General features: G+C 71.1%; 48 protein-coding genes (1 of these 48 running past the window's edge). 18 read left to right on the forward strand and 30 right to left on the reverse strand.

Annotated features, from left to right (window positions below):
- The first annotated feature begins 243 nt into the window (after positions 1–243).
- Positions 244–708 carry a GNAT family N-acetyltransferase gene (locus KBX08_RS03875; protein WP_210781134.1) on the forward strand — a complete coding sequence of 155 codons (465 nt, stop codon included), beginning with the start codon at positions 244–246 and terminating at the stop codon, positions 706–708.
- 94 nt (positions 709–802) lie between these two features.
- Here KBX08_RS03875 and KBX08_RS03880 read toward each other — a convergent pair whose 3' ends face one another.
- From KBX08_RS03880 to KBX08_RS03890, 3 genes are all read right to left on the reverse strand, one after another.
- A complete protein-coding gene (locus tag KBX08_RS03880; protein ID WP_210781135.1) occupies positions 803–1,744 on the reverse strand; it encodes a hypothetical protein in 942 nt (313 codons plus the stop codon).
- 535 nt (positions 1,745–2,279) lie between these two features.
- Entirely contained in the window at positions 2,280–2,885 is a 606-nt protein-coding gene (locus KBX08_RS03885) for a dihydrofolate reductase family protein (RefSeq protein WP_210781136.1), read from the reverse strand.
- A gap of 85 nt (positions 2,886–2,970) precedes the next feature.
- Positions 2,971–3,747 (reverse strand): class I SAM-dependent methyltransferase, encoded by a 777-nt coding sequence (locus tag KBX08_RS03890; protein ID WP_210781137.1) that lies wholly within the window; start codon positions 3,745–3,747, stop codon positions 2,971–2,973.
- A 206-nt stretch (positions 3,748–3,953) separates the two neighbouring features.
- On the opposite strand from KBX08_RS03890, the gene KBX08_RS34575 reads away from it, so the two are divergent.
- The 3 genes from KBX08_RS34575 to KBX08_RS03905 all read left to right on the forward strand — a co-directional run bounded on the left by KBX08_RS34575 (position 3,954) and on the right by KBX08_RS03905 (position 6,757).
- Complete coding sequence (locus tag KBX08_RS34575; protein WP_210781138.1) at positions 3,954–4,835, forward strand: helix-turn-helix domain-containing protein; 882 nt, start codon at positions 3,954–3,956, stop codon at positions 4,833–4,835.
- 117 nt (positions 4,836–4,952) lie between these two features.
- Positions 4,953–5,933 (forward strand): ATP-binding cassette domain-containing protein, encoded by a 981-nt coding sequence (locus KBX08_RS03900; protein WP_210781139.1) that lies wholly within the window; start codon positions 4,953–4,955, stop codon positions 5,931–5,933.
- Positions 5,930–6,757: an ABC transporter permease gene (locus KBX08_RS03905; RefSeq protein WP_210781140.1), complete on the forward strand. Its 828-nt coding sequence runs from the start codon at positions 5,930–5,932 to the stop codon at positions 6,755–6,757. Before KBX08_RS03900 ends, KBX08_RS03905 begins: the two co-directional genes overlap by 4 nt.
- A gap of 1 nt (position 6,758) precedes the next feature.
- Here KBX08_RS03905 and KBX08_RS03910 read toward each other — a convergent pair whose 3' ends face one another.
- A complete protein-coding gene (locus KBX08_RS03910; RefSeq protein ID WP_210781141.1) occupies positions 6,759–9,938 on the reverse strand; it encodes a BTAD domain-containing putative transcriptional regulator in 3,180 nt (1,059 codons plus the stop codon).
- A gap of 113 nt (positions 9,939–10,051) precedes the next feature.
- Between KBX08_RS03910 and KBX08_RS03915 the strand changes: the two genes are divergently transcribed.
- The 6 genes from KBX08_RS03915 to KBX08_RS03940 all read left to right on the forward strand — a co-directional run bounded on the left by KBX08_RS03915 (position 10,052) and on the right by KBX08_RS03940 (position 17,039).
- Positions 10,052–10,885 carry an ABC transporter ATP-binding protein gene (locus KBX08_RS03915; protein ID WP_210781142.1) on the forward strand — a complete coding sequence of 278 codons (834 nt, stop codon included), beginning with the start codon at positions 10,052–10,054 and terminating at the stop codon, positions 10,883–10,885.
- Between the two features lie 31 nt (positions 10,886–10,916).
- On the forward strand, positions 10,917–11,900 hold the full coding sequence (locus tag KBX08_RS03920) for an ABC transporter substrate-binding protein (RefSeq protein ID WP_210781143.1): 984 nt from the start codon (positions 10,917–10,919) through the stop codon (positions 11,898–11,900).
- Positions 11,901–11,905: 5 nt separating this feature from the next.
- Positions 11,906–14,005: an iron ABC transporter permease gene (locus tag KBX08_RS03925; RefSeq protein WP_210781282.1), complete on the forward strand. Its 2,100-nt coding sequence runs from the start codon at positions 11,906–11,908 to the stop codon at positions 14,003–14,005.
- 25 nt (positions 14,006–14,030) lie between these two features.
- Positions 14,031–14,936 carry a siderophore-interacting protein gene (locus tag KBX08_RS03930; protein WP_210781144.1) on the forward strand — a complete coding sequence of 302 codons (906 nt, stop codon included), beginning with the start codon at positions 14,031–14,033 and terminating at the stop codon, positions 14,934–14,936.
- A 131-nt stretch (positions 14,937–15,067) separates the two neighbouring features.
- Positions 15,068–16,528, forward strand: a complete 1,461-nt coding sequence (locus tag KBX08_RS03935) for an SDR family oxidoreductase (RefSeq protein WP_091406888.1) — start codon at positions 15,068–15,070, stop codon at positions 16,526–16,528.
- 34 nt (positions 16,529–16,562) lie between these two features.
- A complete protein-coding gene (locus KBX08_RS03940) occupies positions 16,563–17,039 on the forward strand; it encodes a heme-degrading domain-containing protein (protein ID WP_210781145.1) in 477 nt (158 codons plus the stop codon).
- Positions 17,040–17,085: 46 nt separating this feature from the next.
- Here the strand turns inward: KBX08_RS03940 and KBX08_RS03945 are convergent, their stop codons facing one another.
- The gene (locus tag KBX08_RS03945) at positions 17,086–18,462 is read right to left on the reverse strand and encodes an NAD(P)/FAD-dependent oxidoreductase (RefSeq protein ID WP_210781146.1); all 1,377 of its coding nucleotides are present in this window, start codon (positions 18,460–18,462) and stop codon (positions 17,086–17,088) included.
- A 253-nt stretch (positions 18,463–18,715) separates the two neighbouring features.
- Here KBX08_RS03945 and KBX08_RS03950 point away from each other — a divergent pair, with 253 nt between their 5' ends.
- The gene (locus KBX08_RS03950) at positions 18,716–20,044 is read left to right on the forward strand and encodes an alpha/beta hydrolase (protein WP_210781147.1); all 1,329 of its coding nucleotides are present in this window, start codon (positions 18,716–18,718) and stop codon (positions 20,042–20,044) included.
- 63 nt (positions 20,045–20,107) lie between these two features.
- On the opposite strand, the gene KBX08_RS03955 is transcribed toward KBX08_RS03950, so the two are convergent.
- A complete protein-coding gene (locus tag KBX08_RS03955; RefSeq protein WP_247668845.1) occupies positions 20,108–21,319 on the reverse strand; it encodes an MFS transporter in 1,212 nt (403 codons plus the stop codon).
- Positions 21,320–21,369: 50 nt separating this feature from the next.
- Here KBX08_RS03955 and KBX08_RS03960 point away from each other — a divergent pair, with 50 nt between their 5' ends.
- The gene (locus KBX08_RS03960) at positions 21,370–22,464 is read left to right on the forward strand and encodes an ROK family protein (RefSeq protein ID WP_210781149.1); all 1,095 of its coding nucleotides are present in this window, start codon (positions 21,370–21,372) and stop codon (positions 22,462–22,464) included.
- Between the two features lie 88 nt (positions 22,465–22,552).
- Here KBX08_RS03960 and KBX08_RS03965 read toward each other — a convergent pair whose 3' ends face one another.
- Together KBX08_RS03965 and KBX08_RS03970 are read right to left on the reverse strand one after the other, a co-directional pair.
- A complete protein-coding gene (locus KBX08_RS03965; RefSeq protein ID WP_210781150.1) occupies positions 22,553–22,936 on the reverse strand; it encodes a MerR family transcriptional regulator in 384 nt (127 codons plus the stop codon).
- 116 nt (positions 22,937–23,052) lie between these two features.
- On the reverse strand, positions 23,053–24,303 hold the full coding sequence (locus KBX08_RS03970; protein WP_210781151.1) for an Ig-like domain-containing protein: 1,251 nt from the start codon (positions 24,301–24,303) through the stop codon (positions 23,053–23,055).
- Between the two features lie 214 nt (positions 24,304–24,517).
- Between KBX08_RS03970 and KBX08_RS03975 the strand changes: the two genes are divergently transcribed.
- Both KBX08_RS03975 and KBX08_RS03980 read left to right on the forward strand, forming a co-directional pair.
- A complete protein-coding gene (locus KBX08_RS03975; protein WP_210781152.1) occupies positions 24,518–25,054 on the forward strand; it encodes a hypothetical protein in 537 nt (178 codons plus the stop codon).
- Positions 25,055–25,285: 231 nt separating this feature from the next.
- Positions 25,286–26,413 carry a DUF1996 domain-containing protein gene (locus tag KBX08_RS03980; RefSeq protein WP_210781153.1) on the forward strand — a complete coding sequence of 376 codons (1,128 nt, stop codon included), beginning with the start codon at positions 25,286–25,288 and terminating at the stop codon, positions 26,411–26,413.
- 71 nt (positions 26,414–26,484) lie between these two features.
- Here the strand turns inward: KBX08_RS03980 and KBX08_RS03985 are convergent, their stop codons facing one another.
- The 11 genes from KBX08_RS03985 to KBX08_RS04035 all read right to left on the reverse strand — a co-directional run bounded on the left by KBX08_RS03985 (position 26,485) and on the right by KBX08_RS04035 (position 41,067).
- The gene (locus KBX08_RS03985; protein ID WP_210781154.1) at positions 26,485–27,462 is read right to left on the reverse strand and encodes a hypothetical protein; all 978 of its coding nucleotides are present in this window, start codon (positions 27,460–27,462) and stop codon (positions 26,485–26,487) included.
- Between the two features lie 32 nt (positions 27,463–27,494).
- Entirely contained in the window at positions 27,495–29,024 is a 1,530-nt protein-coding gene (locus tag KBX08_RS03990) for an OmpL47-type beta-barrel domain-containing protein (RefSeq protein WP_210781155.1), read from the reverse strand.
- An 8-nt stretch (positions 29,025–29,032) separates the two neighbouring features.
- Positions 29,033–32,971, reverse strand: a complete 3,939-nt coding sequence (locus KBX08_RS03995; protein ID WP_210781156.1) for a ThuA domain-containing protein — start codon at positions 32,969–32,971, stop codon at positions 29,033–29,035.
- A 23-nt stretch (positions 32,972–32,994) separates the two neighbouring features.
- Positions 32,995–33,999, reverse strand: coding sequence for a multicopper oxidase domain-containing protein (locus tag KBX08_RS04000; protein WP_091406920.1), 1,005 nt, complete (start codon positions 33,997–33,999; stop codon positions 32,995–32,997).
- Positions 34,000–34,353: 354 nt separating this feature from the next.
- Positions 34,354–35,193 carry an amino acid ABC transporter ATP-binding protein gene (locus tag KBX08_RS04005; RefSeq protein WP_210781157.1) on the reverse strand — a complete coding sequence of 280 codons (840 nt, stop codon included), beginning with the start codon at positions 35,191–35,193 and terminating at the stop codon, positions 34,354–34,356.
- Positions 35,194–35,198: 5 nt separating this feature from the next.
- Positions 35,199–35,993, reverse strand: coding sequence for an amino acid ABC transporter permease (locus KBX08_RS04010; protein WP_030490316.1), 795 nt, complete (start codon positions 35,991–35,993; stop codon positions 35,199–35,201).
- Between the two features lie 101 nt (positions 35,994–36,094).
- Positions 36,095–36,913 (reverse strand): basic amino acid ABC transporter substrate-binding protein, encoded by an 819-nt coding sequence (locus tag KBX08_RS04015; protein WP_210781158.1) that lies wholly within the window; start codon positions 36,911–36,913, stop codon positions 36,095–36,097.
- A 176-nt stretch (positions 36,914–37,089) separates the two neighbouring features.
- Entirely contained in the window at positions 37,090–37,767 is a 678-nt protein-coding gene (locus KBX08_RS04020; RefSeq protein WP_210781159.1) for a hypothetical protein, read from the reverse strand.
- Between the two features lie 85 nt (positions 37,768–37,852).
- The gene (locus tag KBX08_RS04025) at positions 37,853–38,764 is read right to left on the reverse strand and encodes a sulfotransferase (protein WP_210781160.1); all 912 of its coding nucleotides are present in this window, start codon (positions 38,762–38,764) and stop codon (positions 37,853–37,855) included.
- A gap of 3 nt (positions 38,765–38,767) precedes the next feature.
- The gene (locus KBX08_RS04030) at positions 38,768–39,787 is read right to left on the reverse strand and encodes a sulfotransferase (RefSeq protein WP_210781161.1); all 1,020 of its coding nucleotides are present in this window, start codon (positions 39,785–39,787) and stop codon (positions 38,768–38,770) included.
- Positions 39,784–41,067 (reverse strand): glycosyltransferase, encoded by a 1,284-nt coding sequence (locus tag KBX08_RS04035; RefSeq protein WP_210781163.1) that lies wholly within the window; start codon positions 41,065–41,067, stop codon positions 39,784–39,786. The genes KBX08_RS04030 and KBX08_RS04035 overlap by 4 nt, the downstream gene beginning before the upstream one ends.
- Before the next feature lie 258 nt (positions 41,068–41,325).
- Between KBX08_RS04035 and KBX08_RS04040 the strand changes: the two genes are divergently transcribed.
- Genes KBX08_RS04040 through KBX08_RS04050 form a run of 3 tightly spaced genes read left to right on the forward strand, consistent with a single transcriptional unit; the run spans position 41,326 to position 44,529 of the window.
- Positions 41,326–42,288, forward strand: coding sequence for a hypothetical protein (locus KBX08_RS04040; protein ID WP_210781164.1), 963 nt, complete (start codon positions 41,326–41,328; stop codon positions 42,286–42,288).
- Entirely contained in the window at positions 42,281–43,060 is a 780-nt protein-coding gene (locus tag KBX08_RS04045; protein WP_210781165.1) for a sulfotransferase, read from the forward strand. Before KBX08_RS04040 ends, KBX08_RS04045 begins: the two co-directional genes overlap by 8 nt.
- Positions 43,057–44,529 carry a hypothetical protein gene (locus tag KBX08_RS04050; RefSeq protein ID WP_210781166.1) on the forward strand — a complete coding sequence of 491 codons (1,473 nt, stop codon included), beginning with the start codon at positions 43,057–43,059 and terminating at the stop codon, positions 44,527–44,529. The genes KBX08_RS04045 and KBX08_RS04050 overlap by 4 nt, the downstream gene beginning before the upstream one ends.
- 59 nt (positions 44,530–44,588) lie before the next feature.
- Here the strand turns inward: KBX08_RS04050 and KBX08_RS04055 are convergent, their stop codons facing one another.
- Positions 44,589–45,413, reverse strand: a complete 825-nt coding sequence (locus KBX08_RS04055; protein WP_210781167.1) for a hypothetical protein — start codon at positions 45,411–45,413, stop codon at positions 44,589–44,591.
- Between the two features lie 288 nt (positions 45,414–45,701).
- Here KBX08_RS04055 and KBX08_RS04060 point away from each other — a divergent pair, with 288 nt between their 5' ends.
- Positions 45,702–46,433 carry a hypothetical protein gene (locus tag KBX08_RS04060; RefSeq protein WP_238689367.1) on the forward strand — a complete coding sequence of 244 codons (732 nt, stop codon included), beginning with the start codon at positions 45,702–45,704 and terminating at the stop codon, positions 46,431–46,433.
- 128 nt (positions 46,434–46,561) lie between these two features.
- Here KBX08_RS04060 and KBX08_RS04065 read toward each other — a convergent pair whose 3' ends face one another.
- From KBX08_RS04065 to katG, 10 genes are all read right to left on the reverse strand, one after another.
- A complete protein-coding gene (locus tag KBX08_RS04065) occupies positions 46,562–47,404 on the reverse strand; it encodes a sulfotransferase (protein ID WP_210781168.1) in 843 nt (280 codons plus the stop codon).
- Positions 47,401–48,990 carry an oligosaccharide flippase family protein gene (locus tag KBX08_RS04070; RefSeq protein WP_210781169.1) on the reverse strand — a complete coding sequence of 530 codons (1,590 nt, stop codon included), beginning with the start codon at positions 48,988–48,990 and terminating at the stop codon, positions 47,401–47,403. Before KBX08_RS04070 ends, KBX08_RS04065 begins: the two co-directional genes overlap by 4 nt.
- Before the next feature lie 31 nt (positions 48,991–49,021).
- Positions 49,022–50,035, reverse strand: coding sequence for a Wzz/FepE/Etk N-terminal domain-containing protein (locus KBX08_RS04075; protein WP_210781170.1), 1,014 nt, complete (start codon positions 50,033–50,035; stop codon positions 49,022–49,024).
- A 24-nt stretch (positions 50,036–50,059) separates the two neighbouring features.
- A complete protein-coding gene (locus KBX08_RS34580) occupies positions 50,060–51,517 on the reverse strand; it encodes an O-antigen ligase (protein ID WP_210781172.1) in 1,458 nt (485 codons plus the stop codon).
- Between the two features lie 178 nt (positions 51,518–51,695).
- Positions 51,696–52,988: a glycosyltransferase family 4 protein gene (locus KBX08_RS04085; protein ID WP_210781173.1), complete on the reverse strand. Its 1,293-nt coding sequence runs from the start codon at positions 52,986–52,988 to the stop codon at positions 51,696–51,698.
- Positions 52,989–53,164: 176 nt separating this feature from the next.
- A complete protein-coding gene (locus KBX08_RS04090; protein WP_210781174.1) occupies positions 53,165–54,043 on the reverse strand; it encodes a sulfite exporter TauE/SafE family protein in 879 nt (292 codons plus the stop codon).
- Positions 54,040–54,639 (reverse strand): rhodanese-like domain-containing protein, encoded by a 600-nt coding sequence (locus tag KBX08_RS04095; protein WP_210781175.1) that lies wholly within the window; start codon positions 54,637–54,639, stop codon positions 54,040–54,042. Before KBX08_RS04095 ends, KBX08_RS04090 begins: the two co-directional genes overlap by 4 nt.
- Before the next feature lie 93 nt (positions 54,640–54,732).
- Positions 54,733–56,133, reverse strand: a complete 1,401-nt coding sequence (locus tag KBX08_RS04100) for a rhodanese-like domain-containing protein (RefSeq protein WP_210781177.1) — start codon at positions 56,131–56,133, stop codon at positions 54,733–54,735.
- A 136-nt stretch (positions 56,134–56,269) separates the two neighbouring features.
- Complete coding sequence (locus KBX08_RS04105) at positions 56,270–56,539, reverse strand: metal-sensitive transcriptional regulator (protein ID WP_091406954.1); 270 nt, start codon at positions 56,537–56,539, stop codon at positions 56,270–56,272.
- Between the two features lie 150 nt (positions 56,540–56,689).
- Positions 56,690–57,671 carry the end of a catalase/peroxidase HPI gene (gene katG / locus KBX08_RS04110; protein WP_210781178.1) on the reverse strand. 1,295 nt of this gene lie beyond the right edge of the window, so the window shows 982 of its 2,277 coding nt (coding positions 1,296–2,277); its start codon lies beyond the right edge, outside the window — the gene reads right to left on this strand; the stop codon is at positions 56,690–56,692.

The following is a 57,671-nucleotide window of genomic DNA, read 5'->3' on the forward strand; positions in this document are numbered from 1 at the left end:
GGCCGGCCCGCGCCCCGCGCCCCGCGCCCCGCGCCCCGCGCCCCGCGCCCCGCGCCCCGCCGATCTTGCAGTTTCGGTTGCCTATACGAGTGGAATGGTCCCTATGTCGGGGCAGAAAGTGCAAGATCGCGGCACGCGGGCGGGCTTTTATCGCCCACCACAACTCCATGATCGACGAGGTGACGCGGGGTTGATGGACAACTACTCCACCTGACGCGATGGTGTTGCTGTCAGAATGCCCGGGTGATCGTCAGACTTGCCGAAGAGCGGGACTTCAACGGCTTCCTTGGTCTGGCGGCCGAGGTCGAGTGCTGGTTCGGCCCGATGGTCGAGGATCGTGGCTTCCATGACGCGGTGCGCAAGCACATTCGTCGGACCACAGCGATCGTTGCTTTCTCCTCCGGGTCCGATCTCCTGGGTGGGTTGTTGTTCACGGCGAAGGTTCCGACCCACCACGTCCACTGGCTTGTCGTTGCTGAGCAGTCACGGGGAAAGGGTGTTGGTCGTGCACTGATGACAGCAGCGATGCGCAGGTTTGTACCGGGCTCAGGTTCCGTCGAAGTGGTCACCTTTGGTGCCGATCACCCGGGCGCCTGCGTCAGCGGTGCACGTGCCTTCTACGAACGCCTTGGTTTCACCCCTGCCGAGGCCGTCGATCCCGGTCCGGAGGGCGGTTCCCGGCAGGTCTTTCGCCTGGCCGTCGCCTGATCCATCCGACGGCGGTCTAGACAACGAAGCTGTTCAGGAGGATCTGACCGGGGCCCGGAGGAGACGATGCGGGCACACCGAGGCGGGCCCTGGCTCAGCGCGGAGTGGTCTCCTGGCCGGCCAGGACAATCAGGTCGTCGGGGCGGGCCGACAGCGGCGCCGTCGCCCCGTCGAGCCACACGAGATAGCCCACCGGCGGACCTGACCGACCCCACCGGGCACCGATGATCGTGGCCGACCCCGCGTGGTGCGGCTGCCTGAGCAGGCGTACCCGGGTGCCCGGCGCGTGTCCGTCGTCGGCGACGATGAGCAGCGCGTCAAGGATCTGCCGGGCACCGCCAACGGGCAGCCCCGGAACGTACGGCTCGCCCGCGGACCCGAGACGCGGCGTCATCATCGTGCTCAACAGCGCGGTCTGCCGGATCGCCTCCTGGCGGACCTGCCCGTCCACGCTACGTTCGACAGTGGTCAGCGCCTGCTGGATGCGCGACCAGAGGGCCATCGGCTCCTGGTCGAGCAGCCGGCGGGCCTCGCGGTCGATGTCGGCGCAGGCCGTGTCGAGCGCGGTGTCCTCGCCGAGTTCCGCGATCCAGGCGAGGTCCCCGACCTCGGGCAGCAACCCTGGCGACTTGGCCACGATCACGATGTACAGCATCGCGAGCAGTTCCTCGCGGCCCTCGCCGTGATAGAGCGAGTCCACCCCGCTGCCGGTACGCCCACGGCTGGGCGGGAACCGCCCGACGAGGTGCTGCGCGCGACCATGCGGCAGGACCGCGGCCCGCCTGGTGTCCGCCACCCGCTCCTCGAACGACCGCCGCTCACGGCGTTCGACGAGCAGTTGGCGGTGCGGGTCGAACCCGATCGGATAGATCGTTCGCCCGTACCTGGAGAGGGTTTCGCCGGGCCGAAGGCCGACCGACTCGAGCTGCCGGGCGGCCTCCGAGTAGGCGACGCCAGCCCGGGCTGCATGTTCACGGATGGCGCGCTTGCGGGCGCGTCCCGGAGCTGGGGTCCGTCGGGGGGTGGAATCAGACATGACGCCTCCGGTGCAGCCCCACGCACTCCACCGAACAGGCGGCGTGACCGGCACGCCGGGAGTCGACGGATCGGCGCGGAGTCGGAGACTCTTGGCCCCAGGCATGTGGTCGGGCGTGGGCCACCACATCGGGCGCTGGCAGGCGCTCTGCCGTGGCCAGCATATCGTGACGCCGACCGTTGGAACCCGTGCCCTATACAGCTCGTCAGTCAAGGTACTCTTCGGACCAATTGGTGATCACTCACGCTTTCCATCCGTTGAAAGGTCAGCGCTTGACCGTGCTGTTTTCGCAGCGCAAGCGCACTGGGCTGTTCTTCATGTGCGAGGTCGAGGGGGGTGGCGGGTCACCGTGGCTCAGGAGTGGACCGACCGCGGCGTGCCCGCCTCAGCTGGTCGCCTAGCGGTGGATGGCTTGACGGCGGCGCGGTCACTCGTCGACGCCATCGACCCCAGCGGAGCGCGGCCCAGCGGTCGATGCAGCAGCCGGGCCCACGAATAGTCAGCTCTGACGGACTGCGGCACCCCTTGTCGTGTTTCAGGTGGTGGCGTACTGCGGGCGCCCGGCGGGTCGGTAGACCTGGAGCGTTATGCCCTTCGGGAAGACTTGCGAGTCGACCAGGTCCAGTGCGATGTCTGGGCCGGTGTCGGGGAACATGCGCATGCCTTGGCCGACGACCACCGGGACGATGAGCAGGTTCATCTCATCGACGAGGTCGTTTTCGAGCAGCCACCGGGTCAGGATGGCGCTGCCGTGCACCTGCAGCTCACCCGCCGGCTTGGCTTTCAGCTCGCGGATGGCCGCCGCGGGGTCACCGGAGAGGGTGATCGTGTTCGCCCATTGCGGGTCGGTGAGCGTGGTCGATGCGACGTATTTGGGCTTGGTGTTCAAGGCACCGACGATGGGGTTTTCCAGGTCTTCTCTCACGCCCCAGTAGCCGGCGAACAGTTCGTAGGTCCGCCGACCGAACAGGAACGCGTCAGCGCGCTGGTAGGTCTGGTCGACGAACGTCATGGCCTCGTTGTCGAAAAGCGGCCGGGCCCATCCGCCGCGCTCCATTCCAGGGTCGAGGATCGGATGCCGCCCGCCGTTTGCCTGCATCACGCCGTCGACAGACACCTGCGTGGTGGTCGTCAGTTTCATGATCGTGGTTCCCTTCTCGTTGGTTGGTCGTCCTTCGTGGGGTCGTCATTCGGCAGGGCCGGACCGCCCACGCCGAAGCCGCGGGTCATCGCGCCCGCTGCGCGAGATAGCAGCGGAAGACGAGGCCCAGGCGGATGGTCCCGTCGGCTCGTGATCGCGGCGCGAAGAAGGACCCCAGCGCCGCTTCCACGGCCGCGCGGCCGGAGTGGCGGACCGCCGCGCTGACTGGGCCGGCCGGCATCTGGGCGGCGATCGCCTCGTTCTGGTCGTTGAATTCGATGTCGAACGCGATGTCGGTCGACGTGACGGATGCGAACCCGGCGTCGAGCAGGGCGCTGCGAGCCGCGTCCGCGTCGGCGAGGTCGAGGGTGCTGCGGTCGGGCACTTCGTCGTGCGGAGCCAGTGGATTGATCAGTGCTGCGCTTTCGGCCTGTTCGGGACCGACGCCTACGGTTACGACGGCACAGCCTGCGGGGGCGGTCACGCGCGTGATCTCGGCGAGCGCGTGGCGGGGGTCGGCGGCGTAGAGCACCGAGTTGAACGCGGTGACGATATCGAAGCCGCTGTCGCTGAACGGTATGTGCTCCATGTCGTCGACGACGTAGCGGGCCGCCGGGCGTCGGCGGCGTGCGTACTCGACGAGTCCCGGGGCCGCGTCCAGCCCGACGACGTCAGCGCCGCGCTGGGCGGCAAGCTCCGCGAACAGGCCCGAGCCGCAGCCAACGTCGAGGAGCCGCGTGCCGGGGCGAAGGTGAAGGCGTTCGAGCACACGCATGTACAGCGGCCGGATGCGGCCCTCCGCGGTCTGCGCCCAGCCCTGCGGATCGCTGCTCCAGAGCCGGCCTTGGATGGTCGCGTTCACCGTGCGCTCGCACGGGCCGGACCCTGGCGTCGATCTTGGGGTGGTTGAGCGGGGCCCGGTCGGCGGTCGGGTGTCGGCGGCCCCGTCAAACAGAAGGTCATGAAGTCGAACATGGCCAAACCGTACGGCCGGATTCGCTCCGCGCTCTTGAACAAACCGGGCGTCCTTCTCGCGGCCGACCAACCCGCGCGCGACATACTGGTCACGTGACCAGCGACCCGTTCTCCGCCCCCGCCGCGGGCGGGCAGAGCTACGTCGAGCGCTCGCCCGCTCCGGCGTTGCGCGAGCTCGTCTCGTCGGTCTGGGTGCAGCAGGTCGGGCGCGACGCCGCGCCGTACGTCCACCGGCGCATCCCCAGCGGCGCTGTCGAACTCGTATGCAGGGTTGGCGCGGCCCCGCAGGTGATCGGCCCGCTTACCGAGCCGCTGGTCGAGGTACTTCAGCCGGGCACCACGATTCTCGGCGTGCGCTTCGTGCCAGGCGCCTTCCCGATGGTCGCGGGACAGCCCACGTCCGAGGTCGTCGGACTCACACTGGACGCCGAACAGCTGTGGGGCCGCTCTGCCGCCGCACTCGGCGACGTGGTCGGCACGGCGGCCTCGCTCCAGGAAGCGCTCGCCGCCGTGCAGCTCTACGTGCAGGAGCGCGCCAGCGCCGGCCAGCCCGCAGACTCGCTCGTGTCCGAGGCGGTGCGCGGTCTCATGCCGTGGCGCACGGTCGACGTGACGTCGCTGAGGGCGTCTCTGCACATCTCCGAGACGCAGCTGCGGCGCCGCTGCCGGACGGCGATCGGGCTCGCGCCGAAGTCGCTGCACCGGATACTGCGCTTTCAGGGCTTCCTCGCGCTCGTCCAGCAGGCGATCGCCCAGGGCCTCGCGGCGACGGACGACGGGCTCGGGCTGCTCGCCCTCCGCGCCGGCTACGCCGACCAGCCTCACCTCACACGCGAGTGCGTCCAGCTCACCGGCGTCTCGCCGCACGTGTTCATCGCCGAGACACAACAGACCTGCGCCTCCGGGCACGATCACTCGGCGTCGTTCGCGCCCGTGCTGCGCGCCGAGACCGAAACACGACCCACCCGGGCATAGCGCAGCGCCCGTCGGTGTGGATGTGCATGCCTCCTCGGCGGCTCCGATGTCAGCCCGTGTCGGCCCGTGTCGGTGGCGTGTCGGGGCGGTGTCAGCGGGCCCGCACAGACTGGGCGCATGACAGCTGACCTGGTGATCGAGGCTGAGGGCCTCGTGAAGACGTTTGGGAAGACGAGGGCGCTTCAAGGCGTGGACCTCGCCGTGCCCCGCGGGACGGTGCTCGGGGTGCTCGGCCCCAACGGCGCCGGCAAGACCACCGCCGTGCGCATCCTCTCCACACTGCTCACCCCGGACGGCGGGACCGCCCGGATCAGCGGTTTCGACGTGGTACGGGACGCCGAACGCGTTCGGCAGAGTATCGGCCTCACCGGCCAGTACGCCTCGGTCGACGAGGACCTGACCGGGCGGCAGAACCTGGAGCTGTTCGGCACCCTGCTGGAACTGGGGCGCGCCGGCGCCCGGCGACGGGCCGCCGAGCTGCTCGACTGGTTCGACCTGACCGATGCGGCGAACCGTCAGGCCAAGACCTACTCCGGGGGCATGCGGCGACGGCTGGACCTGGCCGCCAGCCTGGTCGGCTCCCCCGACGTGATCTTCCTGGACGAGCCGACGACCGGGCTCGACCCGGCCAAGCGCGAGGACATGTGGGACGTGGTCCGAACGCTTGTCAACAACGGTTCGACGGTGCTGCTGACCACCCAGTACCTGGAGGAGGCCGACGCGCTCGCCGACGCGATCACGGTGATCGACCACGGCCGGGTCATCGCACACGACACCCCCGAAGGGCTCAAGCGGGTGGTCGGCGGGCAGACCCTGGAGGTCCGGCCGTCCGATCCGGCTCAGCTGCCCCGCACCGCGGAGATCCTGACCCAGGTCGGCTCCGGCGCGCAGGCCGACGAGATCCGCAAGGGCGTGCTCGCGGTGCCGGTCACCGACGACGCGGCCCTGACCGAGAGCGTCGCGCGGTTCGCCACGGCCGGCATCGCGGTCACCGAACTCTCCCTGCACCTGCCGAGCCTCGACGAGGTGTTCTTCACCCTCACCGGGCGTACGGCATCAGAAGACGACACCACCCGCCCCACGGAGGTCGCGGCATGAGCACTCTGACCGACACCGCGCCCACGAGAAGCCGGGCGCTCTCGACAACCGCGCCGAATCCTCGGCCGTTCCGGCTGGTGCGGCACTCGTTGGCGCTCGCCAAGCGCAGCCTCATCAAGACCTGGCGTACGCCCGAGGCGCTCATCGACGTCACCCTGCAACCGGTGCTGTTCCTCATCATCTTCGTGTACGTCTTCGGCGGCGCCGTCGCCGGATCGACCCACGACTACCTTCAGTTCCTGCTCCCCGGCATTCTGGCGCAGACGATCGCGACCGGTGCCATCGCGATCGGCGTCAACCTCAACACCGACATCGCCAAGGGCATCTTCGACAGGTTCCGGTCATTGCCGATCCCCCGCTCCGCACCTCTGGTCGGCGCGGTCCTCGGCGATGTCGTCCGGTACGTCATCGTCACCGTGTCGACCCTCGCGATCGGCTACGTGATGGGTTTCCGGATCGACACCGACCTGTTCCGGGCGATCGCCGGGTGTCTGCTCGCTGTGCTGTTCGCGCTCTGCCTGAGCTGGCTGCCGGTGCTGGTGTCGATGAAGGTGCGGACCGCGGGCGCCGTGCAGGGGGTGATGTTCGCGTTGATCATGCCGCTGAGCTTCGCGTCCAACGTGTTCGTCGGCGCCGACACCCTGCCGGGCTGGATGCAGGCGTTCGTGGACGTCAACCCGATGACCCACCTGGTGGCGTCGGTACGCGGGCTGTTCCTCGGCACCCCGCTGGGCAACCACGTGTGGTGGACGCTCGCCTGGTGCGCCGGCTTCGTTGCGGTGTTCATGCCACTGGCGCTGCGGGCGTACCGCAAGAAGATCTGACCTACGCGAGCAGGTCGTCCATCAGCTCGCGGATCCGGCTGACGGCCGCGGCGGGTGGCCGCTCGCGCCACGCGGCCAGCAACGGCTCACGCTGCTCCTCGTTCCCGAGGATGGCGTTGAGCCGTTCGCCGTTTTCAAAGGGGAAGAACATCTCGATCTGGGTGCCGATCCGCTTCGCGAGTACGGCCAGTTCGCGGGCGGCCTCGACGTCACCCCGGTACGCCGCGAACTCCGCGCCGCCCGACGCCCACGCCCCGATCACCGGCAGGTCCCGTGAGGTCAGCGCGTCCTCGCGGGCGAGCGACAGCATCGCGGCGGCCTGGATGGTGGCGTCGGTGCCCGACACCCGCCCAACCTGGGCCACCCGCAGGTAGATGATCGCCGCCGTGGCTCGGAGCATCACGCGCGGCTGTGGCTGCGGCCCGACCCAGCCGGCGAGGACGCGCGTCACCTCGTCGGCGTGGGCGAGCGCCTCGTCGTACCGCTCACGCTGCCAGGCGAGGTGCGCCAGGCCGAGCAGCGCCTGCGCGGCGTCGATCTGCTCGGCCTGGCCCAGGGCGGCCGTCTCGCCCAGTCGCCGCTCCGCCTCCGCGTCGCCGGTCAGGGCCAGTTGCACGTCCAGCCGTACCCGGATCGACCGGGCGTCCTGCGTGGCGCCGACCAACTCCATGTGCCGGACACTGCGGGTCAGCCACTCGGCCGACCGGGCGTCTCCGCCCGGGACCAGGAACTGCCCGACCGCACCCGCCGCCATCGCCATGCCCCAGTGGTCGCCGGCGGCCTCGAAGCGGTGGTAAGCCTGCTCGGCGTCGCTGATCGACGCTTCCGGCAGGCCGCCGTTCTCCCGTACCGCCGCGCGCGCGAAGAGCCCCAGCCCCTGCACGTACGGGTCTGGGTGCGCGACCATCTCGGTCGCGCTCTTCAGGCTCTGCTCCACGTCGGCGGCGTCGAAGCCGGGCAGTGCCGACGCGATAGCGGTCAGCCGGGACGACACCTCGGCGGGACGTTCGGTCAGGAGCGTCCGCAGCGCCCGCCGGGCGAGCACGGCGGGCCGCAGGTCGGCGCTGACGCCGGCGTTCACGCTGATCACCACGCACGTCCAGGCCAGCCGTTCGGCGTTGGGAAGTGGCCGGCCGCTGGCCGCGCCGCGCAGGATCGTCGACCGCAGCCGCCGCTGCGGGTCGTCGATGTGCAGCAGCCCGCGCGCCCAGGCGAGGACCTCCAGGTGCAGGCCCCGCACCGACCAGAGGTGGAACAGGGCGGTGGCAACGTCGACGGCGGCGGGCTCGTCGTCCGCTGCCATTGCCCATCGCAGGCCCGCGACCAGGTTGTCCTGCTCGGCGGCGCAACGGTGCAGCGCCTCGACCTGGCCGGGGCCGATGAAGTGGGCGGCCAGCACGACGGCCTGCTTCCGCGCCCACCTGACCAGGCCGGCCATGGCCTGGTCCCGGGCGCCGGCCGCGTCCAGCCGGGCCTCGCCGTACTCACGGACCGTTTCGAGCATGCGGTAGCGCGGCGGGCCGTCCCCCTCGACCAGGGACAACAGGGATTGTTCGACGAGGGTCGCCAGGCCGCGACGCACGTCCGAGGCCTGCGCGACGGCGGCGGCGAGGTCCGCTGTAAACGGCGCGGGAATGACCGCGACCCGCTGGAGCAGGTCCCGGTCGGCCTCGGCGAGCAGTTCCCTGCTCCAGTCGACAAGCGCCCACAGGCTCGCGTGCCGCTCAGGCAGGCCGCGCAGGGCGTCGTCGAGCAGCGCGAACCGGTCGGTCAGCCCGGCGAGTACGTCGTCGATCGGCATGTGCCGCAGTCGCGCGGCGGCCAGTTCGAGCGCCAACGGCAGGTTGTCGAGTCGGTGGCACAGGGCGAGCGCCCGCTCGGTGTCCCAGGTCGGCACGGCGCCACCGGCTTGTGCCCGGGACTCGACCAGCGCGAGCGCGTCGGCGTCCGGCAACGCGGTCAGCCGGTGCACCAGCTCGCCGACCAGGCCCAGTGGGGCGCGGCTCGTCGCGAGCACCGCGACCTCCGGCGAGGCCGCCGCGACCAGGTCCGCGACGACGACGGCCACCGCGTCGAGCACGTGCTCGCAGTTGTCCAGCACCACCAGACCGTCGAGGTCCGGCGCCACGGCCCGCAGCCGCTCCTCGGGGCTGAGGACCCGCCGTTCCAGACCCAGGTTGCCTCCGGTCGCCGTGGTGTCCGCGCCGCCGAGCGCCCCGAGCACAGTGGGCAGCACCTCGTCGGGCGAGCGCAGGCCAGCGAGTTCGATCACGCGTACCGCCCGCCCACCCGCTGCCGTACGCCTGGCCACCTCGGCGGCGAGCCGGGTCTTGCCCGCCCCGCCGGTCGCCACGATCGTCACGACGGGTGTCTCGGCGAGCGCGTCGGTGACGGCCTTGACGTCCCGCTCCCGCCCGACGAGGGCGGCCATGGGGCGGCGCCACGCGGCGGGCAGCGTGATCCGCGCCTGTTGCCGGGGCGGCGCCGCGACGGGCGGTGCGGTGAGTTCACCGCGCAGCAACGCCAGGTGGACGCTCGTGATCACGGGCGACGGGTCGGTGCCGTAGCGCTCGGCCAGCTCGGCGCGCAGCCGCTCGACCACCTCCAGCGCCTCCGCCTCCCGTCCCTGCGCGGCGAGCACCCGGACGAGCAGGGCGGCGGACGGCTCGTCCGGCGGTGTCTTCGCGACGAGTCGGCCCAGGTCGACCTCGTCGAACGGGCCCACGCCGGCGAGTGCCGCCTGCGCGCGCAGCGCGGCGACCTCCGCGAACAGGCGGCTGTCCTCGGCGCTGACCAGCTCCGGCACCTCGGGGAACAGGGCCCGCGCCTGATCGGCCAGGCCGCGGGCGGCATTGACGTCACCGCATCGGAGCGTGGCGCCTGCCTGGTCGACGAGCGCGCGCGCCTCGACCGCGTCGACGGTGATCTCCTCGGCGGGCAGCCGGTATCCGCCCGGCACCGCGACCACGGGCAGCCCGAGACGGCGTACCCGGGACACGAGGGCCTGGACGGCGCCGGTCGCGTCGTCGGGTGGCGCGCCGTCCCAGACGGCGTCCACGAGCAGGCTCACGGAGACCGCCCGGCCCCGCGCGTCGACGAGCGCGCGGAGCACCGCCGCGAGCCGTTCACCCCGAACGGGCTGGCCGTCGACGGCGAGTGGGCCGAGGGTCGCGATCTGCACGGACCCAGCATCCCCCACGCGCGCACGGGCCCGACGACCACCGGTCCGCTAGGCCGGTCGCCGCCCCGTGACCGGCTTGACAGGCCGTCATCTGGTTAGGTTAGCCTAACCTCATGCAGAGCGAGTTGGCGTCGGTCAACGGGGAGCGCAGCCTGTCCGGCGTCGACCTCCGTCTGGGCTATCACGGTGTGCCGGTGGTGCACGGTGCCGAGATCAACCTCCGCGCGGGCGCCGTCACCGCACTGGTGGGGCCCAACGGCAGCGGCAAGTCCACACTGCTGCGGGCCCTGGCCCGGCTGCATCCGATCGAGGCCGGAATCGTGCACCTCGCCGACGGCGTCACGGCCGCCAGCCTCGCGGCCCGGGATTTCGCCCGGCGGGTCACCCTGCTCGCCCAGAGCCGGCCGGTGCCCAGCGGCGTCACCGTCCACGACGTCGTCGGCTACGGCCGCCACCCCTACCGGGGGCGCTGGCGCACCGAGGACCCGGACGGTCCCGCCGCCATCGCACGCGCCATGGACGTCACCGGCGTCGCCACGATGGCCGACCGTCCCGTCGACGAACTCTCCGGAGGCGAGTTGCAGCGGGTCTGGTTGGCCACCTGCCTCGCCCAGGACACCCCGGTTCTACTCCTCGACGAACCCACCACATTCCTCGACCTGCGCTACCAGGTGGAGATCCTCGACCTGGTCCGTGACCTCGCGGACGATCACGGCGTCGCCGTCGGCGTCGTGCTGCACGACCTCAACCAGGCAGCCGCCGTGGCGGACGAGGTGGTCCTGTTGCAGCAGGGCCGGGTCCGCGCCACCGGCACCCCGGCAACGGTGTTCACCGAGAACGCCCTCACCGAGACCTACGGGATCCGCATCGAGGTGACCACCGATCCGGTCAGTGGACTGGTCACCACCCGCCCGGTCGGGCGGCACCAGATCCGCGCCCTGGTCTGAGCACCCCCATCCACAGCAGAGAAAGACCGTCATGACCCGTACCCGTTTCACCGCCCTCATCGCCGTCGTGGCCGCGCTGACGCTCGGCGCCTGCGGCACCACCGAGAACGCCGCAGCCCCCGACACCTCCGCCTCGGCGTCCGGCGGCCCGGTCACCGTCACCGACAGCAGGGGCAAGGAGATCACCCTCAAGGCGCCGGCGACCAAGGTCGTCGGGCTTGAGTGGGGCGAGGTCGAGCTGCTGGTCAGCCTGGGCGTCATGCCCGTCGGTGTCGCCGACCCCAAGGGCTACGGCACCTGGGTCACCTCCGCGAAGCTCGACCCGGGCGTCAAGGACGTCGGGGTCCGCGGGGAGCCCAGCGTCGACGCGATCGTCGCCCTCCAGCCCGACCTCGTCGTGATGGAGGACGACCGGGGCGCCACCATCGTCAGTCAGCTGGAGAAGTTCGTACCAGTGGTGGTCGCCAAGGGCAGTGACGCCACCGACAACCTCGGCCGGATGCGCACCGACCTCAACATGATCGCGAAGGCGGTCGGCAAGACCACCGAGGCGGAGAAGCTGCTCGCCGACTTCGACGCGGCCATCGCCGACGGCAAGAAGAAGATCGCCGACGCGGGTGCCGCCGGCCGACCGTTCGCCATCGCCGACGGCTGGAAGGAGGGCAGCACCGTCAGCATCCGGATGTTCGGCACTGGCGCGCTGGTCTCCCAGATCGGCATCCAACTCGGCCTCACCAACGCCTGGACCGGCAAGACCGATGAGGTGTGGGGCCTGGGCCAGACCGACGTCGAGGGCATGACGGTCCTCAAGGACCCGAACACGCACCTCTTCTACAACGCCTCCGACGGCGACGACGTGTTCGCCGACGGTCTCGCCGGCAACGCCATCTGGAAGTCGCTGCCCTTCGTGCAGAAGGGCAACCTGCACAAGATGCCCAACGGCATCTGGACCTTCGGCGGTCCGCTCTCCGGTAAGCAGTACATCGACGAACTCGTCAAGACGTACACGGTGTGAGCGTGCTGAACGCACCCCCGCGCCCGGAGCCGGCCACCCGGCCGGCTCCGGGCGGAAGCCCGGCCGTGCCCCGCATCGCCGTCGTCTTCGTCGCCGCGATCCTGCTGCTGCTCGTGGTCGGCGCGGTGCACCTCACCCAGGGCACCTCGAACGTCGGCGCCCTCGACCTGCTGCGGCTCGCGACCGGCGCCGACGACGAGGCAGCCCGCGTCCTGATCGCGTCCCGGCTGCCCCGGCTGCTCGCCGGGCTCGCCATCGGCGTGGCGCTCGGGTTCGCCGGGGCGGCGTTGCAGTCGATCGCCCGCAACCCGCTCGCCTCCCCCGACACCCTCGCTGTCAACGCGGGCGCCCACCTGGCGATCGTCGCCGTCGCCGCGTTCGGCGTGTCGCTGCCCGCGCTGCCGGCCGGCGGCCTCGCCTTCTGCGGCGGACTGGCCGCCGCCGGCCTGGTGATGGCGATGTCCTCCGGTGGGCAGGCCGGCACCACCCGGCTGATCCTCGCCGGCTCGGCGACCGCGCTGGCGCTCGGGTCGGTGACCACACTGCTGCTGCTCCTGTTCGAGCAGGCCACCATCGGGCTGTTCGCCTGGGGGAACGGCTCGCTGGTGCAGAGCGACCTGACCGCGCTGACCCAACTCGCTCCGGTGATCGTCGGCGCCGCCATCGTGCTCGTGCTGCTCGGGCACCGCCTCGACATCCTCGCCCTCGGCGACGACACCGCCACGGTGCTCGGCCTCGACGTGCGGCGCACCCGGCTCACCGTCATGGTGCTGGCCGTGCTGCTCTCCGCCGCGGCAGTCACCCTCACCGGCCCGGTCGGCTTCGTCGGCCTGTGCGCACCGGTGATCGTCCGGCTGCTCGCCCCGGTGGTGCCGGGGGTGCACCGGCACCGCGTCCTGCTGCCGTTGTCCGGCATCGCCGGGGTCATCATCGTGCTCGGCTCCGACGTGCTGCTGCGGGCCGTGATGGGCGGGCAGGCCGGTGTCGACATCCCCACCGGAGTGGTCACCACCCTGTTCGGCGCGGCGATCCTCATCTGGCTGGCCCGCCGGCACCGCGACGCCGGCCCCACCCGTCGTCCGCCCGGCGGGCACGCCGCCGTCCGCTCCGCCGCCTTCCACCGCGGCGTCGTCGCCGTCACCGCCGTCCTGACCGTCTGCGCCGTGGCGGTCGGCATGCTCGCCGGTGACACCTGGGTGCTGCTGGGCGACGTCGTCAACTGGGTCAACGGCACCACCGGGCCCGCGTACACCTTTGTGCTGGACCAGCGGTGGCCGCGCGTCGCCGCGGCGGTCCTGGCCGGCGCGGCGCTCGCGGTCGCCGGCACCACAGTGCAGGCGGTCTGCCGCAATCCGCTGGCCGAACCCGGCATCCTCGGCATCACCGCCGGCGCCGGGCTCGGCGCGGTCTCCCTGCTCACCTTCGTGCCGCTGGCCGGGGTGTGGGCCGTCTCCGGCGTCGCCGGGCTCGGCGCGATGCTGGCGTTCGCCCTGGTCTACGGCCTGGCCTGGCGCGGCGGACTGAGCTCCGACCGACTGGTGCTGATCGGTTTCGGCGCCTGGCAGGGCGGCATGGCGGTCATCACCTACCTGGTCGTGGCCTTCGACCCGTGGAACACCGGGAAGGCGTTGACCTGGCTGTCCGGCTCCACCTACGGTCGGATGCCCACCCAGGTGCTGCCGGTGCTGATCGCCCTGCTGGTGCTCACTCCGGCCGTGGTCGCCGCCCGCCGGGAGCTCGACCTGATGGCGCTGGACGACGACACCCCCCGGGTGCTGGGCGTCCGGCTGGAACGCACCCGGTTGATCGCGCTCGGCGCGGCGGCGCTGCTCACCTCCACCGCCGTCTCGGCCGTCGGGGTCATCGGTTTCGTCGGTCTGGTCGCCCCGCACGCCGCGCGGGCGCTCGTCGGCGGCCGGCACTCCCGGGTACTTCCGGTGGCCGCCCTGCTCGGCGCTGCGCTGGTCAGCATCGCCGACACCTTCGGTCGGACGGTCATCGCGCCGGCCCAGATCCCCGCCGGCCTGGTCACCGCCATGATCGGCACCCCGTACTTCGTCTGGCTGCTGTGGCGCTCCCGCGCCGTGGCGAGCACCACCCGGTAGCGCCGCCCGAGTCGAGAGAGGCACCATGACCGAGACCCTGCCCATCGCCCCGTGGCGCGTGTTCGCCGTCACCGTCCGGGCGGTACGCCGCCTGAGCCCGTCCTTCACCCGGGTGACCTTCACCGGGGCGAACCTGGACCGCTTCGCCGACAACGGCTACGACCAGCGGATCAAGCTGGTGCTGCCGCTGCCCGGTCAGGACCGGGCGACCCTGCCGGACGGCGCGGACTGGTACGCGACGTGGCGGGCCCTGCCCGAGCACCTGCGCAACCCGATACGCACCTACACGGTGCGGGCGGTCCGCCCCCACCTGGCCGAGGTGGACGTCGACCTGGTGCTGCACGGCGACAGTGGCCCGGCGACGCGCTGGGCTCGGCGGGCCAGCGTCGGCGACGAGATCGCCCTGGTCGGGCCGGATGCCGGCTTCGACGGCAACCACGGCGGAGTCGAGTTTCGACAGCCCACCGGCGGCACGCTGTTACTGGCCGGGGACGAGACCGCCGTGCCGGCGATCAGCAGCATCTGCGAGCGGCTCCCCCTCGACGCCCGGGGCACTGTCGTGCTGGAGGTGCCCGACGCCGCCGACGTGCTGCCGCTGCTCGCGCCGCCTGGCGTCGAGGTTCGCTGGCTGGCCCGGGGCGCCGACGGGTACGGCAGCCGGCTGGTGCCCGCCGTCGTCGCGGCGGCCGGAGATCTGCTGGCCCCCGGCGTGTCGACGGCCGCCCAGCCCGTGCCGGACGTCGACGTGGACACCGAGATCCTGTGGGAGGTGCCCGAGCAGGTGGCCTCGGCGCCGCTCTACGCGTGGCTGGCCGGGGAGGCCGGTGTCATCCGTAACCTGCGCCGGCACCTGGTCGCCGAGCGGGGTCTGGACCGGCGGGCGGTGGCCTTCATGGGCTACTGGCGTCTCGGCCACGCCGACGCCGACTGACAGCGCCGCGAGGCGCACCACGCCGGGAGGCCGCGAGGTGCGTCGGAGGCCGTGAGGCGCGTACCGTTTCGGGTCGGACTTGGGGCGGGTCGGCTGGAGCCGGCACGGGATACGGGACGAGACAACGACGCATGACGGTGGACAACATTACCGAAAACGGTCAAGAGGGTATTGACCGAAGCCGGCTGGAGGCCTGCCTCAGCGTCTTCGAGGCGTTGGAGGCGCTGCCCTCCGACCACCCCGACGTGGTGCAGGTGCAGCGGGCCACCGCCCGGCTCTACAAGGTGATCAAGCAGCGGCGGCGGGAGGAGCGGCGGGACGCCATCCTCGCCGCCGACCGCGCGGTGACGGAGGCCACCGCCACCGGCGCTCCGGGGCGGATCGACGACGAGACGCAGGGCATTCCGCTCGCGTCCTCCGTCGCGGGCGAGACGGCGGGCTTCCTGCACAATCCGCGCGGCTGCTACGTCTGCAAGCAGCGCTACCGCGAGGTGGACGCCTTCTACCACCAGCTCTGCCCGTCCTGCGCCGCGCTGAACCGGGAGCGCCGCGACGCCCGCACCGACCTGACCGGCCGGCGTGCGCTGCTCACCGGCGGCCGGGCCAAGATCGGCATGTACATCGCGCTGCGCCTGCTGCGCGACGGCGCGCACACGACGGTGACGACGCGGTTCCCGCACGACGCGGTTCGCCGCTTCGCCGCGATGCCCGACAGCGCGGACTGGCTGCACCGGCTGCGGATCGTCGGGATCGACCTGCGCGATCCCGCCCAGGTGATCGCCCTCGCCGACGACGTCAGCAGCCAGGGCCCCCTCGACATTCTGATCAACAACGCGGCGCAGACCGTCCGCCGGTCCCCCGGGGCGTACGCGCAGCTCATCGCCGCCGAGGCCGCGGCCCTGCCGGACGGCCCGCTGCCGGAGCTGATCACCTTCGCCAAGCCGGACGGCCAGGGCGGCCCGGTGGGCAGCCTGACTGCCGGGCCGCAGTCGACGGCGCTCACCCCGCACGCGCTCACCGCGCTGGCACTGACCAGCGGCTCGGCCTCGCCGGAACGGATCGCGGCGTCCACGGCCATCGACGCCGGCGGTCTCGTGCCCGACCTCGACTCGGTAAACAGCTGGGTCCAGCGGGTGCAGGAGGTGGACCCGGTCGAGCTGCTCGAAGTGCAGCTGTGCAACGTCACCGCGCCGTTCGTGCTGGTCAGCCGACTGCGGCCGGTGATGGCCGCCGCGTCGGCCCGCCGCAAGTACGTGGTGAACGTGTCGGCGATGGAGGGCCAGTTCGGCCGCGGTTACAAGGGGCCGGGGCACCCGCACACCAACATGGCCAAGGCGGCGCTGAACATGCTGACCCGCACCAGCGCCGAGGAGATGTTGACCGACGGCATCCTGATGACCAGCGTCGACACCGGCTGGATCACCGACGAACGCCCCCACCCGACGAAGATGCGGCTGGCCGACGAGGGCTTCCACGCCCCACTGGACCTGGTCGACGGGGCGGCCCGGGTGTACGACCCGATCGTCCGCGGCGAGCAGGGCGAGGACCTGTACGGCTGTTTCCTGAAGGACTACGCGCCCTGCGCCTGGTGATCGCCCCGCACGACGCACCATAGAGGAGAAGAACATGTCAGCTGACCGTGAACAGTGGCCGACGCTGGACGAGCTGCTGCGCGAGGAGAACGAGCTGGAGCTCGCGGGCCTGTCCGAGACCGACGCGTACGAGCTGGGGATGCTCGCCGTCACCGCCGCGACCGAGCAGCGGCTGCCGGTCTCGGTGGGCGTGTGGCGGGCCGGACGGCAGCTGTTCCACTGTGGCCTGCCGGGGTCGACGGCGGACAACGACGCGTGGCTGCGCCGCAAGGGGCGGGTGGTGATGCGCTTCGAGCACTCCTCGCTCTACATGGCCCGGCTGTGCCAGGACAAGCAGGTGACGCTGGCCGAGCGGTTCGGCCTGCCGGCCTCGCGGTACGCGGCGGCCGGGGGCGCGGTGCCGTTGCGCGTGCGCGGCACCGGTGTGGTGGGCTGGGTCGGTGTCTCCGGGCTGCCGCAGCTGGACGACCACCGTTTCGTGGTCGACATCCTCCGCAAGCTCCCCCGCTAGGGCGCGTTCCTGGCGGCCTCGCAGGCGAGGCCGCCAGGTCACTCGCTCAGCGTTCGCGCCGGTTGGCGCGTAGGGCGCCCAGGAGCACGCCGGGCCGGGCCAGCGAGTGCGGATGCTCGCGCATGGAGACCACGTCGTTGAACCGCCGCGCGGTCGCCACGTCCGTGACGGTCGCGGCGATGATCTGCCCACTGGCCCACTTGGAGAGCCGGTAGCCGCGCGGGTAGGGCCCGTCGACGTGCGGCAACGCCAGGTCCGCCGAGGTGGAGAGCGACCAGGCGGCGTCGACCACTACCTTCTGGAGCGCGAGGTAGTGGCGCGCGGGCTCCCGCAGATCCGGGCCGGACCGGAGGTACGTCGACAGGCAGGCCGCGTGCAGGGCCGCCGCCGTCATGCCCTGCCCGTACACCGGGTTGAACGACGCGACGGCGTCACCGATGCTGATCAGCCCGGCCGGGAACCGCTTGAGCGCGTGGAAGTCCCGTCGCCGGCTGTCGGCGTGGTGGTAGGTCTGGACGTCGCCGATCATCTCCTGGTCGGCGACCTCGGCGAACTCCGGTGGGAACTGCTCGCGCAGGCGGCGGACGAAGTCGTCAGCGGTGCGCCCCGGGCGGTCGTTGCCGTAACCGGCCATCATGGCCATCCACCGACCGTCCTCGATGGCGAAGAACGCGGCCCCGGCCACGTCCATCGCCGTCCTCGGCGTGTTCAGGGCCAGGACGACGGTCGAGGCCGGGGTGACCTCCGGGCGGCGGAACAGGGCTGTCGCGTAGTTGAGGTGCACTGTCATCCGCCGGGTGACCGGCCGGTCCCAGTCGGCCTGCTCCAGCCAGTCCGACAGTCGGCTCGACCGCCCCATGGCGTCCACCACGAGGTCAGCGCGTTCGACACCGAGCACCCCACCGACCTCGCAGTGGACCCCGGTGACCGCGGTGCCGTCGAACACGAGGCCGGTGGCGCGGGCGGTGATCGTCTTGACGTTGGGCAGTCGGAGCACCTGCTGGCGGATCAGGCCCTCCAGCAGCGGCCGACTGCCCGCCAGACTGTCGGCGTCGTCGGGGACGACGACCTTCGGACGCCCGTCGAGGTAGTTGCGCCGGGCCGCGGGCGGCGCCTCGACCGCTCCGCGCGCCAGTGCCTCGTCGCGGAATCCGGGAAACAGCCGCTCCAGCTGGAAGAGGCCGCCGGGCAGCAGCGCGTGCAGCTGCGTCCCCTGGGGTACGCCGGGCCGCGCGCCGGTCACCTGCGGGTCGTCCCGGTCGATGATGACGACGGTGTCGGCGTGGTCGGACAGCACCCGGGCGGCCAGTAGACCGGCGACACTGCCGCCGACCACGACGGCCGTGCCCATCGTCGGGGACGGCTGGTCAGGGGGTCGAGCCGCATTCAGCTCTGCGAAGACCCGGGACGGGGAGAGGGACATCGTGCTCTCCAAGGGGGTAACGGGGTGTGTGCCCTCCCCGGTCACTGTCCGCGGCCGTGCGCGGACAGACCGGTGGACGGTCGTTCGACGTTTTGCCCGCCGATCGTCGCACAACCACCTGAAGGGCAACCGGCTGTGTCCGCCAGATGACCGTGTGTGATCCGACGGGCCGGGTGTGGACCATCGTGCCACGCCCTGACACGATACTTGCGCTAGCAGTGCAAATACTTCGTCCGTCCCAGGTGGAGGATCGATGCACACATCTCGCCGGAGCCTGCTCTCCGTGGTGGCCGGGATCGCCCTCGCGGCCAGCCTGTCCGCCGTCGTCGTTCCACGCGCCGCCGAAGCCGCCGCCACGCCGACGTACCGTCCAGTGGTCTTCGTACACGGCAGCGCGGGATCGGCGGCGCAGTTCGAGACCCAGGCCAAACGGCTGGCCAGCAACGGGTACCCGATCGACATCATCGAAGCCCACGAGTACGACTCCCCGAACGTCGCGACGATCCTGCCCCGGGTGTACGCGGGACTCGACGCACGGATCTCCCGCCTGCTGGCGGCCACCGGCGCGGACCGGGTCGACCTCGTCGCGCACTCACTGGGCACCTTCGTCTCGCAGGGCTACCTCACCAGCTCGCCGGAGCGTGCCGTCCGGGTCGCGCACTACGTCAACCTGGACGGGCGCACCGCCACCTCGCCGCCGGGTGGTGTGCCCACGCTCGCCATCTGGGGCGAGGGTGACCCGGCCCGCGCCGTCGTCGGCGCGACAAACGTGCACCTGCCGGACCAGTCGCACACCCAGACCGTGTCGTCGGTGGAATCGTTCACCGAGATCTTCGGCTTCCTCCGGGCCCGCGCACCCCACACGACGCGGATCGTGCCGCAACTCTTCGGCGCCGCCCGGGTCTCCGGCCGCGCCGTGCTCTTCCCGAGCAACGTCGGTGTCACCGGTGCCACCCTCGAGGTCTACCCGGTCAGCCCGCTGACCGGCGGCCGACTGTCACACCGGCCCACGCATCGGCTGTCGCTCGGCGGCGACGGCTCGTTCGGCCCTCTCCCGGTGCTCGCCACGGCCCGCTACGAGTTCGCCATCGTGCGCCCGGGCGCCGCGACGCACCACTTCTACTTCCAGCCGTTCCTCCGCTCGGATTCGTTGGTGCGCCTGGCGACCAGCGAGCCGGGCGAGGGCCTCAGCGGCCTGGTCGAGACCAGCGACCGGCACACGGCGCTCACCATCCAACGGCAGAAGGAGTGGTGGGGCGACCAGGGCGACGCCGGCGACCACCTCTGGATCAACGGCAGGGATGTCCTGAACGCGGCGAACGCACCCCGCGTCAAGCGGACGATCGGCATCTTCGCCTTCGACGACGGCAGCGACGGCGTCACCGACCTGACGGCCCCGTTGCCGGAGTTCTTCAGCCAGACCTTCATCACCGGCATGGACGTCTTCATCCCGGCGACGCCGGCACACCTCGGCCTGGTCCGGATCACCGTGGGCCAACGCGGCGGCGGCCACGAGGTGATCAACGTACCCAACTGGAGATCGAGCACCGACCGGGTGACGGTCAGCGTCGACGACTTCTGACCGCGCCTCGCGGACGGCCCGGCCACCTCAGGTCGAGACGGTGGCCGGGACCGCTCGCACTCGTCAGACGATGACCGGGACCCGCTCGCGCACCCGTCGCCCGACGGCGAAGCCGACCAGCCCCAGGATCAACCCGACGACCGCCAGAACGACGCCCACCCGGGCCGGCGCGAGGTAGCCGAATCCGGCGGCGATGGCGACGCTGCCCAGCGCGGCGCCCAGGCTGTTCGCGATGTTCATGGCCGACTGGTTGACCGCCGCGCCCATCAGTTGCGCTCCCGGGGCGACGGTGATCAGGCGCGCCTGCAGGACCGGACCGAGATACAGGCTGGTCGCACCGACCAGGAACGCACCCACGAACAGGCCGACACGGGTCGACGCCACCAGGCTGAACACGGCGATGCTCACGATCATCGCCACGAAGCCGACGACCATGCTCCGCTGCAGGTCGCGGTCCGCCAGCCAACCGCCCAGGGCGTTGCCGACGGTCATCCCGAGACCCACAGCGACCAACGTCCACGGCACCGTCGCGGCGGAGAGGCCGGTGACGTCGGTGGTGACCGGTGCGATGTAGGTGTTCACCGCGAAGAAGCCGGCGAACCCGACAGCGCCCGTCGCGGCGACCAACCAGACCTGCGAGGTCCGCAGCGCCCGCAACTCGGCGGCCGGCGAGCCGTCGACCGCCGCGGCGACCTCCGGAACGACCGCCAGCACCGCCAGCAGGGTGAGCAGGAAGAAGCCGGCGATCACCAGGTACGCGACCCGCCAGTCGACCGCCTGCCCGAGCCGCGTGATGAGGGGTACGCCGACCAGGTTGCTCACTGTCAGACCGCCGAGCACCGTGGCGAAGCCACGGGCCTCGTTACCGGGGCCCATCAGGGTCGCCGCGAGCAGACCGGCCGCGCCGAAGTACGCGCCGTGCGGCAGCGCCGCCGCGAACCGGGCCACCAGCACCAGGTCGAAGGTGGGGGCGAGCGCGGACGCGACAGTGCCGACAGCGAACAGCACGAGCAGCCCGAGGACGAGCTTCTTGCGGGGCAGGCGCGCGCTCAACGCGGCGATCAGCGGCGCGCCGACGACCACGCCGAGCGCGTACGCGGTGATCATCCAGCCCGCCCGGGCGACGGCGTCCGACGACGACCGCGCGTACTCGTGCGGGAGCAGACCGCGGGCGATGTCGGGCAGCAGCCCCATCGCCACGAACTCGGTCAGGCCGACCGCGACGCCGCCCAGTGCGAGGGCGGCAAGCGCCGCCAGCCGTCGGCCTCTACTCATCTCGATCACCGAAAAAATTTAGCAACAGCGTTGCGTAATAGGGTGGTGAGATGACTCGCGTCACTGCCGACGTCACCTTCCTACGCGGCTACAACGAGGCCATGGTCATGGCGGTGGGACGCACGGCCCGCACGTTCGAGCGCTCGACAGTGGTCGAGGCCACCGGCCTGACACCGCAGGGGGTCTCCAAGGTCATCGCCCGGCTGACCGCCGACGGCCTGATCCGCCCCGCCGGCGTGCGACGTCCCGGCATCGGCAAGCCCGCTGTCGTCTACGAACTCGTCCCGGACAGCCGGTACGCGATCGGCGCCCACGTGGCCCGCCGCACGCTGCGGCTCGTCCTGGTCGACCTGGCCGGCACCGTGCACCCCTCTGCGGTCAGCCCGCTGCCCCGCGACTTCACCCCGGAGCAGCTCCTCGGCGCCCTGAGCGCCGGCATCGACACGCTGGCCGGCATCGGCGACCTGCGGGGCCGGCTCACCGGGCTGGGCATCGGCATGATCGGTCCACTCGACCACGCTGACGGCCTGGTCCGCGACGCCCACGGCCTGCGGCACTGGCACGACGTACCGCTGCGCGAGATCGCCGAGAAACACCTCGGCCTCCCCGTCCACCTGGACAAGGACGTCACTGCGGGGATCACGGCCGAGGCCTGGCGGCACGGCGCGACGTTCGGCGACGCCGCCCTCATCATGGTCGAGTCCGGCATCGGCGGCGGCTTCTGGCTGGGCGGTGCGGCCCACCGGGGGGCGCACACCAACGCGGGCGAGTTCGGCCACACGGTCGTCGACCTGACCGGGCCCCGCTGCGTCTGCGGTCGGCACGGGTGCCTGGAGATCGTGCACCACCGGGCCGCCGAGGCCGGAGACATCGCACACGCCGCCCGCGTTCTGGCCGTCGGCGTCGTCAACCTGCTCCAGACCCTCGACCTCGCCCACGTGGTGCTGGCGGGCGCGGACCTCCTCCGGCACCCGCAGACCTATCTCGCTGCGGTCACCGAGGCCGTCGGGGCGGACGCCCGGCGGGCGGACTGGCTCAGCACCAGGGTGGCCCTGTCCAGCCTCGGCGCGGACGTGATCGCCGCGGGCGCCGCCATGCAGGTCCTCGACCAGCACTACGGCATCCCGGAGCTGGCCCATTCTTGATCGTTGGCAGCTGAGCAGCTCCACACACCGAACGACGCCCTGCTGGGCTGCCACCGATCGCCACGAGGTCGGGGGACTCGCCGCGTCGCTACGCCCTCGCGGCGTCGGTGTCCGAACGGGTGCAACCGTTGGCCGGGCTCTCGCTGAGCGCGATGACCTCGTCGAGCCGCTCGCGCGCCTGCCGGAGTTGGGTGATCTGCCGATCGATGCGGTCGCGTTCGGCGCGGAGCATGGCCCGCGACTGCGGTGTGTTGACCTTCGCGTCGACGCAGGGCAGCAGGTCGAGGATGGTTCGGCTGGACAGGCCGGCGGCGTACAGCATCTGGATCAGATACACCCGGTCGACCGCGTCGTCGAGGTAGTGGCGCTGACCGCCGCTGCTCCGTGTGGCAGCCAGGAGGCCCTGTTCCTCGTAGTAGCGCAGGGCTCGTACCGACACCCCGGTCTTCGTGGCGAGTTCCCCGATCCGCATGGACCCCTCCCCCAGCCGGTGACGCCAGCCACCCAGCCTCGCCTCTCACGTCAACGTCAGGTTTTACCGTAGCTCGCATTTGTTGACGTTCACGTGGTGGGCCTCGGGCCGGTGGTTCAGCCTGCGGAGGCGGTCGGCTCCGGCGTCGGCGCGCGACCGGCGACCGCACGGGCGGGCGGCGGCGACGCCGGGGCCGGTCGCAGATCCGCGGGTACGGGCAGCGCGCTGCCCTTGACGAACTGGCCCCAACTGGCGTTCCAGGCCGTCCAGCCGTTGCCCGACTGGAGCCGGACCTCGGTGCCGGTGAAGGTGACCAGGTCACCGACCCGGGTGACGCCCATCAACCAGTCGGCGTTGGCCGGCGAGATGTTCGTGCAACCGTGCGAGACGTTGCGGTGTCCCTGATCCGCCACCGACCAGGGTGCCCCGTGGATGAACTCGCCGCCCCAGGTGAGCCGTTGCGCGTCCTCGACCTTCACCACGTAGCCGCCGTTCGGCTCGCCGCGCGTGTCGAACGTGGTGTACTGGTGCTTCTCCATGATCACCATCTTGCCGCTGGACGTGGGGGTGCTGCGCTTGCCCAGACTGACCGGGATCCTGCGGATCAGCTTGCCGTCCCGCAGCACACGCATCTGCTTGGTGGCGTTGTCGACTTCGAGCGCCACCTGGCGTCCGATCCGGGACGTCGCGGTGCGGTCGGCGTCACCGACGTGGTTCTTGCCGATCGGCAGACCCGCCAGGCCAGCCCGGACACTGATTGTCGTCCCGGGCCGCCAGAAGTCGGGAGCCCGGTAGTAGACCTGGCTGCCGTCGTCCACCCAGGACCAGGCACCCGGCTGCCGTGGGTTCGTGGTGACGAACAAACGACGCTGCACGTCGGCGCGGACGGCCCTGGCGATGGGCGGATCGAAGCCGATGGTCACCGGCATCGCGGTGCCGTACGTCTGCTTGTCGGCGAAGTACAGGGTGCTGCTCACCTGCGGCTTCGTCGACGCCGCCGCGGTGGTGAAGGTGGTGGTGCGGGTGGTGGTCCGCCCGGAGTCGCCGGTGGCGGTCACCGCCAGGGTGTAGGTGTGCTGCGGGCGCAACGGGACGCTCGGCACCCAGGCCGAGCCGTCCTCGCGTGGCTCCGCCCGGACCAGCGTGCCCGCGTCGTCGACGATGCGCACCGCGGTGATCTTTCCGCCCGTGACGAGCGGAACCACCTCGGCGCTGAGCGGCACGTCCCGGGAGAGATCGGCGGGCGTGACGGTCAGTTCGGGCGACGGCACCACCTGCTCGGCGGGACGCACGGCGGCCTTCCGCGCGGTGGTGCACCCACCGAGGACCAGCGGTGTCGCCGCGACGGTCACCGCAACGAGCGCCATACGCCTTCGTAAACCCATCGAACGTCCCCCGGCTTCCGCGTGCTCCGTGGCGGCAATTCTCTCCGCGTCGGCGGCGCCCTGCGCTGTTTCCGGAAATCACGCAACGAAGGTGGGAACGGTCGGCAGGGCAGCCGGTCCGGGCCCCTCGGTTGCGCTTCCCTTTCGTGATCCTCGGGGCATCGAAGTGTGATGCTGCCGTGGAATGCTGGCCGACATGCGCAGAAGACGACGTCCATGGATTCTGCTCCCGCTTCCCCTCCTGCTCCTGACCGCCTGCTCGCCGGTGGATGAGCCGATCGTCGCCCTCGCCGTCCAGGATGGTCAGCCGGTCGGCGTACTGGTCACCTGCGAGGACAGGGACGCGCGCCTCGCCGTGTTCGAGAACGACCATCAGGGTGATCCGGGCAAACGAACCCTGATCAGGTGGAGCATCAACGGCCCGCCCGCGAGTGAGATCGTGGAAGTAACCCTGCTGGGTCAGCCGCCGGAGGGCTGGGAGGTCGCCGACGCTGTCGACACCCCAGCGGCCGAGGCGGACATCGATCCGGACGTCGAGCCGCTCACCGAATTTCGGCCCGGGGTCACCTACACCGTCACCGGGTCGAGCCGCCGTAACGCCATCTCGGTGGACTTCACCCTCGCGGACCTCCCACGGATCGGCCCGGACCAGGTGCTGGCGCCGCGCGGACACGACTCGACGAGGGTCGTGTCCCGGGAGACCTTCCTGCGCAAGGCACGCGACAAGTGCTGAGCAGGACGGCGGCCGGGGAGACCGGTAGAAAAGCAGAGTGCCGCCACAGTCGCCGATTACAGTTTTTGGAGAAAAATCAGGGAATTGAGATCGAGCCGACATCACGGCGACTCCACAAACCTGACCAGGCAATCGCAGAGCGATATTTAAGGGAGAATTAATCGTTTCAGTTGGAAACGAGCAGGGGGCCGACTCGTATTCTTCGTGCTCGGAAGAAAGGTGCGTCCCCCGTTGATAAATCTCCGATCCACCCCTCGACACCGTCGTTCCGTCACCGCCCTGCTGCTGGTGAGCGTGGCGCTCGCCGGCGGATGCAAGGAGGCGCCGGGTACCCCCGCCGGGGCCGGCCCGTCCAGCGACGCCGGCATCGGCTCGCCCGGCCCGGATGCGCCGACGGCCACCGTCCCGGGCGACCCGTCGGCCACGCCGAGCGCCCCGGGCACCCCGTCCGCGCCGGGCAAGCCCGGAACGCCGGCGACCAGCGCCGCCCCGCCCACCGCATCCGGCGGCTGGATCACCATCGACGCCGCCGCTCAGGCCGCCGCGACGAAGGCGTTCTTCGCGCGTAAGCCCAAGCCGGTGACCGGCAACCCCGTCAAGGTGCCTGAATTCAACGTCGGCTGTACGACCAGCCACCACAACAGCGACGACCCGATCGTGCTGCCGAAGCTGGTGGGCGGCTCGCACAACCACACGTTCTGGGGCAACAAGTCGACCGACGCCAACTCGACAGCCGACTCGCTGCGGGCGTCCAAGGCGACCACCTGCAACTCGCCGGACGACCAGTCCGCCTACTGGGTGCCGACGATGTACCAGAACGGCAAGGTCGTGGACCCGAAGGAGGTGACCGTCTACTACGGTTCCCGTCTGAAGGACCCGAGCAAGACCCAGCCCTTCCCGTTCGGCCTGCGAATGATCACCGGTGACGCCAAGAACCAGGTCGACACCCCGGACAAGCAGGGCAACCACTTCTGGTGCGCCGGCATCGGCGGCGAGATCGGCCGCAGCGCCGACAAGACGTTCCCGGTCTGTGCCAAGACCGCGAACATCGTCCGGCAGATCACCTTCCCGGACTGCTGGGACGGCAAGCACCTGGACAGCCCTGACCACAAGGCGCACATGGCCAACGGGGACCACACCGGGGCCTGCCCCAAGAGTCACCCGGTGCCCGTACCGTCGGTGTCCTTCGTGATCTCGTACCCGTTGAGCGCGAACACGGACGGCATCACCCTCGCGTCCGGCACGTCGTTCTCCATGCACGCGGACTTCTTCAACGCGTGGAAGGACGAGGCGCTCGCCGCACGGGTGCGCAACTGCCTCGACCAGGGCGTCAAGTGCAACTCGGCCGGTAACTTCTAGTCGACACGGCCCGACGGCGGCGGCCGGTCACCCCGAACGCGGGGGTGGCCGGCCGCCGTCGCGTCGATCAGCTAGAGCCGGGCGGCGCCCGCCTCGGTGGCCTCCTGCACCGCCGAGGTACGGCGGACCTCGGCCCGCTGGTCACCGGCGTCCTCCCGGTCCGGGCCGGCCACCCGGGCCGACCGGTTGGTGGTCGGGGCCGCCTGGTCACCGGTCACCCCGCCACGGATCCGGTTGTTCGCGGCCACCTGGGCGGCCGGGTCATTGGACGTCACCGCCAACTGGCCGTTGATGATGTTGTCATCGACGGTGACGCCGCCGGTGGTGCTGGTGACGCTCACGTCCCCGCCCCAGTAACCGCCCGAGGCGCAGCTGTCGAGGGCGCCGTTCGGGCCGAGCTGCACACCGCCCAGGTTGCCGGCGAAGGTGGCCCGGCCCTGGACCGCACTGCCACACACCACGCTGCCGGTGGCGCTGTTGAGCACCGACAGCGTGCCGTCGACGAACGAGTCGTGCAGGTCGGTGTAGTAGGTGCCGGTGCTGCTGAGGTTGCGCTGCACCTGGGTGCCCCGGTCGAGCCGGACCTCGCCGGCACCGACGTTGACGTGCCCGGTGACCGTCGACGCCTCGGCGAACAGGAAGCTGTCGATGGTGGTGGAGCCCTTCGGCCGTACGGTGACGGTGCCGGTGCGGGCGTCCTTCAGGAAGATGCCGTACCCCCCGGCCGCGAGCACCACCTGGCCGTCGACTGTCGTCTCGGTCGCGTCGAGGTACCCGTCGGCGGCGACGCGTACCTCACCGCTGACCCGACCACCGGTCACCACCAGGTTGCCGCCGGCCGCGACGGTGACGTTGCCGGTGATCGTGGTGCCGGTCAGCGCGCAGGACTCGCCGGCGGGCACGAGCAGGTCGTTGGGCACGGTCACCGCGCCGCCGGTGCCGATGCAGTGGGTGACCAGGTCGGCGTGTGCGGTGGGCGCCACGGCCAGCACCGAGGCCGCGATGACGGCGCTCACGGTGGCGAGCTTGGCGACGGTACGTCCGGGCATCGTGGTACTCCCTGTCGGTGAGGTTCGAGGACTCATGCGCCGACGTCCGATCGGGCCGCGGCCCGGACGATGGCGCCCTGCTGCCGCCGGTCGAGCGTGCCGCCGGTCACGAGCGCGGCGGTGACCGCTTCGACGTGGCGGACGAATTCGGCGTGGCCGGGGTAGTCGGCGTGTTCGTCGATCAGGTCGTTGATGGTGCAGCCGTCACCGGTGTCCACGTTGGCCACACCGGTGTCGCCCCCGTCGATGACCACGGTGGCCCGGGTGTCCGAGTCGGGGCAGCGGTCGGTGTCGTCGACCACCACCGTGAACGACGTCGACTGCTCGGTGGAGGAGTTCCCCGCCGTGTCGGTCGCCCGATACCGCACTGTGTGCGCGCCGGGTGCGCGGACGGCGACCGGAGCGGTGTACGCCGTCCAGCCTCCGGTGTCGAGCGCGTACTCGATCTTCGCCACGCCGGACTCGGCGTCGGTGGCCGTGACGGTGACGGTCGCGCCGCCGACGTACCCGCCGTCGTCGTTGCGATCACCGGCCACCGTGGCGGCGACAGTGGGTGGGGTGGTGTCCTCGGCCTGCGGCTCGACGACTGTGAAGTGGGACATCTGCTCCGCCGACGTGTTGCCGGCGACGTCGGTGGCCCGGTAGTGCAGCATGTGCATCCCGGCCGCGTTCACCACGATCGGGTTCGTGTACGCGGTGAAGGCCGCCCCGTCCAGGGCGTACTCGATGGTGGCGACACCGGAACCGCTGTCGGTGGCGGTCAACGTGGCGGTGGCCGTACCGATGTAGTTGCCGTCGTCGTCGCGGTCGCCGGCCAGCGCGACAGCGACCACCGGCGCTGTGGTGTCGTCCTCCCCCGGCTCGACGATCCGGAACGCCACCGAGCCGACGGCGCTGGTGTTGCCGGCCTGGTCGGTGGCGCGGAACTGCACCGCGTGGTCGCCGATCGCGGTCACCCGCACCGGCTCGGCGTACGGCAGGAAACTGGTGTCGTCGACCTGGTACTCGACGGTCTGCACCCCCGAGTCGGCGTCGGTGGCCGTCACTGTCACAGTGGCCGCGCCGAGGTAGTTGCCGTCCTGGTCCTGGTCGCCGGAGACCGCGGCGGTCACTGTCGGCGCTGTGGTGTCGCCACCGCCACCGCCGTCGGTGACCACCAGCTCACCGACCATCGAGCTGTGGCCGGGGATCGAGCAGAAGTACCGGTACCGGCCCGGGGTCAGCGTCACTGTCGCCTGGTGGCGGCCGTCGTTGGCGTCGAACGGGCTGGCCAGGATGTTGAGTGTGACGTCGTGGTTGTAGCCCTCGGTGCTGGTGTCGAAGGTCAGGGTGTGCGGCATCCCGGTGGTGTTTCCGGTGGCCGCGCTGTTCTCCCAGATGATCGTTGTCGCTCCGGCCACCGCCGTGGTGGGCGCGGACTTGTACTGGGTGATGCTGTCGTCGGCGGTCCAGGTCAACACCTGGTCGGCGGCGACACGCGGGGCGGCGGAGGCGGGCGCCACTGCCAACGGGATCACCGTGAGCAGGAGCGCCGCCAGCGCGGCCGTCAGTCGTCGGGTCATCGTCACTCCTAGAGTTCCCGCGCACGGATGTTGCGGAACTCGGTCAGGTCGTTGTCACCGTGGTTCTGCAGGCCGATGAAGCCGCGCAGGAACTGACGCAGGTCGGTTGGCGGGTCGCCGGCGCGCGAGGACTGCTTGCCGGGCGTGTTGTCGAACTCGTTGATCACCACGCCGTTGCGGATCATCGTGTAGTGCTGCCCGACGGCGCGGATCTCGTAGTCGTTCCACTCGTTCTTCGGCGTCACGCCGGCCTGGGCCAGCGGCACCGGGTCGAAGTTGTAGACCGAGCCGGTCTTCTGCGGCTCGCCGGTGTCACCGTCGTAGATCTGGATCTCGTGTCCGCAGTAGATCGCCATCCAGGCCGCCGAGGTCCGCGCCGACCCGACAGTGCCGCAGCTGTCCGGTGGCCGCTGGTCGAGGGGCGTTCGCAGGTCCGGGAACCGGATGAAGACTCCGGTGTTGGCCCGGCCGGTGCCCGGCGCGATGTCCCGGAACTGCAACTTCAGCGAGAAGTCACCCAGCTCCTTGGTGTGCCAGAGCATGCCCAGGCCACCGCTGGAGCGCAGCGACCCGTCCGGCTGGATGCCGAACTGTCCCGACGGCGCCTGCTGCCAACCGCGCAGCGACTCGGCGGTGCCGTCGAAGAGCGGCTCGTACCCGGTGTGCCCGTCCCGGCCGATCTCCGACGCGGCGGCCAGGCGGGTGAGGGTGCCCGCTTCGCGGCTGCTGAGCAGGTCGTCGTCCTGCAACGCGCGGGCCACCGCGGTGACGTGCCGGACGAAACCGTTGTGGTCTGCCCAGGTGCTCTCGTCGTCGATCAGGTCGTTGGCCGTGCAGCCCTGCCCGACGGTGCGACTGGGCACCCCGGTGTCCGTGTCGCCGAGCCACACCGTCGACCGGTCGTCGGGCACCGCGCAGCCCACGGTCACAGTGGTCTGCACTGTCGCCGTCTGATCGTCGGCGTACGTGACGGTGAGCTTCGCGGTGTAGGTGCCGACAGTGGCGTACGTGTGCCGGGGGTCCGCCTCGGTCGACGTGGCGCCGTCGCCGAAGTCCCAGCGGTGGCTGACGCCGCCGGAGCGGGAACCGGTGAAGGCGATGGTCAGCGGCTTGTTCTGCACGGCGACCGAGGTCGCCGCCGGTGCCGGAGTGGGCGCCCCGCCGGTGTAGGTGACCCGGATCAGCTTCTGGTTCGCGTGCAGGCTGAAGAAGCCGCCGCCGTAGTCGAGCAGGTAGAGCGCGCCGTCCGGGCCGAACTTCGCGTCCATCCAGCTCTGCAACCGGCTGTCGCCGTTGCCACCGGGGATGATGGCCCGCAGCGACTCGGCGTACACCGGTGGGGCGGCCTGCGGCACGCCGGCCGGGTCGACGGTGACCGCGACCCGGTTGGCGGAGTTCGACTGGTCACCGATGAACCACTTGCCGTCCCAGTGCTCCGGCCAGGCCACGCCGCTGGTGGTGTCGACGAGGCTCCGGTGGTACGTCGGGCCGGACATGATGGCCTGCCCGCCGCCGCGCAGGTACGGCTGCGTGTAGGTGGCGTCGGCCGCCACGTAGGTCGGCAGGCCGCTGCCGTCGGTCCGCTTCGGGAACACCGGGCCGCCGCCGTCGGGCGAGTACCAGATCATGTTGTCCCGGGCCGCCGGGATGTCCTCCAGTCCGGTGTTGCGCGGCGAGGTGTTCTTCAGGTTGTCGCAGTCGTACCAGCCGGTCAGCACTGTCGCGTCGGTGTTGCTGCGGTCGCGGTACGGCTGCCGGTTGCCCATGCAGTACGGCCAGCCCTGGTTGCCGGCCGAGGTGATGATGGTGGCCGTCTCGTACTTCGCCGGGCCGAGGGTGGGGCTGGGCGACGAGGCGTCCGGGCCGACCCAGCCGGCGGTCAGCCACTGGTGCACCGGGTCGATCTGGAGGCGGGCGATGTTGCGTACGCCCATCACGTAGATCTCCGGCCGGGTCTTCTCGGTGCCCGGTGGGAACAGGTTGCCCTCCGGGATGGTGTACGTGCCGTCCGGCTCCGGGTGAATCCGGATGATCTTGCCGGCGAGGTCGTTGGTGTTGCCCGACGTGCGGCGGGCGTCCTGGAACGAGATCCCCTGGTACTCCTCGGTCCAGTTGTTGCCGGCGTACCCCTGCGACCCCTCCGAGGAGTTGTTGTCGCCGGAGCCGACGTAGAGGTTGCCCTTCGCGTCGAACGCCATGCCGCCGCCGGCGTGGCAGCAGCTGTGGATCTGCACCGGGAACTGCAACAGGTCCTTGCGGGTGGCCTGGTCGACGGTCTGCGCCTGCCGGTCGTAGGTGAACCGCGAGACGGTTCGCTGACCGACGCGCTTCACCCGGTCGACCGAGTCGTGCGGCATCCAGTAGACGTAGAGCCAGCCGTTCTCGGCGAACGCGGGGTCGGGCACGATGCCGAGCAGACCCTCCTCGTTCTTGACCAACTCGGAGCCGCTGCCCCGGTTGCCCATCACCTCCAGGGTGGTGAGCAGCTTGACCTGCTTGGTACGCGGGTCCCAGGAGTGGATGGTGCCGCAGCCCAGGCCGACCTTCGGGTTGTTCCAGTCCGCGATCGGGCCGCTCGGGCAGGCCGCCTTGCCGACGTAGAAGACAGTGCCGTCCGGCGCGATGGTGAGCCCGTGCGGCTCGCCGATCTGGTCCAGCTGCCCGGTCTGGTTGGCCGCGGTGAGTCGCTCCACCTTGTAGTTCGCGGCGATGGTGGCCTGGCAGTCGCCGCGTACCCGACCGGTGGTCCAGTTGAGAGCGCCGGCGAGGTGCGTGCGGAACGCCTCCTCGCCGTAGCTGCCCTCGGTGTGGCCCATGCCGGTGTAGAACGACCGGCCGCCGTCGTAGTCCCGGCACCAGGACACCGGGTGGAAGGGGCCGTTGGCGGCCGCCCCCGGGTTGTAGTGCCGCTCCTCTACCTGGGCGAGCGTGTGCACGGTGCCGATCGGGTTCGGGTCCCAGTTCTCCCAGCGGTCGGACCGGGTGAGGGTCAGCGGCAGCGACGCGGTGGCCGGGTGCTTGCGGTCCAGGATGTTCACCACCGCGCGGTTCACCGCGGGCGGCTCCGGGGCGGTGGTGCTGCCGGTGAACAGGCGCAGGTCGGCGAGTTGGACCAGCGGTTCACCGCTGTTCGCTGTGACGTTCAGCCGGTAGCGCGTGAACTCCTGCGGCGCGGCGATGTCGAACCGCCGGGTCTGGTAGCGGTCCGGGAAGGTCTGCCCGGTGCGGCGGTCCAGGTCGGTCCAGCTCTGGCCGTCCGTGGAGCCCTGCAGGGTCCAGTCCTTCGGGTCCCGACCGGAGGAGTCGTTTGCCGACGTGAGCGCGTACCCGGTGATCTTCTTCGGTGCGCTCAACTCGTACGCCACCCAGGCGGTCGGGGTGCGGACCAGCCACTTCGTGTTGGCGTCGCCGTCGGTCAGCTTCTCCTTGGTCTCGTTGGGTGGGTTCTCACCGCTGGCGGTCACCCGGGTCACCGGCTCGGCGACCGGGATGGCGCCGGCCGGGCGGGTGCCGATCAGCCCGGTGAACCAGGTGGAGTCGACCTGGGCGCGGGCGGCGTCGGCGATGCCGACGAAACCGCCGCCGGCCTTGACGTAGTTCTGCAGCGCCGACTCCTGGTCGCGGTTCAGCGCGGCGCCCGTCGCGGAGAGAAAGACCACGCTGCGGTACGCGGACAGCCCGGCCGCGGTGAAGGTACCCGGGTCCGTGGTGGCCGTGACATCGATGTCATGAACGGCACCAAGCTGTTTGATGGTGTCCACCGCCCGCGACACCGGGTCCTGTTGCTCGGCCACCGGGCCGTGGAACACCAGGACCGCGGTCTGCTGCGGCTGCGCCGCCTGCGGGGCGGCCTCCGTTCGTGGTGCTGCCGCAGCCGCCGTCGTCGCCGGGAGCAGCGTCGATAGGGCCGCTACCGCGGCAAGGGTTCGTCGTAGTTTTCTGGTCATGCCCGTCCCCACTTTCGGTTCGGTCAGCTTCCGTGCGTGTGGGTGTGGCCCTGGAACCGGTGGATCGCCTCCTCGGCGCCCGGCGGCATGCTGCCGTCGGCGTTGCGCACCAGGAAGATCCCGGCCATGCCGCCGTCGGAGTGCGTCTGCACGTGGCAGTGGTACATCCACGCGCCGGGTCCGACGCCCTCCCCGGCCAGCACCTGGAATCCGAACGAGCTGCCGGGGTTGAGGTCCTTGTTGTCGACCACCAGGCTCGGGTCGCTCGGCCCCTCCAACATGCCGGTGCGGTTGTCCGCCCAGCGGTGCGCGTGCAGGTGGAAGGTGTGGAACAGGTTGCCGTGGCCGATGGCGATCCACTCGACGCGCTCGCCCAGGTTCGCCTCGAACATCGGGGTCGCCGGAGCCATCTTGTTGTTGATCATCATGTCGTGGAACACCGCCGTGAACTGCTTCGACGGCAGGATGTCGCCACGACGCCGGACGATCAGCGCGCCGTACAGTCCCTTCGCGACACCGCCGGTGCCGTGGTCGGTACCCATCGCGTGATCGTGGTAGTGCCAGTAGCCGGCGCTGCCCGGCATGTACCGCCGACCCGCAGCGGCCACCATCTCGTGGGAGCGCCAGACGTACGTCCGCGTCTCACCCGGGTTGTTGAACGAGGCGTTGAACGGGCTGCCGTCGGACTCGGTGCTGTAGTCCACCCCGTGCGGATGGATGGACAGCCGCTGGTTGGTGGTGTTGACCAGGGTGATCTCCAGGGTGTCACCCTCGTACATCTCCAGGATCGGGCCCGGAACGGTGGCCTGACCTGGTGCCAGGCCGTACCCGAACAGGTTGCCGGGCAACTGCTCGGCGTAGATGGTGATCTTCTTGGTGACACCGGCGGCGGCCCGGGCGGGGCTGCCGCCGAACGCGGTGCCGATCGTTGGGGCGGACGCGCCCAGCGCCCCGGCGGCGAGCGCGCCGGTGGCGATCAGCGATCTGCGGGACAGGTGGCGGTGAGGGCCACCAGCGTGATCGTCCATGGGTCTCCGTTCCCGACCGGGCGAAGACGCGACGAGGGCAGGGTGCATCGACCGCCGAGCACGAGGGCGGTGGCACGACTGAGGGTGAGGCTCGTCGCGGACTTTGCTCGGAAGACTCAGAACTTTCGATGGATGACAGCAACTTATGTAATCCATCGACGAAAGTACAGGTCTGATTGCAAAAAGATTACCTTGACATCACGACGTCAGTCGATTGACATGAAGCTGACACGTAGGCCGTCGACCTGCCCGGTAGCGGGCGGACACCGCCGCCCCCTACCGGGCAGCGCACAGATGAACGCCGGGCTGCCATCGATGAGGCAACCCGGCGGGAAGGACGTACGGGAGCTGTCGTCAGGGGTGGTGGCGATCGTCCGCCGGCCGGCTGGGGATCTGCGGCGGTGCGGGCGACTGGTCGGGCTGACCGAGGTGTGCGACGTGGGTCGGGTCGAGGACCCGGGAGAGGAACGCGCGGGTCCGTTCGTGCTTCGGCGCGCCCAGCACCTCCTGCGGCGGCCCCTGCTCGACCACCACGCCACCGTCCATGAAGACGACCCGGTCGGCGACGTCGCGGGCGAACGCCATCTCGTGGGTGACCACCATCATCGTCATGCCGTCCTCGGCCAGCTTGCGCATGACGGTGAGCACGTCGCCGACGAGTTCCGGGTCGAGCGCGGAGGTCGGCTCGTCGAAGAGCATCAGCTTCGGCTCCATCGACAGCGACCGGGCGATCGCCGCCCGCTGCTGCTGCCCACCGGAGAGCTGCGCCGGGAAGGCGTCGGCCTTGTCGGTCAGCCCGACGCGCTCCAGGTTGGCCCGGGCGATCCGCTCGGCCTCGGCCCGACCTCGCCGGAGCACCCGGCGCTGGGCGATGGTGAGGTTGTTCAGGACGCTCAGGTGCGGAAACAGGTTGAACGACTGGAACACCATGCCGATGCCGCGGCGGACCGCGTCGATCTCGACGTCCGGGTCGGTCATCTCGACCCCGTTCACCCAGATCTTGCCGGCGGTCGGCTCCTCCAGCAGATCGACGCAGCGCAGCAGGGTCGACTTGCCGGAGCCGGACGGCCCGATGACGCAGACCACCTCGCCCTGGCCGACCTCGAAGTCGATGCCCTTGAGCACCTTGAGCGGCCCGAAGGACTTGTGCAGGTCGCGGATCTCCACGGCGGGGCGGGATGGGGTGGTCGTCATCGGGGTCACCGGGCCTTGGCGTAGCGGAGTTCGAGGCGTCGTACCACCTGCGACAGCGGCAGGGTGATCACCAGGTAGGCGAGGCCGGCCACCAGCAGCGGCGTCGCGTTCACCCGGTCGTTGAGCATGTCCCGACCGAACTTGGTGATCTCGATCGTCTGCGCCGTCACCCCGAGCACGTAGGCCAGCGACGAGTCCTTGGTGAGCAGGATGAGCTCGTTCGTCAGTGGCGGGATCACGATCCGGAACGCCTGCGGGATGACGATCGTGCGCATGGCGGTGAAGTGCGACATGCCGAGGGTTCGCGCCGCCTCCATCTGCCCCTTCGGCACGGCCTGGATGCCGGCTCGGATCGTCTCCGCCATGTACGCCGCGGCGGTCAACCCGAGGCCGATCGCGATCGAACCGAACACCCCGCCCGGAATCTCGCGCTCCGGGAAGGCGATCGGGATGCCGTACCCGACGAGGAAGAGCACCAGCAGCGCGGGCAGACCCCGGAACAGCTCGATGTACGCCGTCGCCACCCAGCGGTACGGCGCCACCCGGGACAGGCGCATCAGCGCCAGGATGGTGCCGAACACGAGGCCGAAGGCGAACGCGCCCAGCGTGTAGAGGACGGTGTTGCGCAGCGCGACGGTGATGATCGTCGGGAACATCGACTTGATGATGTCGACGCGGAAGAACGCGTCGGCCAACCTGTCCCAGTCCGCGGCGACGAGCACCGTGGCGATGATGGCGATGAAGACCAGGTACTGGAGCCCGAGGGACAGCCGCTCCCGCTGGCGGCGTCGCAGCTTCACGTTCGCTCGTTGCCTTCCCGGAGGTTACCGACGTCGGAGGGCGCGCGGGACGCGCGCCCTCCGGTACTGCGCGGCGCTCAGGCGCTCGGCCGCTGTGCGGCTCAGGCGCTCGGCTGCTTGCCGATCCACTTCTCGTAGATCGTGTTGTACGTGCCGTCCTGCTTGGCCTTGGCCAGCACCTCGTTGATCTTCTTGAGCAACTCCGGGTTGGCGGCCTTCTTCACGGGGAAGCCGTACTGCTCGCCGGTGTCGAACTCGGCGGCCACCTCGAACCCGCCCGGGTTCTTCTTCAGGTACTCGGTCCAGACCGGCAGGTCGTTGATGGCGGCCTCGACCTGGCCGTTGGAGACAGCCTGCTGGAGGGCGGCGAGGTCCTCGAACTCGACGAGCTTCAGGCCCTTCTCCGCCTCGAACTTCTTGGCGTAGTCACGACCCGTGGTGGCCGCCTGGATGCCGAGGTTCTTGCCCTTGAGGTCGTCGAGCGACTTGTAGGTCTTGCCAGTCTTCACCAGCATCGCCTGCGTGGCGTCGAAGTAGGGATCGGAGAAGTCGACGACCTTCCGCCGCTCCTCGGTGATGGTCATACCGGCGGCGGCCGCGTCGCACTTGCCGGTGTTGAGGTCCTGGCCGGACTTGATCCCCTCGAACGGGGTGTCGATGATCGTCTGCTCGACGCCGAGTTCCTTGGCGACCAGGTCCATGATCTCGACGTCGAAGCCGGTCACCTTGCCGCTGGCGTCCTTGGACTGGAACGGCGGGTACGGCAGGTGGGTGCAGACGGTCAGCTTGCCCGCCGCGACCAGCTTGACGCCGCTCGCCTGGACCTCGCTGTCGTCCTTCTTCGCGCAACCCGCGGTCAGCGCGAGGGCGGCGACGGCCACGACGAGGCCGGCCTGACGGACGGCGCTTGGGAACCTCACGGCTGTGTCCCTCCGATTCGGCTTCCATTGCACAGAAAGCCAATCTGGTTCATAGACTTTGCGATAAGCGACCGTACCCGATCCGGCGCGTCGCCCCCAGATCACGCCGTGACCGCTCGGCCGACCCGGCCCGGCGACCTCCGCCGGCAAACCCGACACTTGCCCCGCAACGTGCCTCAGCCACCGGTTCCCTCGGCCGCCCCGTCCGGGGTGAGGGCCCCTTCGTGCGGGTCTGTGTCCAGGAACACGTGCTGGTGGCCCTGGCCGGAGTCGACGCTGATCTGGTCGAGCTGGGTCGCCGCGACCGACCAGATCGTCGCGGCCTCGGCCGCCTGCCGCGCGGTGACGTCCAGCAGGGCCGCCCGTTGCGCGGCCGGAACGCCGGCCGCCAGAGCGTAGGCGTCGACGGCCAGCGACGCCTGCTTGACCGCTCCGCGCAACCCTCCGCGCGCCACGTTGGTGGCGGTGCTCCCCGACGGCGGGTCGGCGAACGGCTCCGCCGCCTGGCGCATGACCTCCTGCCACTGGCGTGCCTTCGCCGGATCCGGCACACGTCCGCCGGTCGTCTCCGTCTTGATGGCGGTCAGCACCGGGGCGACCTGGTCGCGGACGCGTCGGGCCGTCTCGATCAGCTCCACGATCTGCTGAGCGTCCCGCTTCGCCTCGTCCTGCTTGATGCTCGCGATGGTCGCCTCGGTCGCGTCCGGACGGCCCAACTGGTAGCCGATCAACCCACCCAGCAACGCGGTGACCAGTGCGATCACGCCCGCGACGGCCACGAAGCGCACTGTGCGCTGGCGGCGCACGTCGGCCTTGTCCAGCTGGTAGGAGGGTCGGCCGGTACGGCGCGCCATCGCATCTCCTCACATCGATGGTGTGGGGCCAAAGATTAGCCGCCCCGCGTGACCTCCGTCGATAGCGAGGACGGCGACAGAGCCCCTAGACCGGGTAGCCCCACTCGGCCAGCGGCTTCTCCAGCACCCGTTCGATCGCGGCGAGCTGCGCCGGGCTGAGTTCGTCCCGGTACGCCTCCGCCCGGCCCACTGTGAAGTCGTACCGGGAGAAGCCCTTCTCGAAGGCTGTCGACCAGCTCAGGCCGAGGAAGTCGAGCATCCGGCCGACCTGCTCGCGCGGCCGCTCGACCAGGTCCTCGTAGCGCACGTCCAGCCACTGGTCGGCCGGGTGACGCAGCCGGGCCTGCGCGAAGGCGTCCATCAGCATCTTCCAGCCCAGCGCGGCGAGCACCTGGAAGGAGCGACCGGACTCGGCCCACTCCTCGCGCAGGTCGGACGGGAGCGGGCCGTAGATCCAGTTGTCCGGTCCGCGCCAGCCGTCCCACCAGCCCATCTGGAGCCACGAGTTGGCCACCGCCCGGCCGTCGCGCACCACGTTGACCACCCGCAGCTCCGGGTACGCGGCGTGCAGCAGGCCGGTCCGCGGCCACCCGGTGACGTGCTGCACCAACTGCTGACAGCCCTGCCGTGCGATCCGCTCGTCGAAGAAGGCCCGCAGCCGCCGGGCCACGAACGGCGTCAGGTCCTCGGCCACCAGGTCCCGACACGGTCGGGAGAAGCCGGCCAGCACCTGCCGGTCGAGCAGGTGGTACGCCTCCGACGGCGCCACCCGGAACCGGCCCCGCTCCAGCAACCGTCGACTGTGCCGCAGCGAGGTCATCCCCGCCGGGCGCGGCGCCGAACGCCGGTAGAGCGCGCCGTTGAACCTGCCCTTGGGGTTGAGCCGGGCCAGTTTGTCGTCCAGACCGGAGACGAAGCCGACAGCGGGATGCCGGGAGAGCACCTCCTGGACCAGTGTCGAACCGCAACGACCGGTGCCCACCACCAGTGAGAGCATCGTTCAGCCTTCCTGCCGGGTGGCGGGTGACGGGGAGACGGTCGGGTCCGCGTTGAAGCGGGCGGCGGGAGAGGTGGCCGCCGGGCGGCGCAACGGGTAGCCGAACCGGGTCAGCGCCACGGCCGTCAGCCCGGTCACCACGGCGTACGCGCGGGTGGGCAGCCCGGTCAGCCACTCGGTGTCGGCGACCACGTCGACCAGCCCGGTGCGGTGCCGCGACGGGTTGCCGGCCACCGAGTGGGTGGGGGCGAGTCGCACCGTGGCCGGTGTCGGAAACGGAAGCTCGTCGGGGCTCGCGCCGACGAAGCCGGCGATCCGGGCGGTGACGCCGGCCGGATCGGCCACGAAGTCCTCGTACCGCACCCGCAGGTAGCGGCCCGGCGCACCACGGCGGTCGCCCCACAGTCGTACCGTCGCGGTGTTCCAGACCAGCCAGAGCAGCGCGGCCTTGCCGACCGGTGGCCGGCTCATCAGCTCGTCGTCCGCGCGTCCGTCCAGCGGGCGTCGGCGACGCCAGGAGTACGCGGTGGCGCGCGGGTCGCGCACCACGTGCAGGACGAACAGGTCGATGCCGGGCAGGCTGCCGAGCAGGGCCCCGTACGGCGGCAGCTTGGACGAGTCGACGATGACACCGTCCGACCGGCCGGCCAGGGCGTGCTCGGCGATCGAGGCGTAGAGCCGGGCCAACTGCGTGTCGTCGGGGTGGCCCACGACCGGCGGCTGCCCCCGACGCTGGCGGCGCAGCAGTGCGGGCAGCCCGCGCAGCCGCAGCCGCCGGGCCAACCGGGCGGCGATCCCGGCCGGGTCGGCGTCGGTCAGGTCGGCGCGCACCCGGGCCCAGAGCGGGCAGTCAGCCACCGGGGAGCCGCAGCCGCACTGCCGGTTCTCCAGGATGCCGCGCCGCCACAGGTACCGCAGCTCGCCCGCCGCGAAGAAGCCCGGCAACTGTCCCAAAACCGTGGTGACCAGCGTGCTGCCACTGCGACCGCTGCCGGCGAGGTAGAGCACCCGTACCGGGCTCACCGGGCCGCTCCCCCACCGGCGGGCGCCCGGCCGGCCCGCCGCCGCGACGGCAGCGCCTCGGCGGCCTCCGCGTACAGCCCACGGATGCGGTCCAGGTGCTGGTCCGGGGCGAACTGGGCGGCGATCTTCGCCCGGCCGGCCCGGCCCATCCGGTACGCCCGCTCCGGGTCGGCCAGCAGGTCGTTGAGCGCGTCGCCGAGGGCCGTCGGCGCGTCGGCGGCGACAACGTGGCCATCCACCTCGGGCTGGACCAGCTCGGGAAGCCCGCCCAGGTCGGTGGTGACCACGGGCACACCGCAGGCGAACGCCTCCAGCACCGCCATCGGCTGGTTCTCGTGCCATCGGGACGGAACGGCGACCACCGCCGCCGACCGGATCAGCTCGTGCAGGCGCGGCTTGTCGAGGCGGCCGTGGAACCGGACCCGGCCGGGCACCCGCCGCGCGGCGAGCGCCTCCAACTCCGGCCGGGCCGGGCCGTCTCCGGCGACGTCCACGCTGACCCCGTCCGGGAGCGCGCCGGCCGCCTCGATCAGCACGTCGACACCCTTCTCCGGAGCCAGCCGCCCGGCGAAGACGACACCACCGCCGGGCGTCTGCTTGGCCGCGACGCCGGTCAGGTCGACGAAGTGGTTGACCACCCGCAACCGGTCCGGGTAGACGCCGGCGCGGCGCATCACGTCGGCCAGGAACCCGCTCGGGCTCACGAAGAGCTGCACCGGGTCGTACGCGTCGAACTGCCTGTGCAACCAGGACTCGACGGCGAGCAGGCCACTGCGTGACAGCGACCCGTCCTTGCAGCGGCGACGGGCCGCCTGCAACGGGCCACCGGTGACGCACGCCTGGCAGGGGCGGCCCCGGTCCAGCAGTTGGTAGCTCGGGCAGGCGAGCTTGTAGTCGTGCATGGTCAGCACGCACGGCACACCGGCGGCGCGGGCTGCGGCGAGCACCGACGGGGAGAGCTGGTGGTAGATGTTGTGCAGGTGCAGCACGTCCGGCCGAAAGTCGTCGATCACCCGGGTCAGCCCGCGGCGGCTCGTCGGTGACCACAGCATCCGGCCGACGGCCACCGCGCGGGGCCGCACTCCTCTCGGCGCCGGCTCCAACTCCACTTCGGACGGGAACCGCGCGGCGTACGGCAGCGGCGACTCGTTCTCCGGGTGGCTCATGCCGAAGTAGGCGACAGTGTCGCCGGCAGCCCGTTGCAGGTCGGCGAGATCGAGCAGATACCCCTCCGCGCCGCCACGGCGGTAGAGGAACTTGTTCACATGCAGCACGCGCATCGACTCGCCCTGCTCACATCGATCGGGCGAACCGGGCCCGGAGGTGATGACCGGGGTCTGCCCGCCCCGGCCAGGCCCCACGGTATGCAGGGCGGGTCGACGAGTCCAGCTCACGTTTGGCATGTGGCTGAAAGGGTGATCTTCGTCTGCCCGTGCGGTCCGCGGCCTGGCCTCCCGCCATGATCTCCCGATAGCCTGGCTGCCGCCGGTCGCACCCGCTCTGGTGCAGGGCCGGGCCGGTGTCCGACGAGGAGGACCGTGGCAGCCGACGACGAGGTCTCCGCGCTCGCGTACACCGCGCGGCGGGTCCGGCGGCATCTGCGCTGGGCGCGTACCGAGGGGATTGGACGGCTGATCGAGGAGGACCGCCTCAACCCGGTCGACCGGATCGGCACCGCCCTGGCGAAGCGACGCTGGCGGCGGCGGGCCGGCCGAAGCCCTGGCTCGGCGATGCCGGTCTACCTGGTCGGTCTGCAACGCTCCGGCACGAACATGCTGGTCCGGGGCCTGGACGCCGCCCCCGAGGTCGAGGTCCGCAACGAGAACGACAGCACCGTCTTCCACCGCTTCCAACTGCGCCCGGACCCGGTGCTGACCGCCACCCTCCACCGCAGCCGGCACGCGTACGTCCTGGTCAAGCCGCTCTGCGAGAGCCACCGCGTGGACGAGCTGCTGGCCCTGCCGGGGCTGACACCCGGCCGGGCGCTCTGGGTCTACCGCGACGTCGACGACCGGGCCCGCTCCGAGGTCGCCAAGTTCGGTGACGCGAACCTGCGGGCCCTGCGCGCGATCGCCGACGGAAGCATCGGCCGCCGGTGGCAGGGGCAGCGCCTCGACGCCGACACCATCGAGCTGATCCGGGCCCACGACCCGCAGCGGTTGGATCCGCACAGCGGCGCGGCGCTGTTCTGGTACGTCCGCAACTCGCTGTTCTTCCAGCTCGGCCTGGACCGGCGGGCCGACGTGCTGCTCTGCCGCTACGACAGCCTCGTCGCGGAGCCCGCCGCACAGCTGCGACGGCTCTGCGCCTTCCTCGACTTTCCCTACCATCCCCGGCTGCACGCGCACATCGCCCCACGCGCGTCGCACGGCGCGGCAGGTCACCGACGGTTACCGATCGACACGGGCGTCCGGGCCCGCTGCGACCAGCTGACCGACCGGCTCGACAGCGCCGCGACCGACGCCCGATCCGAGACGACGAAGGCGGTCGACAGTGGCTGAGACCGGAACCAGTACCGCGCCGATCTTCCTGGTCGGCTGTCAGCGGTCGGGCACCACCATGGTGCGCCTCGTCCTGGACTCGCACTCGCGGATCAGCTGCGGCCCGGAGACCCGGTTCCTGCCGGACCTGCGACGGATCGTCGGCCGGGACTGGGAACGACTTTCCCGCTTCGGTTTTCCGCGCGAGGACTGGCTGCGCCGGATCCGGGACTTCTTCGGCGGTGTACACGCCGACTACGCCGCCGCGCGGGGCAAGACCCGGTGGGCCGACAAGACCCCGCTGTACGCGATGTCGCTCGACTTCGTCACCGAGGTCTTCCCGGACGCCCAGATCGTGCACCTCATCCGGGACGGACGCGACGTGGTGGTCTCGCACCGCAAACGCTTCGGCTACTGGTCCGCCGTGAAGTGCGTGGTGAAGTGGCCGCGCTACATCCGCGCCGCGCGGGCCGTCGGCGCCACCCTGCCGGCGGACCGCTACTACGAGCTGCGGTACGAGCAGGCGGTCAGCGAGCCGGAGAAGGCGATGCGGGGTCTCTTCGAGTTCCTCGGCGAGCCGTGGGAGGACGGCATCCTCGACTACGACAGCAAGCAGCACGACGTGGCCCAGAAGTACACCACCGAGGCGGAGCGACGACGCGCGGCGGTGGGCGACACCGCGCCGATCTACGGTTCCCGGGTGGGCAGCTACCGCCGCGAACTCGACCCGTTCCTCCGCCTGCTGGTCCGGATCTTCTCCGGTCCGACCCTGCGCGCGCTGGGCTACCGGTGACCCGCCCGGGCCGGTTGCGCGCGGTCGCCACCGCCGTCGCCGTCACGCTCCTGCTCACCGCCGGCTGCACCGCCGGCGGCGACGATCCGCCGCCGGCCTCCACCCCCTCCACGACGGCGGCACCCGGCACCACCAGCACCGTCGACGGGGTGAGCAACCCGTTCGGCGCGCACTGGGACTGGTCGCGGTATCAGCAGTTCGAGCCGTACCTGCGCCGGCTCGCCGGTTCGGCGACGTACGAGGAGATTTCCTGGTGCGAGATCGAACGGACCTCGGGGCAGGCCGACTGGGCCGGGCTGGACGAGATCGCCTCGCGCAGCCGGGAGCTGGGCATCACGCTGCATCTCAAGATCCGCACGGGCGTGTGCTGGGCGACCGGTGGCACCGCCCGTTACACCCGGGGCGCGGCGAACAAGACCGAGTCGGCGATGCCCACCGACCTCGGCGCGTACCAGCGGTTCGTCCGCTCGGTGGTGCAACGCTACGGCCCGTACGGGGTGCGGGAGTACGCCATCGAGAACGAGGTCAACGCGCCGAGCTACTGGGCCGGCAGCCCCGAGGAGTACGCGCGGCTGGTCCGGGCCGCCGCCGAGACGATCCGCGCGACCGACCCGAAGGCGCGGGTGGTCGACTCCGGCATCAGCAGCGTCGCGTACGGCATGGGTGTCGCCGACCGGCTGGTGCGCGCCGGGCGGATGCCCGAGGCCATCGCCGCCTACCAGGCGTACTTCCAGCGTCGGGTCGGCACCCGGGGGCAGCAGATCCCGGCGGTGACCGGGGAGGCGCAACTACGCCGGGCGCTCGGCACCGAGACCAACACCCGCAGCCTGCGCTTCCTGGCGGTGACCGAGTCGCTGCTGACCGACCGCACCGTCGACGTCCGTCAGGTGCACTTCTACGAGCACTTCAACGGGGTGCCCCCGCTGCTGGACTACCTGCGCGCCACCACACCGCAGGGTGTGCCGATCCAGGCGTGGGAGGTCGGGCAGTTCTGGCGCGACGGCGACGGTGACCCGGCCAGCCGGGCGGCGGAGATGGTCAAGACGGTCACCCTGCTGGTCGCCGGCGGGATCGGCGAGATCAGTTGGCTGCCGTTGGCGTACAACCCGAACAACGCCGCCGGCAGCGAAGTCCGCTACGGCCTGCTCGACCCGGACGGCGCCGAACGGGACGCCGGCCGGATGCTGGCCGCCCTGGCCGACGCGGCCCGGGACGCCACAGTCACCCCGCTGCCCGCCCCGGTGGCCGGCAGACTGCACGGGGTCGCGTTCGTCCGGGGCGGGTCGAGCACGCTGGTGCTCTGGTCGGCGTCGAACACGCCGGTGACAGTGCCGGCCACACCGGGCGGACGGACCGGGGCGGTGGGTTCCCCGCTGGACGCGGCCGGTGGCGGCACGACGGTGACCGACGTCCCCGTCCTGCTCCGCGCCGACCAGCCGGTGGACCGGATCCTCGCCGCCGTGCGCTAGCCAGGTCTGGATGATCTGCTGGCGCGATTCGCGCACCGGTTCAGGCGTCCCCGGCCAGGTCAGTCGCCGACGTCGCTGGTGATCTTGATGGTGGCACCGAGGGTCGGTGCCGCCGTCCTGGCGAGTTCGCCGGCACGGTCCAGATCCGCGCTGTCCGCCACGACGATGCTCACCGCCGGTCCTGTCGCCTGACCACGTCGCAGAGTCGCGCCGACGACGCGGTACCGAGCGACCACCGCGTCGTACGCGGCGATCGCCTCGGCGGGAAAACCGTCGTTGAAATCGGTCTCGACGCGGAGCGAGGGCCGCACGCCGCGCTCCGTGCTGACCTCCAGCGAGGTCACTCTCGAGAGTGGCTGGTGCTGGTCGCCGTCTGCCATCATGTCCTTGAACACCGCCATCGCGCCGGCCTGATTGACCGCGGTGACCTTGATCTCCCAGCGGTCGGTCTTTTCTTTCCAGGGCGCATCCTTGATGTCGCCGTTCACTACCCGATCGTCGTCCGTCAGTGAGTGCCACAGCGCCAGTACCTTGCCGGCGCGGGTCTTGTCCGCGACAACGGTGAAGGTGATGCCGTCCGCCGTGATCCGGCCGGTGGTGTTGTCGTGACCGGCGACGTACTTCCCCAGCTCGTTCGCCAGCTCGGTCACGCGGTCGGCCGAGGTGCCGTCCTTGAGGATCAGCACGCCACTCGCCGTTCCGAGGAAGGGCAGCGTGTTGTTGTCGGTGGTGTCGATTTTGACGACGTCCGGGGTGCCGGCCCACTCTTCCTCGAAGTCCGCGGCGAGTGCCGAGCCCTTGTCGATGGCGCAGCCCGTCAACGAGGTCAGGGCCAGTACGAACGCGATGATCGGTATCGACCACCGCAGGCCGCTTCTTCCCAACGTCGTCTCCTTCAAGGGGGTGACCGGCCAGCGCCGATCAGGCCCAGACCTGGGTTTAGGGGTCGCGACCATTCGAAGGCTGCGGCGCTGTCCGTCGACAGTAAGCAACTTAACCCCCTTGATCAATGCGAGGGCGCACTGGGGCCTCGCGGTGTGCTGCCGAGTGGGTCCTCTCCGTTCACCTCGTGGCGTCCACCACCTGATCGCGTCTGCTCGCCTATCACGGGACTCAACGACGCTCCTCCGCACGTTCAGGTTGGGGTGTCAGCCCTTGTTACGATCTTGGCCGTGCCTACCGAACCCACACCACCGGGGCGGATCCAGCCCGCCCCCGGGTGGCCAGGCGACCAGCGATTCACCGGAAAGGCTCCCGCCGGATTCGGCCCGGCCGGGGCGCCGCCGACCGGTTCCGTCCCGTGGGCGGGAGCCTGGACGGCGGGCAAGTCGGTCAGAAGGACGGCGCTGGTGGTGCTGCTCGGCCTGGCTTTCATCGGGCTGAACACCGCCATCGCGTACGCCACGGTCGGGTCGAAGGCCATTTCAATCGTGACGGGACTCGCCTTCTGCCTGGTCTTCATGGTCGTCGTACGTGTGCTGCACCGAGCGATGTGGCTGTCCCTGCTCGCGTTCCTTCCCGCCCTGTTCGTACTCGTGGGATCGGTGGGACTCGCCCCCGACCTGGCGCTGGAGCAGCGCGGCGTCCGCCAGGAGGTAACCATCGTCGACGCCGAGGTCGCCGGTAAGCGGCACACTTTCGCGCTCCGGGGCGACGATGGTCGGCTCGACGAGCCACTGACCTATCAGGGCAGCAACCCCGGCTACCAAATCGGCGACACCTTGACCGTACTCACCGACCCAGACGGGGTGATCGCGCTCGAGGCGGCCGATCGGGTCGACTCCAGCGGCAACCTGGGGTCGCTGGCCCTCGGTGGCATCGGCTGGACTTTCATCGCACTGCTCGCGGGATGGCGTGGGCACATCCGCCGTCGGGAAGGCCGGTTCGACACCCTGGTGTTATAGCGCGCTGATCCGGCACGAGCGAATGAGCCGCTCTGCACGTTCCGGAAAGGGCAACTTAATTGCCAGGAAGGAGCGCACCGCGATTCCTAGCTGTCGCAGCAGATCGGGTCGGGCACATGCGGGAGCTGCTAGGGGTCGGGCCAGCCGAGCAGCGTGGCCAAGCGCTCGTTGTGCGGCGCGAAGTGCTCGCTCAGCCGGTCCCGCAGCTCCGGCGTGAGCTGCGAGGGGCCGTGGTCGACGCGACGGGTGTGCCGGGTGAACGCCTCGGGAAGGAAGGCCGGCAGGCCGAGGAAGCGCAGGATGTCGGCGTACGTGCCGGCCGGGTCGGCGTGCAGGTCCTCGGTGCGGGCCAGGTGGATCCGCTCCCGGGGGACATGCGCGAACCACAGTTCCAGCTGCTCGGCGTAACGACCCCGGGCGGCGTACGAGTAATTACGCAACGCCCGGTGCGCAGCGGGGCTGTCCGGGCCGCCCCGCGTCGCCCGGGCCAGCCGCTCCTCCTCCGCGTCGAGGGCGTCGGCGAAGGAGAGCGGCTCGGCGCCGTACGAGCGGGTGTGCAGGTAGTGCGAGTACGCCCGCTGCACCGGGTCACGCAACAGTGCGACGAAGCGGGCCTGCGGCAGGGTCGCCGCGACCCGGGCCGGCACGCTCGGGTGGAAAAGGTAGTAGGGGCTCGCCTCGAACGTACGCTCGCCCGGGGCGAGGCGCGGGAAGTGCCCCCGGTACCACCGCTCCCCCCGACCATGGTGGACGCTGAAGTACTGCAACTCCTTGCCGCTGGCCACCCGGACCTGGGGATGCGCGGCGAGGTGGTGGTACAGCGACGTGGTGCCACAGCGCTGCCCACCGATCACCAGGAAGTCGGGCAACGGGCCGGGCTCTCCCGGCCGGGCCGCGCGCCCCCAGGCCCGCGCCCCGCGTAGCCCCCGGCGCAGCCGGTCGGTGACCTGGCGCCGCACGCCGCCGGTCACGAGCGGACCACGGGACGGCCGGCGCCCACGTCGGCACCGTCGGCGGGGCCGGCGGGGCCGGCCGGGGCGCGTCGACCACCTCGGCGGGTCACCGAGCGCAACACCATGACGTCCTCCCGACTGAGCCCGAGGGCGAACACCACGGCGACGTACGCCACCCCGATCGCGGCCAGACCGGCCGCGAGTTGCGCGGTCCCGCCCCCGACCAACCACCGCACACCGAACCCGACTCCCATCGCGACCAACGCCGCGACCAGGCCCTTGACCATGCCCGCCGTCACCGGCACGGTGTGCACCTGCGCGCGCACCTGCCAGACCCGGGCGACGTTCACCGCCGCCAACGACACCGCCCAGGCCACCGCCGCGCCGAGGATGCCGTACGCCGGGATGAGCCAGAGGTTGAGCAGGACGTTGAGCAGCAGGGCAGCGAGGTTGTCCACCATGTTGACCGAGACCCGGCCGGACATGTTCAGCAGCGTGCCGCAGGGCCCGGTGGCGGCGTTCACGAGTTGGCCGAGCGCCAGCACCACTGTCACCGCCGCACCGCCGGCCAGACCGGGCCCGCCGACGAGGCGCAGCAACTGCTCCGGGAAGACCAGCAACGCCACGAAGGCCGGCAGCGACAGCCGGAGCACCCAGCCGGTGGCGACCCGGTAGATCCGGCGTACCTCGTCCAGCCGACCCTGGTGGTAGAGGTGCGCCAGGTGCGGACCGAACGAGGCGTTCACCGGTGCCAGCACGAACACCGCGATCGTGACCAGCCGGGTCGCCACGTGGTAGACGCCGATCGCCTCGGGACCGTAGTCGAAGAAGCCGAGCAGCAGCGCGTCCACCCAGATCAGCCCGGTGGACGACAGCGAGGAGACCCAGCTGACCGTGGAGAACCGGAACAGCTCGCCCGGCCGGTACGCGGGCCGGGCGGCGGGCACCCGGCGCACCATCCGGGCGAGCGCCACGAGGGCGAGCCCGGCCGCGCTCCAGCTCGCCGCCACCAACGCCCAGAACGCGCCGGTCAGGCCCGCCCCGAGGGCGAGCGCCAACGCGGTGAGCGCCAGCCGGGCGGCCGGCTCGTAGACCTGGCCGATGAGCGCGTAGGCCCGTTGCGTGCGCCACCCCCGGGTGGCCGCGAGCGCGGCCTCGCAGACGGTGGCGGCGGGCAGGCAGAGCGCCGCCAGCCGCAGCCCGGTGGTGAGCTGCGGGTCGTGCAGGGCGTCGGCGAGCCACGGCGCGCCGACCGCCAGACCGAGGGCGATCACGGTGGACGCCACGGCCGAGATGCCGAGCCCGAGCCGGATCGCGCCCCGGAGGGCGGCCGGGTCGTCGTCGGCGAGGTGCACCGCCACGAACCGGGTCAGCCCGGCCCGGAAACCGGAGAGCGAGAGCAGCCCCAGCAGCGACAGCACGGCGTAGACCTGGGCGTACCGGCCGAGTTCGCGGACACCCAGGACCCGGGCCAGCAACAGCATGACCAGGAAGAGCGCCACCTGGCTGAGCACGGCGCCGCCCAGGTTCAGCACACCGCCGCGGGCCATGCCGCGTACCTGCTGGTCACCGGCCTCCGGCGCGGCCGGTGACCGGCCGGTCACCTCGCGCACCCGGCGGCCCGTTCTCCGAGGTTCACGGCCGTGCCGCGGTCACGGTCTCCGCCGGCACCGAGGGGGCCGCGGTGGTCACCGCCGGGGCCGCCGGCCGGGCGGCGGCACGACCCCGGGAGAGCAGTTCGAGTACGCCCACCAGCAGCACCCCGAGCAGCAGACCCGCACCGCCCACCGGCAGGGCGGTGCGCACCAGCTCCGTCATCCGGCTCACCTCGTGCGCCTCGCCGATGCTGGTCACCTGCGCCGGGTCGGCGGCCTGGGCCTGCGCCCGTGCCGCCTGCAACCCCTCCCGCGCCTGGGACAGGGCGTTGGTCGCCGCGTCCCGCTGGGCGAGCAGGGCCTGGTAGTCGGGGAGCTTCGGCCCCAGCTCGTCGAGCTTCTTCTGGGCGGCGGTGATCGCGGCGGTCGCCGCGTCGACACCCCGGCCGTTGCCGACCGCCTGCATGGAGAGCTGCTGCTGGCGCAGGCTGGTCAGCTCGCCCAGCGTGGCCTGGTAGATCCGGTCCGGCTGGGAGACCTTGTTCGCCTTCTCCCACTCACCGATCGCCTTGGTCGCCGCTGTGACGTCGGCGTTGGCCGCCTCGACCTCACCGGTGGCGATGCCGACCTGGGAGGAGAAGAGGAAGGCCAGCGCCCGGGTGGTGGTCGCGGTCAGCACCGGCGCGACAGTCGCCCGGTCGCCGGCGGTGTACGTCACCTCCAGTTGGCTGCTCGCGCCGACCTGGGTGATGGCGAGCCCGTCACGCAACCGCTCCGGCGGCACCCCGGTGTCAGTGGCCACGTCGACGAGGACGCGGGGCGAGGTGACCGCCGCGCCGAACGCCGCGACGAACTGGTTCGCCGCCTGCGTACCGGTGTACTGCGTCCCGGCCGCGCCGCCCACCAGGGCCGGCGCCGCCACGTACGCGGTCCCGCTGAACTGCTGCGGCGCGAACAGGACGATGGCGGCCGCGGCGCCGGTGGCGAGCACCGGCACCCCCACGAGTACCCAGAGGCGCCGCCGGGCGACCCGCAGGTAGTCGACGATCTCCACTTTTTCCCCAATGCTGTCGTTCAGTCAAACCGGGACGGACGTGCGTCGTGGCTGCTCGCCGGTCAGGTTCGGAGCCGGTTGGCGGGCGATCACGCTGGCCGCCGCGGCGAACGCGACGAAGTACCAGAGGGTGACCACGTTGGAAATGACGTTGGAGGCGGCGCTGACCGCCACGAACGCGGCGGCGCAGCCGGTGAACCCGACCGCGACGCCGCGCTCGAAGCTGCCCGGAGGCGCGCGCCGCAGCGCGGTCCGGGCGGTGTGCAGGAAGGCGAACAGCATCAGCAGGTACGCCCCGAGACCGAGCAGTCCGGTCTCCACGTACGCCCGCAGGAAGTCGTTGTGCGGCTTCTTCGCCTCGTCGGTCTCACGCTGGGTCATGTTCGGCCCGATGCCGGTCACCGGGTTCCGCTCGGCAAGCGTGACGATCTCGGTCCAGTAGCCGATCCGCCAGGCCAGGGTGTTTCCGGTCGGGTCTCCGCCGACAGCGCGGGACGTACCGAGTTGGGCGAAGCGTTCGCCGACGGCGGGCACCAGTGCCACCCCGGCGACTGCCACCAGGCAGAGGGTGACCAGCATCCGCCTGCTGCGGTGCAGCGCCGCGACCACCACCAGGCCGATCGCCGCGCCGAGCAGGGCGCTGCGGGTGTTGGTGAGCAGCAGGAACAGCAGCGAGAGCGCGAGCAGCACCCCGAGGGACACCCGCAGTCGACGATCCAGGAAGCGGTACACCGCGAACCCGAAGATCACCATGAACATCAGGTAGCGGCCGAACGTGGTCGACTGGCTGAACGTGCCGCTGATCCGGGTGAAGTCGCCCTTCACCTCGGCCGGCGGGTTGCCGAGCAGCGACAGCACCACGGTGTAGCCCAGCGCCAGCACCAGCGAGGCGTAGCAGGCGAGCAGGACCCGACGGATCGCCGCGGTGTCCGGCATGAGCTGTTCCAGCACCACGAACATCACCACCACGGTGAGGATCCGCAGCGCCTCCAACAGGCTGTTCGCCGGCCGGCTGGCACCGAGGGCGCTGACCACGCTGCTGGCCCCGACGAGCAGCATGGCCCAGCTCAGCGGGGAGCCGCGCAGCCGCCCGTGCCGGCTGAGCTGTGCGGCCAGCCAGAGCCCGGCGGCGAGGAGGAACAGCACCGCGAGCAGGGTGGAGGGGTCCACCGCCCGGGCCGTTCCGGCGGAGTCGGCCTGGCCGGCGCTCGGGCCGGTCAGCTTGAACAGGTCGACGCACGAGCGCACCGCGAGCATCAGCAGCACGTACCCGGCGAACCGGGTCAGCGCGAGGACGGCCACCGCGATCCCCGCGACAGCCGCGAGTGGTAGCACCATGCCCCTGCGGTCACCGGCCGCCATGGAGACACCCGCGACCACCGCCACCACCGCGGCGGCCAGCGCCGCGCCGCCGGTGAGCAGGCGGGTCGGGTCGAGCCGCCTGGTCATGAGCGGAGTGACCTGCTGCGTGTGTCGTTCCACTGATCCCACTGAACTGAATCGGCGCTGCCCGGCCGCTGCCGGGCGCGGCCAACCGATGTCCTCCCGGCACAAGATCGGTTCAATCTAGTCCTGTCACCTCGACGGCAGAAGTGGCCGTTGCGCCGACTGCTCCGTCCCCCGCGGGGCTGATCCGACTCCCCCGGCCAACGCCGTCCGGTCAGTCGGCGGCCCGCGCGGGTCGTGCCCTGGCCCGGCGGCCCGGCTCCGGAGCCAGCCGGAGATAGAGCTGCTCCAACTCGCGGGCGGCGGTGTCCCAGCTGTACCTGCTGGTGATCCGTTCGCCCAGTGCCACCGCACCGGCCCGTTCGGCCGGCAGGTCGGCGAGCAGCGACGTCAACACCCGGACCAGGTCGTCCTCGTCGCCGTCGCGGAACAACCGCCCGCCGGCGGCGTCGGACTTGAGCACCTCGACGTGCGGCGCGATGTCGCTGGCGACCACCGGCAGCCCGTACGCGGCCGCCTCCAGCAACGTCAACGGCAGGCCCTCCAACCGGGACGGTTGGACGAAGCCGGCGGCACCGGCGTACAGCTCCGCGAGCAGGTCACCGTAGGCGAACCCGGTGAAGACGATCCGGTCGTCCGCCCCGGCTTCCCGGCGCAGCCGGTCCACGAAGTCGTCGGTGAACGACGACCCGCCGACGATCGCCAGGCGCATCGGGGTCTCGGTCCGGCGGAAGGCCCGGATCAGCAGGTCGGCCGCCTTCTCCGGCACCAGCCGACCGACCAGCAGCAGGTAGCCACCGGGGGTCAGCCCGAACCGGTCCTGGAGCTGACGGGTCCGCACCGGTCGGGCCGGGTTCACACCGTTCGGGATGTAGGTCGTCGGGCGGCCGAACCGGGCGCCGTAGTGGGCGGCGAGCCCCTGGGAGACCGCCACCCGCTGGTGCGGGACGTACCCGCTGAACCAGTGGGCGCTGCCCAGCACCGCCCGCGCGGCGAGCCCCCACTTGCCCCGCTGGTTGTCCAGCCCGTGCACGGTCAGCACCACGCGCGCCCGGGACAGGGCACGCGGGAGTGGGGCGACCAGGGCCGGCCCGAGCCCGTGGTAGTGCACGATGTCTGGCCGCGCGGCCATCGCCGCCATGGTCGAGGTCGCCGCATGCACGATGGCGTCGAGGTGCTTGCTCGCGATGGTGTGGGTCTGGCGCAGCCGTACGCCCCGGTAGCCGTCGGCGGGTGTCTCCCCGTAGCTCCGTCGGCAGTAGACGGTGACCTCGTGGCCGTAGCTGGCGAGGCGACTGGCCATCTCCTCCACGTGCCGTTCGATGCCGCCGTAGGTCGCCGGTATCCCCTTCTGGCCGATCATCGCGATCCGCAGCGGCCGCCAGGCGGTGTCGGTGTCGGCGGGGCCCGCTCCGGGCGCCCGGGTGGGGACCCCCCGCTGCCGGGGTATCGCAGGGCTTCCGGCGTGCTGGTCCACGTCCTCGGCCTGCAGGTTGGGATGGCCCACGTTGACTCCCGCGTGACTAGGTCCGCGCCCGCCGCCCGGGCAGATCAACACCTTGCCATGAACGGGCCCGTTCGCCAGCTGATCAAGTGGATAAAAAATTCATCTATGGGATTCGCTAGACAGGAAATGTCATCCAGGTGACATCGAGGTGGACCGTGATGGCGCCGGGCGAGACCTCAGCGGCTGCCCGGCTCACCCTGCGTCAGCACCTTGCTCCGGCCCTTCAGCACGGTCAGCGCGACGGAGATCGCTGCGAGGACACCGATGCCGGTCCACAGCAGCGGGTCGGTCCGCAGTTCCGTGGGCAGTTGCTGGACGAGGACGAGGACGCCCATCACCACGACGAACCAGCCGAACGACTTGCGCAGGACGTCGGCGGGGATCCGACCGGCGAGCCGCCCGCCGGCAACGCTGCCGACGACGGCGGCGACGGTGACCGCTGCCGCGAGGTTCCAGTCAATGCTTACGCTGGACAGGTAGCCGGCGAGGCCGGCGAACGACTTCATCGCGATGACCACCAGCGAGGTTCCGACCGCGACCGGCATCGGCAGGCCACCGAGCAGGGCCAGGGCGGGCACCACCAGGAAGCCGCCGCCGGCACCGACCAGGCCGGTCACCAGTCCGACCACCAGACCGTCGAGGATCACCCGCAGCATCGGCAGTTCGTGCGGCACTGCCCTGCCCTTGGTGTCGCGCCGACCGCGAATCATCGTGACCGCGGTGGCCAGCATCATCACGGCGAATCCGCTGAGCAGAAACGCCGCCGGGATGAACCCGGCCAGGCGTCCGCCGATGTAGGCACCGATCATGCCGGCGAAACCGAAGATCAGGCCGGTACGCCAGCGCACCCGGTTGGCCCGAGCATGCGGCAGGACGCCCACCACGCTGGTGGCGCCGACAACGAGCAGCGAGGTCGCGATGGCCTCTTTCGTGGGCAGGTCGGCGACGTAGACCAGCAGCGGCACGGCGAGGATCGATCCGCCGCCGCCGAGTAGCCCGAGGCTGACGCCGATCAGCACGGCCAGCCCGACGGTCAGCGCCAGGGTCGGTGTCATGCGCGTTCACCGATGCTGCCACGCAACTGGCCGACGATGGTGTCCAGGTCACAGTTGGCGCCCCGGTTGTACGGCAGTCTGCCGAGCACCATGCCCATGGCGCAGGTGTTGGTGACAGCGGCGAAGGTGAGGCCGGCGCCGATGAATCCGGCCACCCACTTCAGCTGCGGCACGAACACCGAGCCGAGGACGCTGACCAGCACGATCGAGCCGGCGACGAGGCGGACCTGGCGTTCGAGGTCCCACCGGGGGGCACCTTGCCTGATCGGCGCGTTGGCCGCCTGCCAGGCCATGATGCCGCCGTCGAGGACCTTCAGGTTCGGCAGACCGACCCCGGCCAGGGTCTGCTCGGCCTGAGTGGCGCGGGCACCGGATCGACAGACCAGCACGACGTCCTCGTCCAGGTGGCGGCGCAGCTCTTCGCGATGCTCCTTGAGCAGGTCGAGCGGCACGTTGTAGGAGCCGGGGATGTGCGACGTCTCGAACTCCGCCGGGGTACGCACGTCCAGCAGGCGCGGCGCGTGGCCGGAGTCGATCAGTTCCCGCAGCCCGGTGGCATCGATGGTGGCGGGGCGGGCGGTCTCGGAAGGGCTCATTTCTCCTCTTTCACGGGCAGGTCGCAACACACATGGCAGGGGGTATCCGACCGACACCTGCACGGCGCCGGCCGGTGGTCGGTCCTGTTCGGATCAGGCGTCGGTGGCCATCGCCACGCCGGCGCGCTCGGCCCGGCCGAACGTGTCGTCGATGACGACCACCTCGCGGCCGGCGTTCGCCAGCAGCGACGCCGCCGCGGTGGCCCGGTAGCCGGAGCCGCAGTGCACCCAGACGGCGCCGACCGGCACCTCGCCCAGCCGCATGGGCAGTTCAGGCAGCGGGATGTGCAGGGCACCGTCGATGTGGCTGCTCCGCCACTCGTTGGTCATGCGCACGTCGAGGACCACGTCCGCGGCGGGAAGGCCGGCAGGGAGGTGCCCCGCGCGGGCTGCCGCGAGGGCCTTGAAGTCAGTCATCCGCAGTTCTCGCAGCTGGCCGGGCTCGGCTGCCCACCGCTCCACCTCACCGGTCAGCTGCGCGGCCGGACGGTCGATGCCGATCCGGACCAGCTCACGCTGGGCGTCGGCGACCTGTCCCGGGGTCTCGGCGAGCAGGGTGATCGGCACCCCCCAGTCGATCAGCCAACCGAGCCAGGTGGACATCGGGCCGTCCAGGCCGAGGCTGACCGTGCCGGCCAGGTGCAAGGCGGCATATGCCTTACGGTGCCTCAGGTCCACCACCCACTGCCCGTCAGCCATCCGCTCGCGCAGTTCGGCCGCATCGGCGCGGCTCACCGGGGTGAGGTCGACCGGGGCCGGTCCGGCGAAGTTCTCCACGCCCATGTGGGCGTAGTACGCCGGGTAGGCGTCCAGACCGGCGAGGGTCTCCGTGACGAAGTCGTCCGCGGCAAGCCGCAGGACCTGATTCTTCGCCTTCTCCCGGCCGATCGTCGACTCCGGGGCGTCCGATTGACTGGCTGAGCAGAAGCTGCCGAACCCGTGCGTCGGCCACACCTCGGCCCCGTCGGGCAGCAGATCCGCCAGCCGCCTCGCCGAGGCGTGCTGGTGGTGGGCCAACTCGTGAGCGAACTGCTTGCCCAGCAGGTCGGTGCGGCCCGTCGTGCCGAAGAGCAGTGATCCGCCGGTGAAGACACCGACCGGCCGCCAATCGCTGTCGCTGGCCTCATCCAGCACGTACGACAGGTGGTGGAAGGTGTGACCGGGCGTACCGATCACCCGCAGTCGTAGCGAGTCGGAGACAGTCACCTGGTCGCCGTCGGAGATCGGCGTCCGCTCGAATCGGACCTCGTCGGCAGCGGCCACCAGATAGTGGGCGCCGGTGATCCGGGCAAGGTCCAGCCCTCCGGAGACGTAGTCGTTGTGGACGTGCGTTTCCAGGACGTGGGTGATGCGGACGCCCAATGCCCCCGCGAGGTACATCACGCGGTCGATGTCGCGCTGGGGGTCGACCACGATCGCCACCCGCCCGTCGGAGGCGAGGTAGCTGCGATCGCCGAGGGATGACGTCTCAACGACGGAAACCTCAACTGGCATGTCCACTCCTTCAAGTTTGACAAACTTCTCATACCCGGGGGGGTATGCAAATGGCACAGTGGTGCGGTCTTTCCACTTACGTTGCCACCAACACCCACCCACGCCGCGGCTACGGCGTGGGTGGCCTGGCGCCGCCTCAGGCGAGGGCCAGGAAGAGCTTCTCCAGCTCCTCCTCGGTCATCTCCGGCTCCTCGCCACGTTCGCGCGCGGCGCCACAGTGCCGCATCCCCGAAGCAATGATCTTGAAACCCGCTCGGTCGATCGCCTTGGACACCGCGGCGAGTTGGGTCAGCGCCTCACGGCAGTCCTGACCGCTCTCCATCATCTCGATAACCGCGTTGAGCTGACCGCGGGCCCGCTTGAGCCTGGTCAGCGCATCCGACGTCATCTCCGGTCGAAGCTTCATCGACACCTCCTGCGTTCGACTATACCCCCGGGGGTATCAAGTCACCAGCGATGCCCCGATCGGCCAGCGTGCAACTGGCCACAGCCGTGCAAGGCCGACGAGCCCCGGCCAATCCCTGAAGGATCGGCCGGGGCTCGTCGGTGGTACCTGTCAGGCGAGATCGAACCGGTCGAGCTCCATGACCTTGGTCCAGGCGGCCACGAAGTCGGCCACGAACTTGTCGCGGGCGTCCTGGCTGGCGTAGACCTCGGCGAGGGCACGCAGCTGCGAGTTGGACCCGAAGATGAGGTCGACCGCGGTGGCGGTCCACTTCACCTCGTCGGTGGCCAGGTCGCGGATCTCGTACACGTGCTCGTCGGACTTCGACGCGCTCCACCGGGTGCCCGGGGAGAGCAGGTTGGCGAAGAAGTCGTTGGTGAGCACGCCCGGCCGGTCGGTGAGCACGCCGTGCTGGCTGCCGCCGACGTTGGCGCCGAGGGAGCGCAGACCGCCGATGAGGACGGTCATCTCGGGCGCGGTCAGGTTGAGCATGTAGGCACGGTCGACGAGCAGCACCTCCGGCTGGGTCTTCTCGCCGGCGCGCAGGTAGTTGCGGAAACCGTCGGCGCGCGGCTCGAGGACCCGGAAGGAGTCGGTGTCGGTCTGCTCCTGGGTCGCGTCGGTGCGGCCCGGCCGGAACGGCACTGTCACCTCGACGCCGGCGTCCCGCGCCGCCTTCTCGACGGCGGCCGAACCGGCCAGCACGATCAGGTCGGCCAGCGAGATGCTCGCCCCGCCGGCGGCGTTGAACTCCTGCTGGATGCCCTCAAGGGCGCTCAGCACGGCCGCCAGCTGCTCGGGCTGGTTGACCTCCCAGCTGCGCTGCGGCTCGAGACGGATGCGCGCCCCGTTGGCGCCACCGCGCTTGTCGGTGTGCCGGAAGCTCGCGGCGGAGGCCCAGGCGGTGGAGACCAGCTGGTCGATCGTGAGACCGGACTCCAGGACCTTTGCCTTGAGCGCGGTGATGTCGGCGTCGCCCACCAGCTCGTGGTCGACGGCCGGCACCGGGTCCTGCCAGAGCTGCGGCTCGGCCACCCACGGCCCGAGGAAGCGCTCGATCGGGCCCATGTCGCGGTGCAGCAGCTTGTACCAC

Source organism: Micromonospora sp. H61, from assembly GCF_018070325.1.
GTDB classification, from domain to species: domain Bacteria; phylum Actinomycetota; class Actinomycetes; order Mycobacteriales; family Micromonosporaceae; genus Micromonospora; species Micromonospora salmantinae.

Bases quoted from the DNA above. Each gene is read 5' to 3' on its own strand.
- KBX08_RS03880 (WP_210781135.1), bottom strand. From the start codon at position 1,744: ATGTCTGATTCCACCCCCCGACGGACCCCAGCTCCGGGACGCGCCCGC.
- KBX08_RS03885 (WP_210781136.1), bottom strand. From the start codon at position 2,885: ATGAAACTGACGACCACCACGCAGGTGTCTGTCGACGGCGTGATGCAG.
- KBX08_RS03900 (WP_210781139.1), top strand. From the start codon at position 4,953: ATGACAGCTGACCTGGTGATCGAGGCTGAGGGCCTCGTGAAGACGTTT.
- KBX08_RS03905 (WP_210781140.1), top strand. From the start codon at position 5,930: ATGAGCACTCTGACCGACACCGCGCCCACGAGAAGCCGGGCGCTCTCG.
- KBX08_RS03915 (WP_210781142.1), top strand. From the start codon at position 10,052: ATGCAGAGCGAGTTGGCGTCGGTCAACGGGGAGCGCAGCCTGTCCGGC.
- KBX08_RS03920 (WP_210781143.1), top strand. From the start codon at position 10,917: ATGACCCGTACCCGTTTCACCGCCCTCATCGCCGTCGTGGCCGCGCTG.
- KBX08_RS03930 (WP_210781144.1), top strand. From the start codon at position 14,031: ATGACCGAGACCCTGCCCATCGCCCCGTGGCGCGTGTTCGCCGTCACC.
- KBX08_RS03935 (WP_091406888.1), top strand. From the start codon at position 15,068: ATGACGGTGGACAACATTACCGAAAACGGTCAAGAGGGTATTGACCGA.
- KBX08_RS03940 (WP_210781145.1), top strand. From the start codon at position 16,563: ATGTCAGCTGACCGTGAACAGTGGCCGACGCTGGACGAGCTGCTGCGC.
- KBX08_RS03945 (WP_210781146.1), bottom strand. From the start codon at position 18,462: ATGTCCCTCTCCCCGTCCCGGGTCTTCGCAGAGCTGAATGCGGCTCGA.
- KBX08_RS03950 (WP_210781147.1), top strand. From the start codon at position 18,716: ATGCACACATCTCGCCGGAGCCTGCTCTCCGTGGTGGCCGGGATCGCC.
- KBX08_RS03955 (WP_247668845.1), bottom strand. From the start codon at position 21,319: ATGAGTAGAGGCCGACGGCTGGCGGCGCTTGCCGCCCTCGCACTGGGC.
- KBX08_RS03960 (WP_210781149.1), top strand. From the start codon at position 21,370: ATGACTCGCGTCACTGCCGACGTCACCTTCCTACGCGGCTACAACGAG.
- KBX08_RS03965 (WP_210781150.1), bottom strand. From the start codon at position 22,936: ATGCGGATCGGGGAACTCGCCACGAAGACCGGGGTGTCGGTACGAGCC.
- KBX08_RS03970 (WP_210781151.1), bottom strand. From the start codon at position 24,303: ATGGCGCTCGTTGCGGTGACCGTCGCGGCGACACCGCTGGTCCTCGGT.
- KBX08_RS03975 (WP_210781152.1), top strand. From the start codon at position 24,518: ATGCGCAGAAGACGACGTCCATGGATTCTGCTCCCGCTTCCCCTCCTG.
- KBX08_RS03985 (WP_210781154.1), bottom strand. From the start codon at position 27,462: ATGCCCGGACGTACCGTCGCCAAGCTCGCCACCGTGAGCGCCGTCATC.
- KBX08_RS03990 (WP_210781155.1), bottom strand. From the start codon at position 29,024: ATGACCCGACGACTGACGGCCGCGCTGGCGGCGCTCCTGCTCACGGTG.
- KBX08_RS03995 (WP_210781156.1), bottom strand. From the start codon at position 32,971: ATGACCAGAAAACTACGACGAACCCTTGCCGCGGTAGCGGCCCTATCG.
- KBX08_RS04000 (WP_091406920.1), bottom strand. From the start codon at position 33,999: ATGGACGATCACGCTGGTGGCCCTCACCGCCACCTGTCCCGCAGATCG.
- KBX08_RS04005 (WP_210781157.1), bottom strand. From the start codon at position 35,193: ATGACGACCACCCCATCCCGCCCCGCCGTGGAGATCCGCGACCTGCAC.
- KBX08_RS04020 (WP_210781159.1), bottom strand. From the start codon at position 37,767: ATGGCGCGCCGTACCGGCCGACCCTCCTACCAGCTGGACAAGGCCGAC.
- KBX08_RS04025 (WP_210781160.1), bottom strand. From the start codon at position 38,764: ATGCTCTCACTGGTGGTGGGCACCGGTCGTTGCGGTTCGACACTGGTC.
- KBX08_RS04035 (WP_210781163.1), bottom strand. From the start codon at position 41,067: ATGCGCGTGCTGCATGTGAACAAGTTCCTCTACCGCCGTGGCGGCGCG.
- KBX08_RS04090 (WP_210781174.1), bottom strand. From the start codon at position 54,043: ATGACACCGACCCTGGCGCTGACCGTCGGGCTGGCCGTGCTGATCGGC.
- KBX08_RS04095 (WP_210781175.1), bottom strand. From the start codon at position 54,639: ATGAGCCCTTCCGAGACCGCCCGCCCCGCCACCATCGATGCCACCGGG.
- KBX08_RS04100 (WP_210781177.1), bottom strand. From the start codon at position 56,133: ATGCCAGTTGAGGTTTCCGTCGTTGAGACGTCATCCCTCGGCGATCGC.
- KBX08_RS04105 (WP_091406954.1), bottom strand. From the start codon at position 56,539: ATGAAGCTTCGACCGGAGATGACGTCGGATGCGCTGACCAGGCTCAAG.